Source organism: Microlunatus spumicola, from assembly GCF_039536445.1.
Classification (GTDB): Bacteria; Actinomycetota; Actinomycetes; order Propionibacteriales; family Propionibacteriaceae; genus Microlunatus; species Microlunatus spumicola.
In genome coordinates this window covers 276,511-320,747 of the sequence record NZ_BAAAYR010000004.1, presented here as the reverse complement: position 1 = coordinate 320,747, position 44,237 = coordinate 276,511, and the positions used below count along the sequence as shown (strand labels likewise).

The following is a 44,237-nucleotide window of genomic DNA, read 5'->3' as shown; positions in this document are numbered from 1 at the left end:
GTGGGGGTGCGGCCGTCCGCGTCAGCGGTCGAGCGGGTCGAGCGTCAGGGCAGGTCCACCGGGCGCAGGACCCGGTCGATCCCGTGGGCGATCTGCAGGTTGCCCTTGTTGAGGTCCCGACGCACGATCCGCGGGTTGCGGTTGTCGGTGTCGAGGTCCACGAGCGAGACCTTGTGCCCGCGGAGGACGTTCACCCGGACGGTCGCCCCGTCGAGGGCCGTGGTCAGCACCAGGTCGTCGCTGTGCCGGGCCTGCTTGTAGGTGATCGTGGCCCCGGGGACGACGTGGTAGAGCAGGACGGCCTCGACGGTGTCGATGCCCAGCCCCGCGACCGCCGTGAACACGCCCTTCTCGGTCCTGATGTGCTTCCCGGTGACGCTCTCGGCCAGACGCTGGAACGCGCGGTCGGTCGGCAGGAAGGCGGTGAGCGGGGTCGTGCCGTCCGCGAGGACCCCGACGGGGCTGTTCGGCTTGGCCTTCAGCACGGCCGCGACCGCGTTGTCGGTGATGTCGAAGTCGTTCCAGTTGTGGTCGAAGCCCGACCCGTCCTTGGCCAGCAGCGCGGCGAGGCTCCTGGTCCCGGGGTGGTGGCCGGTCTTGCCGTGAGCGCTGGCGGGCATCGACAGCCCGACGAGCATGGTCAGGGCCGCGACGACGATCGCGACCACCCTGTTCCGAGCACGCATGCAGATCTCCCTTGATCCGGTAGTGGTGCAGGGGATTCCTGAGGGTCGGATCCGCCGGATGCGCGGTTCTTTAAGCCCTTCCTCAGCCGAAAGGGCACCGGGCCGGAGCCGGTCCGGGGCGAGGATCAGGGGATGTCCCGCAACGTGTCCCCGATCGACGGCGACGTCTACCGGCGTCCACCGCTGCCCCGCGGAGAACGGCTGCTGCTCGGCGTCCCGAGCCTGCTGCTCGGCGTCCTGCCGACGTTCGCGCCGCAGGCGACCGCCCGGGCGCTCGGGCTCGCCGGCGTCGTCCCCGCGTACGCGGTCCGGGCCGCCGGGGTGCGGGAGCTGGTCGTCGCGGCGGCGTTCCTGCGCGGGCGCTCGACCGGCTGGCTCTGGGGCTTCGTCGGGCAGGACGCGCTTGACCTGCCCGTGCTGGTCTGGTTGCTCACGACAGGAAGGGGGGAGGGGTCGCGGTTGCGTCGAGCCCTGGCGGGCTACGTGGCGATGGCGGCCGTGGACGTGTCCACGGCCGCCATCCAGGACCTGGTGCCCCGACGCCGTCAGCGGCGCGCGGCCGCGCCCTTGGTGCCCAGCGAACCCTCGTCCGCGCTCTGACGCGTCCGAGGGATGCGCGTGATGATCGGCAGGATGATCGCGACCAGCGCGATGATGCCGATCACCGTGTACGCGGCGGTGTAGTCCTTGTCCCCGCCGATCAGCTTGGCCGCGATCAGCGGGCCGACGACGCCGCCGAGGCTCCACCCGATGAGCATCAGGCCGTAGATGCCGCCCGCGTTCTTGACCCCGAAGAAGTCGCCCGCCGTGGCCGGCATGGTGCCGAAGGCGCCGCCGTAGCAGAGGTAGACCAGCGCGGCCAGGACGAAGAACAGGGCCGCGTTGTGCACGTGCGGGATCAGCAGGATGCAGACGCCCTCGATCGCCAGGATCAGGATGAACGTGACCATGCGCCCGAGCCGCCCGGAGACGGCGGCCCAGAAGATCCGGCCGGCCCCGTTGAACAGCCCGAGGAAGCCGACGGCGGCGGCAGCAGCGGCGGCGGTGTAGCCGGAGATGTCGGAGAAGCTGGCGGCGGCCTGGGAGATGAAGGCGATGCCCGCGAGCACCGCGAGGGTGAGGATCGCGGTGAGGCTGTACCACTGCCAGGTCTTGAGGGCCTCGCCCTGCGTGTAGTCGCGGCCGCTGTCCACGACCTTGCCGGAGGTGGCGGGCTCGTAGCCCGGCACCGTGTAGCCCTCGGGCGGGTTGCGGAAGAAGAACGCGCCGGCCACGGCAGCGATCAGGTAGGCGATGCCCAGCGGCAGGAAGGCCGACGTCGGCACGTCCGGGTTGTTCCGGATCAGGGCCTGCGCGATCGGGGCGGTGACGACCGCACCGAAGCCGAACCCGCCGACCGCGAGCCCGGTGATCAGGCCGCGACGGTCCGGGAACCACTTCTGGAGCATGGCGATCGGCACGATGTACGCCAGGCCCAGACCGAAGCCGGCCAGGACGCCGTAGCCGATGACCAGGAGCGGCAGCTGGTCGCCGTTGCGCGCGAACGACGCGACGATCACGCCGACGCCGTAGATCGCGGCGCCGATCATCGCCACGGTCTTCGGGCCGCGGCGGTCCTGGATGCGCCCGCCCAGGTAGGTGCCGATGAAGATCATGCCGATGGCGACCTCAAAGGGCAGGGTCGCCTCGGGCTTGGTCAGCTTGAACGCCTCGGCCTTCTGCAGCGCCGAGCTGAAGACGCTCCAGGCGTAGACGGCGCCGAGGGAGAGCTGCATCAGCAGCGCGGCGACGACCAGCCCCCACCTACCCCGGGTCGGGTTGGCGGTGCTCGCCGTCGTGCTGGCGGTGCTCATCAGTTCTCCTGCGGGTGGGGCGTGTGGTCGACCGTGGGGTCGGTGGTCTGGCTGTCGTCCGCCGGTGGGCCGGGGCGGACGCTCGTCGGGGCGGCGCCGGTCGGGACGCCGGCCGCCTCGGCGGCGCGGCGCGCGTCCAGGCGCTCGCGCTGCGGGACGACGGTGTACTTGGGGTCGCGGGCCGACTCCTGGCCGGCCTCGAAGACGCCGAAGCGGGTGCAGACGGAACCCGCGACCAGCGCGAGGCCGCTGGCGACCGCGTACGCACGGTGGCGCCGGCCGAGCAGCAGCGCACCGGCTCCGCCGACGGCGGTCAGGATCTTGCTGGCCCGCATCAGACGGCCGGGGGTGCCCTCGTGCAGGGCGCCGGCGGTGAAGCCCATGGACTTCTCCATCTGGTGCTCGACGACGAGCTCGACGGTGGCCCCGATGACGGCCAGGAGCCGGGCCGGCCCCGTCTCCACGAGCGGCGAGGTCACCATCGCCAGCCCGCCGGACGCGGCCGCGGCCGAGCCGACGAAGACGAAGGGCAGCTCGCGGTGCGCCTCGTGCCAGGCCGGCGTGGAGGTGTCGGTGAGCAGGACCGCCGTGTACGACGCCACGGCCGGCGCGAGCAGCGCGGCCTCGAGGCCACCGGGCCTTGCGGCCCAGTCGAGCAGGCTGGTGAGGAACCGGAGCCGCGCCGGGAGAAACTTCTCGACGTCCAGCAGCCGGGCGACCTCCGCAGCCCCGGCCACGACCGAGCCGGGGGCGTACGCGGTGAGGATCCAGGTGCCCATCGACATCGGCGACGTCGGCTTGAAGACCCGCAGCATGTTGTAGAACCGCTCGGGCCGACCGAGGTCGTGGACGAGGGCGAGCCCGCTGGCGCTGAGCGCGAGGACGGCGGTGATGCGGGCGTTGCGGCGCAGGTGCGGCCGGCCGCTGAGGTCCGCGCCCGCCGCCAGCAGGGAGGAACCCCCGGCCAGCCCGCCGGCGAAGAGGTAGAAGGGGATGTCCGCCTCCCACGGCGTCGCCTTGACGACCTGGCGCCCGTAGTAGGTGGTGAAGGTGGCGTCCGGGACCATCAGCTCCTCGGCGCGGCCCTTCCGGCGCCGCCCGCCGCCCTTGCCCTTGCCGCGCCCTCCGCCGCCGGTGCGACGGGCGGTCGCGGTCGCGCTGGCCTGCCCCTCGGTCCCGGGGACCGCGCGGATCCCCTCGTCGCGGAGCCTGGGCCCGTCCTCGTGCGTGGGGTTGGCCGCCTGGCCGGTCTTCTGCTGACCGATCTGGTTGTCCACGTCCCGGTCGGAGCTCCCGGGCGTCACCGCCGGCCCCCGACGAAGGCGGCCGTCACCGCGGCGGCGAAGCCGAGGGCGGCGAAGCCCGCGTTCTTCCACATCCGCGGCAGGTCGGCCGTGGTCACGATCGGGTCGGGCGGGAAGCCGTAGACCTCGGGCTCGTCCAGCAGCAGGAAGAACGCGCCCGCGCCGCCGACGCCGCCGTCCGGGTCCTCGGCGTAGAGCTGCGCGCCGGCGACACCCGCGGCCTGCAGGTCCGCGAGCCGCAGGTTGGCCCGCTCCCGCAGCTCGTCGACGTCACCGAACTGGATCGACTGGGTCGGGCAGGCCTGCGCGCAGGCCGGGGTCAGGCCCTCGCCGAGACGGTCGTAGCAGAGGGTGCACTTCTGGGCGATGCCGTGGTTCTTGTTGGCGATCGCGTCCTTGGGCTGGTTCTTGTCGCCGATCCGGCGGTCGATCACGCCGAAGGGGCAGCCGGCCACGCAGTAGCCGCAGCCGTTGCAGACGTCGTCCTGCACGACGACCGTGCCGAACTCCGTGCGGAACAGCGCGCCCGTCGGGCAGACGTCGAGGCAGCCTGCGTTCGTGCAGTGCTTGCAGACGTTGGAGGCCATCAGCCAACGGAACTCGGTCCGCTCGCCCGCGTCGGGGGAGGCGCTCGGCAGGTCGAAGGCAGGCATGCCGAGGTCGACGAGCGCCTTGTCCTGCTGCTTCGCCACCGGCTCGGGCTTGAGCGAGCCGAACAGGTCGATCCCGCTGTGGTCCGGGCCCGTGACCGGTCCGGGGATGGTGTCGAAGGCGCCGGCGGTGCCGAAGGACGAGGCCGTCACCCCGAACGAGCCGGCGCCGGTGTCGGGCAGCTGCACGCCCGCGCTGACGGCGGTCTCCGGAACCCCGATCGTCACGCCCGTGGTCTGGCCGCCGAGCGGCTTGCGCTGCTCGATGAACTCCACGTGGCGCCACGTGCTCGCGCCCAGGGCGCCGGTGTTGTCGTACGAGCTCCCGAGCAGCTCGAAGATGCCGTCCTGCGGCACCCCGTTCCACTCCTTGCACGCCACCTCGCAGGCCTTGCAGCCGATGCAGATCGAGGTGTCGGTGAAGAAGCCCTTGCGCGGCGGAGGCTCCTCGCCCCAGCCGGCCCGGACGGCCGGACCGCCGGGCTCCACCGAGGTGAAGGCCTGGTCGGGTCCCCGACGAGGGTCGAGCCGTCGTCCGAGCGCTTCTCTGAGGCTCATCGCGCTCCTTCGTCCGGGTTGCCGGCCTCGCCGTCGTGGCTGCTGTGGGTCTGGTTGCGGTCGTGCCGACCGTCCGGGCCCTCCGGCGGCGTCCGCTGCAGGTTGCCCGTCGCCGTCGTGATCCCGGCCCGGGCCCGGTGCTCCGCCACGTAGTCCAGCAGGGCCGGCCCGCGCGGGCGCCGTCCGGGCTGGATGTCGCAGGAGGACACCTTGGTCTCCTGGATGTGCACGTTCGGGTCGAGCGTCACCCCGAAGAGGTCGTTGGCCGAGTCGCCGGTGATCAGCGCCTCGTTGCCGACGCCCCAGTGGTAGGGCAGCCCGATCTGGTGCACGGTCCGGCCCGCGATCCGCAGCGGCGTGACCCGTTCGGTCACCAGCACCCGGGCCTCGATCGCGGTCCGCGCGCTGATGATCGTCGCCCAGCCGTTGTTCTCGAGCCCGCGCTCGCGCGCCAGCTCGGGCGAGATCTCGCAGAAGAACTCCGGCTGGAGCTCGGACAGGTAGGGCTGGAAGCGGCTCATCCCGCCCGCCGTGTGGTGCTCGGTCAGCCGGTACGTGGTGAACACGTACGGGTACAGCTCGGCCCCCGGCTCGTCGCCCGACGGGTTCTGCAGGTTGTCCTCGCGCGGGAAGACCTCGCGGGTCGGGTTCGCCTGCTGGCGGTACATCGGGTTGCTGACGGGCGACTCCGCCGGCTCGTAGTGCGTCGGCATGGGCCCGTCCAGCAGCCCGGCCGGTGCGTAGAGCCAGCCCTTCCCGTCCGCCTGCATGATGAACGGGTCGTCACCGGCGAGGCCGTCAGGACCCGCGGCGCCCTGCGGCGGCCGGTAGGACGGCGCCTTGCCGACCTCGAAGTCGGGCACGTCGTGACCCACCCACTTCTTGGCCTCCTCGTCCCACCAGACCAGGGCCTTGCGCTCGCTCCACGGCTTGCCGTCGGGGTCGGCCGCGGCGCGGTTGTAGAGGGTGCGCCGGTTCATCGGCCACGCCCAGCCCCACTCCGGCGCCACCCAGGACTGCTCGCGCCCGGGCTTGCGGCGCATGGCCTGGTTGACGTCGTCCGCGTACACGCCGGTGTAGATCCAGCAGCCGCCCGAGGTGGAGCCGTCCGGCTTCATCTCGTTGAACGTGTTCAGCGGCTGCCCGGCCTTGTCCCCGGTGAGGAAGAAGCCGTTGATCTCCTTGAGCACCGCGTCGGCGGAGATCTCCCCGGACTCGTCGAGGGGGTAGTCCCACGTCAGGTCCAGGATCGGCCGGTCCCGCTCGTCGGTCGAGCCCGCCAGCCGCTCGCGGACCTTCTTGCCGAGCAGGTAGAAGAACTCGAGCTCGCTCTGCGCGTCGCCCGGCGGCTCGACCGCCTTGTGGTGCCACTGCAGCATCCGCTGGGTCTGGGTGAACGTGCCGCCCTTCTCCACGTGCGAGGCCGCCGGGAAGAAGAACACCTCGGTGTCGATCTCGTCGGTCTTGAGCTCGCCCGTCTCGATCTCCGGGGCGTCGGACCAGAAGGTCGCCGACTCGATGAGGTTGAGGTCGCGGACCACCAGCCACTTGAGGTGGGCGAGCCCGAGGCGCTGCATCTTGCCGTGCGCCGAGCCGACCGCCGGGTTCTGCCCGAGCAGGAAGTAGCCGTCGATCTCGTCGCGCAGCATCGACATCACGGTCGCGTACGTGCCGTGGTCGCCGGTGAGCCTGGGCAGGTAGGAGAACGCGAAGTCGTTCTCCTCGGTCGCCGCGTCGCCCCACCACGCCTTGAGCAGGCTGACGGCGTAGCTCTTCGCGTTGACCCAGAAACCCTTCTGGTCCGGGCTCGCGATCTCCGCGACGTACTCGTCCAGCGAGTCGTGCGGTCCCACCTTCGGCATGGGCAGGTAGCCCGGCAGCAGGTTGAACAGCGTCGGGATGTCGGTCGAGCCCTGGATGCTGGCGTGCCCGCGCAGCGCGAGGATCCCGCCGCCCGGGCGGCCCATGTTGCCCAGCAGCAGCTGGACGATCGCCGACGTGCGGATCATCTGCACGCCGACGGTGTGGTGCGTCCAGCCGACCGAGTAGACCCAGCAGGTCGTCCGGTCGCGGCCGCTGTTCGCGGTCACGGCCTCGCAGACCTCGAGCAGCTGCTCGGCGGAGATGCCGCAGGTCTCCTGGACCATCTCCGGGGTGTAGCGGGCGAAGTGCCGCTTGAGCACCTGGAACACGGTCCGCGGGTGCTGCAGCGTCTCGTCGCGCTTGACCTCGGCGTGGTCGAGCGAGGCGCCGTGACCCCCGAGCTCGTGGCCCGCGCCGCGGTCGCTCTCGGACTCCTCGCTCTCGTCGCCCGCCCCCTCGGCCCCGGAACCCGGGTTCGAGGCGGGACCGCCGCCGGCCGAGTGCTCGCCGACGCCCTCGTACGACCAGCTGGCCGTGTCGTAGGTGCCGGTCTCGGGGTCGTAGCCGGAGAACACGCCGTCGAGGTCGTCGACGTCGCGGAAGTCCTCGCTGACCAGGGTCGCCGCGTTGGTGTACGCGACGACGTAGTCGTGGAAGTACTTGTCGTTGCTCAGGATGTAGTTGATCACCGCACCCAGGAACACGATGTCGCTGCCCGCCCGGATCGGGACGTGCGTGTCCGCCACCGCCGAGGTCCGGGTGAAGCGCGGGTCGATGTGGATGACCTTGGCGCCGCGCGCCTTGGCCTCCATCACCCACTGGAACCCCACCGGATGGCACTCGGCCATGTTGGAGCCCTCGATGACGATGCAGTCAGCCTGCTGGAGGTCCTGCAGGAAGTTGGTGGCGCCACCACGGCCGAACGAGGCTCCCAGACTGGGAACCGTGGCGCTGTGTCAAATACGGGCCTGGTTCTCGATCTGGATGGCGCCCATCGCGGTGAAGAGCTTCTTGATCAGGTAGTTCTCTTCGTTGTCCAGCGTCGCCCCGCCGAGGGCCGCGATGCCCATCGTGCGCCGGAGCGGCCGGCCCTCCTCGTCCTTGTCCTGCCACCAGCGGGCGCGGGACTCGACGACGCGGTCGGCGATCATGTCGGTGGCCTGCTCGACCCCGATGCGCTCCCAGCGGTCGCTCTTCGGGCGCCGGTAGAGCATCGTCGTGGCGCGGCCCGGGGAGTTGACCAGCTGCTCGCTGTTCGCCCCCTTCGGGCACAGGCGGCCACGGGAGACGGGGGAGTCGGGGTCGCCCTCGATCTGGGTGACGTGACCGTCCTTGACGAACACGCGCTGCCCGCAGCCGACGGCGCAGTACGGGCAGATGCTCTGCACGACCTTGTCGGCGGTGGCGGTGCGCGGGGTGATCGCCCGGGTCCTCGGGGACTGCACGGCCGAACCACGACCGAGCGGGTCGCCCCCGGTGATCTGGCGCAGCACCGGCCAGTCCAGGAACGTCTTCTTGATGTCCATGATCGCCTCCTGCCGCTGACCCTAGCCCGACGCTCCGACAGGAACCGGTGCGGTGCCGGGCGGCGCGCCCGGGCGGGCCCCGGGTGGGCCCCGGGCGAGGCGCCTCAGGCCTCGGACGCCGGCAGGTTGGCGAGCAGGTAGTCGAGGATGAAGCGGTGCGAGCTGGTCAGGTGCGCCAGCGTGAGGTCGGCGACCTCGTTGGCGTCGCCGCGGCGCACGGCGTCGAGGATCGCCCGGTGCTCGACGTGCAGGTGCTCGACGTGGCCGATCACCGCGAGGTGCAGGTGCAGGTAGCGGTCGGTCAGGCGGCGCAGCTGGTCGACGGTCTTGACCATCATCGGCCGCCCGGCCTGGTGGTAGACGGTCGCGTGGAACCGGGCGTTGTCGGCGATCCAGGCCCGGGCGTCGGTGCAGGCCTCCATCTGCTCGGCGAGGCGTGTCATCTGCAGCACCTCGGCCAGCCCGACGTTCGGCACGGCCAGCCGCGTCGCGACGGGCTCGAGCGCCTCGCGCATCTCGTACAGCTCCTGCAGCTCGGCGACCGAGATGCCGCGCACGACGGCGTACGTGCCGCCGAGCTCGACCAGGCCCTCGGCCGCCAGGACCTGGAGCGCGTCGCGCACCGGGATGCGGCTGACCCCGTGCTCCGCCGCCAGCTGCGACTGCGAGAGGCGGGAGCCGGCGGCGATCCCCCCGGTCAGCACGCGGTCGCGCACGGCGTTGGCGACACGGGTCGCGGCACCGAGCGGGGTCTCGGCGGCGAGCGCGCGCGCGGCGGGGGTCATGCACCCATTGTCACGCGACGGGTTGCGTACGACCACCGCCTACCCGTATACAGGGGCAACGTTCTGTAGACAGAGGAGGACATCGATGTCCGTGATCGAGCGCACTGCCGACGTCGTCGAGCTGCCCATCGGCAGCCTGCGCACCGGCCTGCGGATCGGCGGTGAGGTGCTTCCCGGAGGCGCCGCGCCGATCCCCGTCACCAACCCCAGCACCGGCGAGGTCTTCGCCGAGGTCGCCGGCGCCGACGAGGCGGACATCGACCGGGCGGTCCGCGTCGCGGACGCGACCTTCCGCAGCGGGGTCTGGCGCGACCTGCCCATCCAGGAGCGGGCCCAGGTCCTCAACCGTTTCGCCGACGGCATGGCCGCGCGGATGGAGGACCTCTACCGGATCGAGACCATGAACAACGGTCGTCCGATCACGGAGACGAAGGCCCAGATCACCCGGCTGCCCGAGTGGTACCGCTACAACGCGGCGCTGCTCCTCGCCGACCGCGACGCCGTGGTGCCGATGCGCGGCGACTACCACTCGTACACGAGCCGCTTCCCGCTCGGCGTCGTCGGGATCCTGTCGTCCTTCAACCACCCGATGATGATCACGTCGAAGAGCCTCGCGCCCGCGCTGGCGACCGGCAACAGCGTGGTCCTCAAGCCCTCCGAGCAGACCCCGCTCACCGCGCTGCTGCTCAGCGACATCGCGGCCGAGGCCGGGATCCCCGACGGGGTCTTCAACGTCGTGCCGGGCCTCGGTCCGACCGCCGGCGCCGCGCTGACCAGGCACCGGCTCGTGCGCAAGGTCGTCTTCACCGGCGGGACGGGGCCGGGTCGCGAGATCGCCCACGCCGCCGCCGACCGGTTCGCCAAGGCGACGCTCGAGCTGGGTGGCAAGTCGCCCGTGCTGGTCTTCGACGACACCCCGGTGGACGTGGCCGCGCGCGGCGCGGCGTTCGGCGGGTTCATCGGCGCCGGACAGACCTGCATCGCCGGCAGCCGGCTGATCGTCCAGCGCACGATCTACGACGACTTCGTGGCCGAGCTGGCCCGCGTCGCCGACAGCCTGCGGATGGGCGACCCGAGCCTGGCGGAGACGCAGCTCGGTCCCGTGATCAGCGAACGGGCCCGCCGCCGGATCCTCGACTACGTCGACGGCGGCGTCGCCGAGGGCGCCCGGCTCGTGGCCGGTGGTCGCGCGGGCGAGGTCGAGGGCCTGGAGGGCGGCTACTTCGTCCAGCCGACCGTGCTCGCGGACGTCACGAACGACATGGGAGTCGCCCGGCAGGAGGTGTTCGGCCCGGTCGTGGTCGTCATCCCCTTCGACGACGAGGAGGAGGCGATCCGCATCGCCAACGACTCCGAGTTCGGCCTCGGCTCCTCGGTCTGGACCCGCGACGTCGCCCGGGCGCACCGGGTGGCGCAGCAGCTCGAGATGGGCATGGTGTGGGTCAACGACCACCACCGTCTGGACCCGTCGTCGCCGTGGGGTGGCCTGCGCGACAGCGGCATCGGCCGGGAGGGCGGCTGGGAGTCGTTCCACGACTTCACCCACGTCCGGGCGATCAGCGTCCGGACCGCGCCCGACGACGTCGACTGGTACGGCGGCGTGGCGACGGACCGGCTGAACTGATGCCGGGCCTGCGCGCCACCACGGACGACCGTGGTGTCCTCACCGTCGAGCTGGACCGCCCGAGCGGGTTGCTGACGATCCCGGACTGCCGCGAGCTGGTCGCCACCCTGCTCGCCCCGCCCAGCGGGACCCGTGCGCTTCGCCTGCGGGGCAACGGCGACGTCTTCTGCCTCGGTCGGGAGCGCGCCGGGACCACGCCCGGCGAGCTGCGCGAGGAGAGCGAGGTGCTCGTCGGGGTGCACCGCGCGCTCGACCGCACCCCGCTCCTCACGGTCGCCGAGGTCGGCGGGGACGCGGCCGGGTTCGGCGTCGGGCTGGTGGCCTCGTGCGACCTGTCGGTCGCCGCGTCCACGGCGTCGTTCTCCTTCCCGGAGGCCGGGATCGGGCTGGCCCCGGCCCTCGTGCTCGCCTGGCTCCCGGCCGTGGTGGGGGAGCGCGAGGCCTTCTGGCTGACCGCGTCCGGCCTGCCGTTCGACGCCACCCGCGCCCGTGAGCTCGGCCTGCTCAACGCCGTGGTCGCTGCCGGCGAGCTGGCCGCCGAGGCGGACGGCCGGATCGACGCCGTGCTGCGGCACGGCACCCGGGTGCACTCCGAGATCCGCTCGATGGTGCGCGCCGGGCGCGCCCTCACGCGCGACCAGGCGTTCGACCTCAGCGTCGACCGGCTCGTCGTCGGCTCGCTGCGCCGCGGCGAGCAGCCCGCCTGACCCGCACCACCCCGCACGCCCCGCGCGACCCGCACGACCCCGCTCCTCCACGACCGCCCGTTCGACGACGAAAGGGACCTCCATGAGCTCCATCGCACCCTCTGCCTCCGCCGGTCCGGGCTGGCGGCACGAGATCACCCGCGCTCAGTGGACGGTGCTGGCCGCCACCACCCTCGGCTGGGCGCTCGACGGCCTCGACTCCAGCCTCTTCACCCTGGTGGTCGGCCAGACCACCGGCGAGCTGCTGCCGGGCCTGGCCCCCGCGTCGCTGTCCTTCTGGACCGGGCTGGCCGTCACGATCTACCTGACCGGCTGGGCGCTCGGCGCCGTGGTCTTCGGCGCGCTCGCCGACTACATCGGCCGCGTCCGGGTGCTGATGATCGGCGTCCTGGCCTACTCGATCTTCACCGGCCTGGCCGCCTTCGCGCCGAACTACGGCAGCTTCGTCACGCTCCGCTTCCTCGCCGGCCTCGGTTCGGGCGTCGAGCTGCCGATCGGGGCCGCCCTGGTCGCGGAGGCGTGGAACAACCGCTTCCGCGCCAAGGCCACCGGGATCATGATGTCGGGGCTGGCCATCGGCTTCTTCCTGGCCACGCTCGTCTACCGCTTCGTCGGCCCGTACGGCTGGCGCCCGGTGATGCTGGTCGGGGTGGTGCCGGCGCTGCTCGTCCTCTTCATCCGGCGCCACGTCGAGGAGCCCGAGTCGATGGCGGTCGTCCGCGAGCGCCGGGCCGAGCGCCGTCTCGCCCGGACCGCCGGGGCCGAGCGCACCAGCGCGGACCGCTTCGTGCTGGTCCAGCTGTTCACGCGGCCGCTGCTGCGTCGGACGGTCCTGTGCACCCTGATCGCCGCCGGTGCCCTGTTCGCGTTCTGGAGCGTCACCACCTGGACCCCGGCGGTCATCCGCGGCGTCGTCGCGAAGGACGGGATCACCGGCACGGCCGCGGTCCCGTACGTCTCCAACGCCATGGCCATGCTCTACCTCGGGGGTGTGGTCGGGTACGCCGTGTGGGGCTTCATCGCCGACGCGATCGGGCGCAAGCGGGCGTACGCGGTGAGCCTCGTGCTCGCGGTGCTCGGCGTGGGGCTGCTCTACCCGCTGGCCGACTCCTACACCGCCTACCTCATCGGGCTGCCCGTGGTCGGCTTCGGGGTCTACAGCCTGTTCTCGGGCAACTCCGTCTACTTCCCGGAGCTCTTCGGACCCGCCGTGCGGGCGAGCGCGATCGCCGTCACCAACAGCATCGGTCGCCTCGCCACGGCCGCCGGGCCGCTGCTGGCCGGGATCATCGCGGCGCAGTGGTTCGGCGGCAGCCTCGCGCTGGCGATCGCGTCGGTGTCGGGGCTCGTCCTCCTCGCCGTGATCGGGCTGGCGATGCTGCCCGAGACGCACGGCAGCATGGCGCTCGCCGACGACCAGCTGGTCACGACGGACGCGACGGCACCGGTACCGGCGACCGTCCCGGCACGTCGCACCACCTGAGGCTGCTCGACCGGCTCCCGGTCCGGCTCCGTCACACGACGGTCAGCCGGATCGGGAGCACGGTCATCGGGGTCGGGGCGTCCGGTTCGGCGAGGGTCGCGACCAGCACGTAGCTCCCCGCCCGGTGCGCGCGGACCCGCAGCCGGCCGTCCTCGGCGCCCGCCGCCTCGACCTCGTCCGGGAGCTCGAGCGTCCACGCGTACGCGGTCTCCCCGTCGTCGCCGAGGGGCAGGGTGACGGGCTCGCCCGCACGGCCCTGGACCTCGACCTCGTGCCGGGGCTCCTGCGTCATCGTCGTCCGCCTCTCCTGGCCCGTCCCACGGCCGCGGGCGTCGTGCGACCTCCGCGCCCCGCTCCGCAGCCGACGACATCCTCCTGCGCCGGGCGGCGCCGGTGCGCGCCGACCCCGCGAGGTCCGCAGGTCGGGCTCCCCGAGCGCTCGTGGGGCCACGCGGCACACTCGCGGCGTGTCGACCTCGATCAGCACCCCTGCTCCGGTCTCGCGCCGCACCACCTTCGTCGCCGTGGCGGTCGTCGTCGTGGTCGCCGCCGTCGGCCTGAGCTGGGCGAAGTGGCTGCCCTACGCGCAGCGGGCCGGGGCGGTGGCGGCGTCCGGCTCGTGGAAGGGCTCCTCGATCCTGACCACCGGGGCGGGGGAGAACCCCTTCGCCCGCGCCTGGGACTTCACCCTCGCGTACGGCGGCGCCGTCTGGAAGGCGCTGCTCGTCGCCCTCGTGGTCGCCACGGTGGTCGACGTGCTCGTGCCCCGGCGCTGGCTGGTCCGCGCGCTCGGACGCCGCACGCCCCTGGGCGGCTCGCTCGCCGGGGGCCTCGCCTCGCTGCCCGGGATGATGTGCACCTGCTGCACCGCCCCGATCGCGGTGACGATGCGCCGGGCCGGCGTCCCGCTGCCCGCGGCCCTCGCCTTCTGGCTCGGCAACCCGGTGCTCAACCCCGCCGTCCTTGTCTTCCTCGCGCTGCTCGCACCGCCGTCCTGGGTCGCCGTGCGGCTCGGGGTCGGGATCCTGCTGGTGCTGGGCTTCTCCGCCCTCGTCGGCGTGGTCGTGGCCCGGCGGGGTGCCCGCACGGGTGACGTGCCCGCCGCTCGGGACGCCGTGGAGACGGCCGACGAGCCGGTCCGGTGGGGCGAGGTCCCGCGTCGGCTGCTGGCCCGTTTCGGGCGGCTCGCCGTCGTCCTCGTGCCCGAGTACCTCGTGGTCGTCTTCGTCGTCGGGCTGGTCGGTGCCCCGCTGGGCGCGCTCCTGGGCCACGGCGGCGCGCTGGCCGTGCTGCTGGCCGCGCTCGTGGCGACGTTCCTCGTGCTGCCCACCGCCGGCGAGATCCCGATCCTGCTCGGCCTCGCCGCCGCGGGCGCGAGCGCCGGCGTGCTCGGCGCCCTGCTGATCGCCCTGCCCGCCGTCAGCCTGCCGTCGGCGATCATGGTCGGCCGCGCCCTCGGCTGGCGCGCCACCGCCGCGACCACGGGTGCCACGGTCGTCGCCGGACTGGTCGCGGGTGGCATCCTCAGCGCTGTTGGCTGAGCACCGATCCCCGGAGGCCCCGTGACCCTGCCCGACCTCGTCGGCCTCCTCGGCGTCGCCGCGTACCTGACCGCGTACGCCCTGCTCCAGCTCAACCGGCTCGGCAGCCACGACCCGCGCTACCTGGTGCTGAACGCGGCCGGCTCGGCGCTGATCCTCGTGTCGCTCTTCTACGACTTCAACCTGCCCTCCTTCGTCACCCAGACCGCCTGGCTGGTGTTCACCGCGGTCGGCTTCGTGCGCAGCCGCCGCGCTCGCACCGGGTCGGGGGCGGGCACGGACAGCCCGGCGGGCCCGGCGGCCCACGGGTAGGGTCGTGCGTCGTGCCGACCACCTCTGCCACGGCCGCTGGCGCCAGGATCGCGGTCGACCTGCGGACGGTGCCGGTCGACGTCTCCGACCCGCTCGCCGCGTACGTCGCCCTGCGCGACCTCGTCGGTGACGACCGGGTCTTCCTGCTCGAGTCGCTGGCCGGGCCCGTCGCGGACACGCGCGCCTCGCTGGCCGGGGTGACGGGGCTGCTCGAGGTGCAGGTGCACCGGGCCCGGGTCACCTTCACCGGCGTCCCCGACCTCGTCGAGGCGGCCGCGGCCGCGCTCCAGCAGGCGGGCGTCACCGAACCCGAGGGCGAGGGTCACCGCCTCACCAGCGACGAGGGCCTCTTCGACCTGCCCCGCGTGCTGGACGCGGTGTTCGACGTCGAGCGCGACCCCACCCGCTTCGGCTTCGGGCTGCTGGTCTTCCACGGCTACGACGCGGTCCGCTACATCGAGCGCCTGCCCCGGCTCATCGACGACCCCGTCGACCCCGCGCCGGACGCCGTCTTCGCGCTGGTCCGCGCGCTGGTCGAGATCGACCTCACCGAGCAGACCGGGCGCCTCACGGTCGCGTCCGCCCCGGGCTGGCCCGAGCTGCGGCTCGACGCGGTCGTCGCGGCCCTCGAGACGCTGCCGACGCCGCTGCCCGAGCCGACCGCGCCCGCGCCGCTGTCCGTCAGCGACGACACGACCCACGACGAGTTCGTCGCCCACGCCGAGCAGGCGCTCGAGCACATCCGGGTCGGTGACATCTACCAGGTGCAGGTCGGCCACGCGATCACCGTGCGGACGGCCGTGGACGAGCTCACCGTCTACCGGCGCATGCGGCAGCGGAACCCGAGCCCGTACATGAGCCTGCTGCCGATCGCCGGCCGCGTGGTCGTCGGCGCGAGCCCGGAGCTCTTCCTGCGCCTCGAGGGCCGCACCGCGACCATGCGCCCCATCGCCGGGACCGCCCGGCGCAGCGGTGACGCCGCCCGCGACGAGCTCGCCGTCGAACGCCTGCTGTCCGACCCCAAGGAGCGCGCCGAGCACGTCATGCTCGTCGACCTCTGCCGCAACGACATGGGCCGGGTCTCGGTCGCCGGCTCCGTGTCGGTCGACGACTTCATGGTCATCGAGGCCTACAGCCACCTCTTCCACATCGTCTCGTCCGTCAGCTCGACGGTCCGCGACGAGCACGACGTCTACGACCTCATCCGCGCGGGCTTCCCGGCGGGCACGATGACCGGGGCGCCCAAGGTGCGCGCGATGGAGATCATCGAGGAGCTCGAGACGAGCCGCCGCGGCCTCTACGCCGGATCATTCGGGTTGATCGGCTTCGGTGGCTGGACCATCCTGGGGCTGGCCATCCGGATGACCGTCCGCACGGGCTCGGGCGACGACCGGGCGTACGTGCTGCGGGCCTCGGCGGGCGTGGTGGCCGACTCGACGCCGGACGGCGAGTGGGCCGAGACCCTGACCAAGATGGGCGCCGCCTACTGGGCGGTCACCGGAGAGGAGCTCCAGGCATGAAGGTCGTCCTGATCGACGCCTACGACAGCTTCGTCTACATCATCGAGCAGTACCTCGCCGAGCTCGGCGCCGAGCCGGTCGTGATCCGCTCCGACCCCGGCAACACCGACCGCGTGCGGGACCTCGCGCCGGACGTGCTGGTGCTCGGGCCCGGCCCGGGCCACCCGCTGGACTCCGGTCACGTGGAGCTCGTGCAGGAGTTCGCGGGGGAGGTCCCGCTGCTCGGCGTGTGCCTCGGGCACCAGGCCATCGGCTGCGCGTACGGGGCGACCGTCTCCCCGGCGGCGCACATCATGCACGGCAAGACCAGCACGATCGACCACGACGGGCGCGGCATGTTCCGCGACGCGTCGCCCGACCAGGTCGTGACGCGCTACCACTCGCTCGTCGTCGAGGACGCCACGCTGCCCGCCGAGCTCGAGGTGAGCGCCCGCTCCCGCGACGACGGCTACATCATGGCCATGCGGCACCGCGAGCTGCCCGTCGAGTCGGTGCAGTTCCACCCCGAGTCGATCACCACGCAGGCCGGGATCGGCCTGTTCCGCTCGTTCCTCGAGACCTACGTCGCCGCTCGTACCGGCGAGGAGCCGCTCCGGCCGCGCGACCACTCGCGCGCACCCTGAGCACCTCGACGGCCGGGGGCACGCTCGCCGACCTCGTCCCCGCCGACGCCGATCCCGACGCGGTCTACGAGGCGTTCACGGGCTGGGTCGCCTCGCGCGGCCTGACCCCGTACGCCCACCAGAGCGACGCGCTCATCGAGCTCGTCTCCGGCGCGAACGTCATCCTGTCGACCCCGACCGGTTCCGGGAAGTCGCTCGTGGCGACCGGGGCGGAGTTCGCGACGCTGGCCCGCGGCGGGCGCACCTTCTACACCGCGCCGATCAAGGCGCTGGTGAGCGAGAAGTTCTTCGACGCGGTCGCGACGTTCGGCCACGAGCGGGTCGGGATGATGACCGGCGACGCGAGCGTCAACCCGGGGGCGCCGATCATCTGCTGCACCGCGGAGATCCTCGCCAACCTCGCGCTGCGCCAGGGCGCCGACGCCGACGTGGCGTGCGTGGTGATGGACGAGTTCCACTACTACGGCGACGTCGACCGCGGGTGGGCCTGGCAGGTGCCGCTGATCGAGCTGCCGCACGCGCAGTTCCTGCTGATGTCGGCCACGCTCGGCGACGTCAGCCGCTTCGAGGCCGAGCTCACGCGCCGGACGGGGCGCTCGACCGCGACGATCTCCTCGGTCGAGCGACCGGTCCCGCTGCTGCACCGCTACGTGACGACCACGCTCCACGAGACGGTCGAGGAGCTGCTCGAGACCCACGACGCGCCGATCTACGTCGTGCACGCGAGCCGGGCGGCTGCGGTCGAGCAGGCCCAGTCGCTCACCAGCCTCAAGATCAGCAGCCGCGAGGAGAAGGACGCGATCGCGGCGCTGATCGGCGACTTCCGCTTCAGCGCGGGGTTCGGGAAGGTGGTGTCGCGCCTGGTCCGGCAGGGGATCGGGGTGCACCACGCGGGGATGCTGCCCAAGTACCGCCGGCTCGTCGAGAAGCTCGCGCAGGCCGGGCTGCTCAAGGTCATCTGCGGCACGGACACCCTCGGCGTCGGGATCAACGTGCCCATCCGCACGGTGCTCATCGCCTCGCTGAGCAAGTACGACGGGAGCCGTGCGCGGCTGCTCACGGCGCGGGAGTTCCACCAGGTCGCCGGCCGAGCGGGTCGGGCCGGCTTCGACACCAGCGGTCAGGTCGTCGTCCAGGCGCCCGACCACGTCGTCGCCAACGAGAAGGCGCTGGCCAAGGCCGGCGACGACCCGAAGAAGCGCCGCAAGGTCGTCCGCAAGCAGCCGCCGGCGGGGACGGTCGGCTACGGCCTGCCGACCTTCGAGCGGCTCGTCTCCGCGCCCCCGGAACCCCTGTCCTCGCACTTCAAGGTCACGCACGCGATGCTGCTCGACGTCATCGCGCGGCCGGGCGACTGCTGGACCGGCATGCGGCACCTGCTCACCGACAACGACGACCCGCCGTCGGCCCGGCGCGGGCACGTCGCCCGCAGCCTCTCGATCTACCGCGGGCTGCTGGAGTCCGGGGTCGTCGAACGCCTCCCGGAACCCGACGAGGAGGGCCGCACCGCCCGCCTCACCGTCGACCTGCAGCGCGACTTCGCCCTGAACCAGCCGCTGTCGCCCTTCGCGCTCGCCGCCCTCGACCTGCTCGACGTGCAGTCGGAGACGTACGCGCTCGACGTCGTGTCGGTCATCGAGTCGACGCTCGAGGACCCGCGGCCGATCCTGATGGCCCAGCGGAACCGGGCCCGCCGCGAGGCCGTGGACCAGATGAAGGCCGAGGGCATCGAGTACGAGGAGCGCGTCGTCCTCGTCGAGGACGTGACCTGGCCCCAGCCGCTCGGCGAGCTGCTCGAGGTGGCCTTCACCGCGTACGCGTCGAGCCACCCGTGGGTGCTCGACGAGAAGGTGTCGCCCAAGTCGGTGGTGCGCGAGCTGTTCGCCGAGGCGATGACCTTCTCCGAGTTCGTGGCCCGCTACGAGCTGGCCCGCTCCGAGGGGCTGGTGCTGCGCTACCTGTCCGACGCCTACAAGGCGCTGCGGCAGACGGTTCCGGAGGACGCCCGGAGCGAGGCGCTGACCGACCTGATCGTGTGGCTCGGCGAGCTGGTCCGCCAGGTCGACTCGAGCCTGCTCGAGGAGTGGGAGCGGCTGTCCCACCCGGAGGCGGTCGCGGACGCGGTCGCGACGGGTTCGCTGGACGCCCCGCCGCCGCCCGTCACGGCGAACGTGCGGGCGTTCCGGGTGCTGGTGCGCAACGCGCTGTTCCGTCGGGTGGAGCTGGCGGCCCGGCGGCAGTACTGGCCGCTCGGCGAGCTGGACGGCGACGACGGCTGGGACGCGGACGCCTGGGTCGCGGCGCTGGAGCCGTACTTCGCCGAGCACGGCTCGATCCTCACCGGCGCCGACGCGCGCGGGCCCGCCATGTTCGGGGTGCAGGAGGAGCCGGGCCGCTGGCGCGTGCGCCAGATCATCGACGACCCCGAGGGCGACCACGACTGGGGCATCAGCGCCGACGTCGACCTGGCCGCCAGCGACGAGGCCGGCGAGGCCGTCGTGCACGTCACCGCCGTGAACCGGCTGCAGGGGTTCGCGCGGTCCTGACCGAGCTCGTCCGCGCGCGACGACGAGATCCGACATGTCGATGACGTGCGGAGGTGTTGTCCACGCTCAGCGCGGTTGGGTCGCCGCCGTCGAGGGGTCAGGTCTCGTCCTCTGCGCCAGCGCCCACACCTTGTCCGGGGTCGCCGGCAGCTGCAGCTCGTCGCCGTGGACGAGGCCGAGGGCGTCCGCGACCGCGTTGAGCACCGCGGGCGGGACGCCGATGCAGCCCGCCTCGCCCGCGCCCTTGGCGCCGAAGGGCTGGTTCGGGTTCGGCGTCTCGGTCTCCTCCAGCACGAGCTCGGGCACCTCCGCCGCCGTCGGGATCAGGTAGTCCAGCAGCGTCCGCCGCGTCGGTACCCCGTCGGCCGGGTAGCCGGCGTCCTCGTACAGCGCCTGCCCGAGCCCCATCACGATCGAGCCGTAGGTCTGCCCCTGCACGACCATCGGGTTCACGACGACGCCGTAGTCGTCCACGGCGACGAGGCGGCGCACCTCGACCAGACCCGTGCTCGGGTCCACCTCGACGGCGGCGCCGTAGCAGCCGAAGGGGAAGGCCTGCGGTGGCGTGAACACGTCCTCCGCGCGGAGCGGCCCGGTCCGCGCGGCGACCTCGCCGAGCGACACCAGGCCGTTCCTGACGCGGAGGATCCCGTCGGCGTACGCGACCGCGGCGACGTCGACGCCCTCGGCGGCGGCGAGCCGTTCGCGGGCGAGCCGGACCAGCGCCTCGGCGGCCCGCCACAGGGCGCCGCCGCCGACCTGCATCGAGCGGCTGCCGAAGGTTCCGTGACCCTCGCGGACCTCGCGCGTGTCCCGGGCCACGAGCCGGACCCGGTCGTGGGCGACGCCCAGCGCCTCCGCCACGACCTGCGGGAAGACCGTCTCGTGCGCCTGGCCCGTCGAGGTGGAGCCGGTCCACGCGGTCACCGTGCCGTCGGGGACGACCTCGACCGCGCCCCACTCGGGGCTGTGCGCGGCCGCCCCGGACCGTTCGACGTAGCAGGCGAGGCCGAGGCCCAGCCAGCGCTCCCCGGAACGTCCCCGCGCCGCCTGCTCCGCGCGCAGGTCGTCGTAGCCCAGCCGGTCGAGCATCAGGTCGAACGCGGCCCGGTAGGCGCCGCTGTCGTACTCCGCGCCGGTGGGCGTGGTGTGCGGGAAGGCGTCGGGCGGCAGGAAGTTCCGGCGCCGCAGCTCGGCCGGGTCGAGCCCGAGCCGACGGGCGAGCGCGTCCATCGTCCGCTCGTGCTGGTAGGCCGCCTCCGGTCGCCCGGCCCCCCGGAACGCCGCCGTCGGCGCGGTCGTGGTCGTGACCGTCCGCACCCGCACGTGCGCGCGGTCGAGGGCGTACGGGCCGCAGGCGGTGAGTGCGGACATCAGCGGGACCATCGCGCCCTGGGCCGGGTAGCCGCCGATGTCGGCGACGACGTCGAGGTCGAGCGCGAGGAGCCTGCCGTCGCGGTCCGCGGCGAGCCGGACGTGCTGGTCCTGGCCGCGACCGCGCGGCGCGCAGAGCAGCGCCTCCCGCCGGTCCTCGACCCAGCGGACCGGGCGGCGCAGCGCGAGGGCCGCGGCGGCGACGACGAGGTACTCCGACCACGTCCCGCTCTTGGCGCCGAACGCCCCGCCCGTGTCGGGGACGACGACCCGGACGAGCCGGGGCTCGAGGTCGAACGCCTCCGCCAGCGCGTCGCGCAGCAGGTGCTGGCCCTGGTGGCTCACCCACACCGTGATCCCTCCGTCGTCGTCGGGCCGGACGAGGATCGCCCGCGCCTCCATCGACGTGTGCAGCACGAGCTCCTGGCGGTAGCGGGCCTCGACCACGACGGGCGCGGCAGCCAGTACGTCGTCGACGGGGTCGCCGACCTCGCGCTCGGTGACGAGGTTCCCGGAGTCCCACAACTGTGGAGCGCCCTCCGCCAGCGCCTCGCGCGGGTCGACCACGGGAGCGCGCGGCTCGAGGTCCACCCGGACGGCGTCGCAGCCGTCCTCCGCCGCGTAGCGGTCCTCCGCCACGACGGCGGCCAGCGACTGCCCCACGAACCGCACCCGGTCGGTCGCGAGGGGCGCCCACGGCCGGTCCTTGGAACCGTCCCCGACCGGCGGCACGAGGGGCAGACCGAGCTCGTGTGCGGCCCAGGCCCCGACGACCCCCGGCACCGTCCGGGCCGCCGTGACGTCGACCCCGCGGACGACGGCGTGCGGGACCTCGCTGCGAACGAGGGCGAGCTCCAGCGTCCCGGGCACCCGGAGGTCCGCGACCGTGGTCGCGGTGCCGCGCAGCAGCCGGTCGTCCTCGCGCCGCAGCAGCGCGCGCCCGAGCTGGCTCATGCGTCGACCTCCTGGTCGGGGTGGGCGGCCTCGTCCGGGGTACACAGGGCCTGTGACCTGCATATCCCAGGAGAGCCTGGCTCACGCCGGCCGGGGCGCCCGGTCGTGAAACCCGCCTCGTTCGCGTACGCGGCCCCCACCTCGCTCGACGAGGCCCTCGACGCGCTCGCCGAGGACGGCGCGGTGGTGCTGGCCGGCGGCCAGAGCCTCGTGCTCGAGCTCGTCTACCGCGACCAGCGGCCGCGGCTGGTCGTCGACGTCAACCGCGTGCCCGGCCTCGACCACCTGCGCGAGGACGACGACGGGCTCGCCCTCGGGGCGCTGGTCCGGCACGCCGCCCTCGAGCGGGGCGGGGACGGCTTGGTGCGCCGGCTGCTCGCCGAGGTGGCCCCGTACGTCGCCCACCCGCCGATCCGGGCCCGCGGGACCTTCTGCGGCTCGCTTGCCTGGGGTCACCCGGCGGCCGAGTGGAACGCGGTCGCCCTCGCGCTCGACGCCCGGGTGCACCTGCGCAGCGCCACCGGTCGCCGCACCGTGGCGGGCGCCGACTGGTTCCGGGGCGACCGCCGCACGGCCCGCCAGGACGGCGAGCTGGTCGAGGAGGTCGTCCTGCCCCGCCTGCCGAGCGGTGCGACCACGGGTTTCGCCGAGCACCGCCGTACGCACGCGAGCTTCGCCGAGGTGGCCGTCGTCGCCGTCGTCGTGCTCGAGGACGAGCGGGTGCGGGAGGTGCGGCTCAGCGCCGCCGGGCTGGCCGACCGCCCGCTCCGGCTCACGGCCGTCGAGGACCTCTTGGTCGGGACGGGGGCAGCGGAGGTCGCGGACCGGGCGCGTGCGGAGACGCCGGCCCACCTGGACCGCGCCGGGCACCACGCCGCCCTGGCCGCCGAGCTCGCCGGGCGGGCGCTCGAGCGGGCGCTCCGGCCGGAGGTGGTGGCGGCATGAGGATCCGGCTGACGGTCGACGGGACCGCGCACGACCTGGACGTCGAGCCGCGCCGGCTGCTCGTGGACGTGCTGCGTGACGACCTCGGGCTGACCGGCACCACGGTCGCGTGCGGGCACGGGGTCTGCGGCTCCTGCACCGTGCTGGTCGACGGGGTCGCGCAGCGCTCCTGCCTCGCGCTCGCGGTGCAGGCCGACGGCTGCAGCGTCCGGACCGTCGAGGGCCTCGCTCTCGCGGACGGCACGCTGCACCCGGTGCAGCAGGCCTTCCACGAGAACCACGCGCTGCAATGCGGCTTCTGCACACCCGGCTTCGTGATGCTGCTGGCCGGCGCCCTCGAGGCCGAGCCCGATCTCGACGCCGACGAGGAGACACTGACCTCGCTGCTTGCGTCGAACCTGTGCCGCTGCACGGGCTACGTCGGCATCCGGGCGGCGGCGCACCAGGCCGCGCAGGTGCTCCGGGAGCGCGCTGCGTCACCCGAGGGGTGAGCGCCGGGCGACCGTGGCCCGGTCGGACCGGGTGGCACGATGACGGCGAGAGCGGCGGAGACGACGCCGAGCCGAGCACGGGACGAGGAGGCGGGATGCCGGAGAAGGGCAGCGAGGCCGAGCGGATCGAGGAGGACCGGCTCCCGAGCACGCTGGACCGGTCCGACCAGAAGGCGAAGGACACCTACGCCGAGACGCTCGCGTCGGCCGAGGAGCAGTACGGCGACGGGCGCCGGGCGCACCAGACGGCGTGGGCGGCGGTGAAGCACACGCACGAGAAGGTGGGCGACCACTGGGAGCCGAAGGAGTCGAACGGCCCCTCGGACGCCCAGGCGGCGGGCGGCGCGGGCACGAACCGCGAGACGAAGGGCGGCGTGGACGCGAACGCCTCCAAGGGCCACCTCTACGAGCTCGCCCAGAAGGCGGACATCCCCGGCCGCTCGACGATGACCAAGGACGAGCTGGTCGACGCCCTGCAGAAGTCGAACGACCGGGAGACGGCGAAGGCCCGTCGCGACTGACGCCAACGGGCTTCGCTGGCCAGTGACCGGGATCACACGCACCTCGACCTCACGTCTGCCCGTCGGCGGGCGACTACCTCACGACAGCGCCCCGGGGACGGCCCCGGGGACGGCGGAGGAGGTCAGGATGACGGCGACGGTCACGGAGACGGTGGAGACGGGTCGGGCGACGGACGAGGGCTCGGGCGCACAGGTGCCGGAGCGCCGGCACGCGGTCGTGACGACCGCGCTGGGCGACCTCACGGTCGTGGCCGAGGGGCCGGAGGTGGTGGGCGTCTACTTCGTCGAGCACCGGCCGGAGCCGGACCGCGCGCGGTTCGGCCGAGCCGTCGAGCAGGCGGACGACGAGGTGCTCGCCGCCGCCGCCGAGCAGCTCGTGGACTACGCCGACGGGAGACGCACCTCCTTCGACCTCCCGCTGCGCCCCGACGGCTCCGAGCGGGCGCGGCAGGTGTGGGCGCTCGTCGCGGCCGTGCCGCGCGGGGAGACGACCAGCTACGCCACGCTGGGCCGGGCGGTCGGCGTCGGGCCACGGGCCGCCGGTCAGTTCGTGGCCCGCAACCCGCTCTGCGTGCTCGTGCCCTGCCACCGGGTCGTGGCCTCCGACGGCCGGCTCACCGGCTACGCCGGAGGGGTGGAGCGCAAGCGCCAGCTGCTCGAGCTGGAGGGTGCGCTCGACGTGGGTTCGGGGACCGTGGTCCCGGCCACCTCGCCGACCCCTGCGTCCACCAGCGCGTTAGCCGCGGGCGAGGTCGACGGGTGACGGGGCTGGACGAGGCCTACGGGGCGGCCGACAGCCACCTCGAACGCCTGCTGGGCCGGTTGGTCGAGGCCGCGGACGGGCGGGAGGAGGTGGACGTCGGCTACCGGGTCGTGGACGGGCCGGTGGGTCCGCTGCTGCTCGCGGCGACGACGACCGGGCTGGTCCGGGTGGCGTTCGCGAGCGAGGGCGAGGACGCGGTGCTGCAGGAGCTGGCCGACCGGGTCAGCCCGCGGGTGCTGCCTCTGCCCGGCCGCCTCGACGAGACGGCCCGGGAGCTGGACGAGTACTTCGCCGGGCGGCGCCGTCGCTTCGACGTGGCGCTCGACTGGCGCCTCTCGAGCGGGTTCCGGCGCGGCGTTCTCGGGCACCTCGCGGTGGACGTGGCTTACGGGCACACGACCTCGTACGCCGGCCTCGCCACCCTGAGCGGCAGCCCGCGGGCGGTCCGGGCGGTGGGCACGGCGTGCGCCACCAACCCGATCCCGGTGGTGGTGCCCTGCCACCGGGTCGTGCGCTCGGACGGGTCGATGGGCCGCTACCGCGGGGGTGAGGAGGCCAAGCACGCCCTCCTGGAGCTGGAGGGCGTGCGTTGACCTCGGGGGTTCAGCGAGCTTGCAGGCTCAGGCTCAGCCCTGGGCCTCGAGCGCGACCGGCTGCCACGCGTTCCAGAGGGCGAGGCGGGACTCGTAGTCCTTCGTGGCGATGCCGAGGGGAGCCTGGCCGAAGAACACGCGCAGCGGCGGCTCGTCGGCGTCGACGACCTTGAGCAGGGCGGCGGCGGACGCGTTGGGGTCGCCGGGCTGGGTGCCGCCCCGGCGGGCGCGCTGACCCTCGCGGATGGGCTCGTACGCGTCGATCTCGTCGCTGTGCTTCGCGGACGGGCCGGACCAGTCGGTGGAGAAGCCGCCCGGCTCGACGAGGGTGACGTGGACGCCGAAGCCGGCGACCTCCTGGGACAGGGCCTGGCTCAGACCCTCGAGGGCCCACTTCGACGCGTGGTAGGCGCCGATGCCGGGGAACGCGCTGATCCCGCCGATGGAGGAGACCTGGATGATGTGGCCCGAGCCCTGCTCGCGCAGGTAGGGCAGGGCGGCCTGGGTGACCCAGACGGCGCCGAAGAGGTTCGTCTCGAGCTGCGCGCGCAGCTCGGCCTCGGTGAGCTCCTCGACCATGCCGAAGTGGCCGTAGCCGGCGTTGTTGATGACGACGTCCAGCCGACCGAAGTGGTCGTGCGCCTGGCGGACCGCGGCGAGGTCGGCCTCGCGGTCGGTCACGTCGAGCTGCAGCGGCAGCAGGGCGTCGCCGTACTTCTCGACGAGGTCGTCCAGGGACGACGTGTCGCGGGCGGTGGCGGCGACGCGGTCGCCCCGCTCGAGGGCGGCGATGGTCCACTCGCGGCCGAAGCCGCGGGACGCGCCGGTGATGAACCAGACCTTGGGTGACGCCATGGGGTGCTCCTCGTGCTCGGTGCGGGACTCACGGCCCCGCGACCAGAGCGACAACCGGGAGGACGGGGCCTTTATGCCGCTGAGGCCCGGGTGTGAGCGGGTTCATGGGCGCGTGCGCGCCCGAGCGCGCCCTCCGTCCGGCGCTGCGCGAGTGGCGCCGACGGACACGCGACACGCCGTGCAGGGGTATCGAGTGGCGCCACTCGCACAAGTGGTGCGCGGGAGGAGGTACGGGGAGTGGCTGGGTCAGGCGGGGGGCTGGGGGCCGTCGAGGTCGTCGGGTTCGGCGATCGGCTTGCGGCGCAGGGCGGGCAGGGCGACGCCGAAGAAGATCGCGGAGGCGGCGAGGCTGCAGGCCACGGCGACGATGCCCAGGGGGACCGCGGTGTCCTCGCCGGCGAGGCCGACGAGCGGAGCGACGACGGCGCCGAGGAGGTACTGGCCGAGGCCGAGCAGGGACGAGGCCGAACCCGCGCGGTCGGGGTGGTCGGCCAGGGCGAGCGCGGTGGAGGTGGGGAAGACCAGCCCCAGGGCGCTGACCATGACGAAGAGCGAGACGAGCAGGAAGGGGAGCCCGAGGCCGGTCAGCACGGTGACGGCGAGGCCGGCGGCGCCGAGGAGGTTCATCAGCAGGCCGAGGGCCATCACCCGGTGCGGGCTCCAGCGGTGCGCGAGCCGGGCGCCGACCTGGCCGAGCACCATGATGCCGAGCGCGTTGGCGCCGAAGGCGAAGGAGAACTGCTGCGCGCTGAGCCCGTAGAGCCGCTGCAGCACGAAGGTGGCCCCGGCGATGTAGGCGAACATCGACGCGCCCGCCAGCCCGGCGGCGAGCACGACGGCGACGAAGAAGCGGTCGCCGAGCAGGAGGCGGAAGCTCCGCAGCGTGTCGCGCACGCCGCCCGCGCGACGTCGCTCGGCCGGCAGCGACTCGGGCACGCCGAAGACGCCGGCGGCCAGCAGGACGATCCCGAACGCGGCGAGGACGACGAAGATCCCGCGCCAGCTCGTGACGAGCGCGAGCTGGCCGCCGATGACCGGCGCGAGCACCGGCGCGAGCCCGTTGACCAGGATCAGCCGGGAGAAGATGATCACGAGCCGGCGGCCGGAGTAGAGGTCGCGGGCGACGGCGCGCGCGATGACGATGCCGGCCGCGCCGCCCAGGCCCTGCAGCAGCCGCAGGACGACGAGCAGCTCGATGGTCGGGGCGAAGGCGCAGGCGGCCGAGGTGATCAGGTAGACGACGAGGCCGACGATCAGGGGAGGCCGCCGACCGAACTGGTCCGAGAGCGGGCCGGCGACGAGCTGGCCGGTCGCGAGCCCGAGCAGGCAGGCGGTGATGGACAGCTGCGCGGCCGACGTGGACGCCCCGAGGTCGGTGGCGAGCGCGGGCAGCGCGGGCAGGTAGAGGTCCAGCGAGATCGGCCCGAACATCGACAGCATCCCGAGGACGACGACCAGACGGACGTCCGACCGGGGGCGCGCGGAACCGGGCTTTCCAGGCTGGGAGGGCACGCGTCACGGTAACCGCGCGATCGGACGAGATCCCGCCCGTCTCTCCGGGCCCCTGCGCCGAATGGCTGGTGCTGGTTACCCTGCGGTCCGCAGGGTGAGGCGACGAACGGCCGGGAGTGGCGCGTGCTGGTGCAGCGGGAGCGGATCGAGCGGTTCCGCGCGGGCTCTCGCCTGCTCGGGCCCGCGTTCGTCGCGGCCGTGGCGTACGTCGACCCCGGCAACGTCGCGACGAACACGGCCGCGGGGGCGGCGTACGGGTACCTGCTGCTCTGGGTGCTGGTCGGCGCGACGCTGATGGCGGGGCTGGTGCAGTACCTGTCGGCCAAGGTCGGCTGGCTCACCGGCCGGTCGCTGCCGGCGCTGGTCGGCGAACGGAACACCCCCGGTCTGCGCCGCACGTTCTGGGTCCAGGCCGAGATCGTCGCCGTGGCGACCGACCTCGCGGAGATCGTCGGCGGTTCGCTCGCGCTCAACCTGCTCTTCGGGCTGCCCGTGGTCGTCGGTGCCGTCATCACGACGGCGGTCAGCACCGCGCTGCTGCTGCTGCAGAGCCGGCGCCGGCAGAAGGTGTTCGAGCGGGTGGTGACGGGCATGCTCGCCGTCGTCGCGGTCGGCTTCCTCGCCGGGCTGTTCCTCGACCCGCCCGACCCCGTCGGGGCCCTCGGCGGCCTCGTGCCCCGTCTCGCCGGCGCGGACAGCGCGCTGCTCGCGGTCGGCATGCTGGGCGCGACCGTGATGCCGCACGCGGTCTACCTGCACTCGGCGCTCGTCGGCGACCGGCACGGCCGCGCCACGGAGGCTGACGCCCACGGCGTCCTGCGGGGCGTCCGGATCGACGTGACCCTGGCGATGGTGCTGGCCGGCGCCGTGAACATCGGCATGCTGCTCGTCGCCGCCACCACCCTCACCGGCCTGGAGATCGACGGGCTGCCCGACGCGGTCGAGGGCATCGGCTCCCGCCTCGGCTCCGGCGTCGCGACCCTGTTCGCCCTCGGGCTGCTCGCGTCCGGCCTCGCCTCGACCTCGGTCGGCGGCTACGCCGGGGCGGTGATCACCGAGGGGCTGCTGCACCGGCGGATCCCGCTCCTCGTGCGACGGCTGATGACGGCCGGTCCCGCGCTGGTGCTGCTCGCCGTGGGCCTGGACCCGACCGAGCTGCTGATCGGCTCGCAGGTCGTGCTGTCCTTCGGCATCCCGTTCGCGCTCGTGCCGCTGGTCCGGATCGCCGCCGACGACGACCTGATGCGGCTCGCGCCGACCGGGCGGAACGTGATCCGCCTGGCCTGGCTGGTGGTCGGCATCGTGGTGGCGCTGAACGCCACGCTGGTCGTGCTCACGCTGCTCGGCTGAGCCGGCCGCACCGGCAGGGCGGGCGCCCGCCCGGGGAGAGTGCGTCAGCGACGACGCCAGAGCGACGGCCAGGCGACCCCGAGGTCGGCGAGGAGCCTCCGCAGCAGCGGGAGGCTGATGCCCACCACGTTGTGGTGGTCGCCCTCGATCCGCTCCACGAACGGCCCGCCCAACCCGTCGACCGTGAACGCCCCGGCCACCTCGAGCGGCTCGCGCGTGGCGACGTAGGCGTCGACCTCCGCGTCCGACAGGTCCGCGAACGTCACCCGCGTGGATCCGACCGCGCTGCGCACCGCCCGCGCACCGCCCGTGTGCACGACGACGTGGTGACCCGTGTTGAGAACGCCGGTGCGACCGCGCATCAGCCGCCAGCGCTCGACCGCGGCGGCGGCGGAACCGGGCTTGCCGTACGCCTGCCCGTCGAGCTCGAGCATCGAGTCGCAGCCGACGAGCACGGTGGTCCGGCCGTCGAGGGCCAGCGTCGCGTCGACGGCCTCGGCCTTGAGCCGGGCCAGCTCCGCGGTCAGCGCGGCCGGGTTGTCGGCCACGACGTCCGACTCGTCGACCCCGGACACCACGACCTCCGGGTCGAAGCCCGCGCTGCGCAACGTGGCCAGCCTTGCGGGCGAGGCCGAGGCGAGGACGAGGCGTACGCCGTCGGCCGCCCCGTCCGTCGGGGTCGGGTCCGTCGTCGGCTCGCTCACCGCTCGTCGCTCCTGCGCGTCCGTGCTCAGCGGCGTCCGCCGCCGAGCAGGCCACCGAGGACGTCGCCGAGCCCGCCCGGGGAGGACGAACCGGCCTGGCCGCCGCCGAGCAGCCCGCCGAGGAGGCCGCCGAGGCCGCCCGCGCCGGCCCCCTGCCCCTGACCGCCGAGAAGGCCACCGAGCACGTCGGCGAGGCCGCCGCCCTGCTGCGCCGCCTGGCCCTGCCCGCCGAGGCGCTGGGTCAGGTAGGACAGCACGATCGGGGCGAGGATCGGCAGGAGCTTCTGCACCAGGCCGGTCTGGCCGCCGAGCGAGCCGCCGAGGGTCTGCGCGACCTGGTCGGACTGGCCGCCGAAGATGTTGCTGACGATCTTGCTGCCCTCGCCCTGGTCGACCTGGCCGAGGTCGACGCCGCCCTGGACGAGGTCGGGGGAGTGCTGGCCGAGCGCGCCGGCCAGCGAGGCCGCCCCCGCCGGGTCCTGCGCGTTGGCGTGCAGCCCGCCGAGCAGCGCCGGCAGGACCTGGCGCACGGCGGCCTCGGTCGACTGCTCGTCGCTGCCGACCTGACCGGCCAGGGCGTTCATGGGCAGCTGGGCCACGATGTCGTCGACGGCGCTCACGGGGTCCTCCTCGTTCGGGTCAGAGGACGCTCAACCTAGCCCGGGGCCGCGGTTCGTCGACCCGCGGTCAGCCGCGGGCGGACCGGCGCCAGGCGTCGGGCCCGGGCCGACCGGGCTCGCGGCCCGCGCGCGCCGACGCGGCCCACGCCGACGGTCCCTGCCGCGGCGGCGCCGGCTCGTCGACCGGCCGGGTCCGGGCGGCCAGCACGACGCTCAGCGCCGCCAGCTCGACGTCGGTGGGCGCCCCGCGCACGACGCGGAACAGCGGCTCGACGGGAGCGCCGTCGGTCGCGTCACCGGGATCGTGACCGGCGTTGCTCACAGCGCCCACCGGTTCGCTCCGCTCACAGGGGGATGTTCCCGTGCTTCTTGGGCGGCAGCGTCTCGCGCTTGTTGCGCAGCAGCCGCAGCACCCGGGTGATCTCGGACCGCGTCTCGTGCGGGGCGATGACCGCGTCGACGTAGCCGCGCTCGGCCGCGACGTACGGGTTGGCCAGCTCGTCGTCGTACGCGGTGATCAGCTCGGCGCGGCGGGCCTCGGCGTCCGGGTGGTCGTTCAGCTCGCGGCGGTGGAGGATGTTCACCGCGCCCTGGGCGCCCATCACGGCGATCTGCGCGGTCGGCCAGGCGAGGTTGAAGTCGGCGCCGAGGTGCTTGGACCCCATCACGTCGTACGCGCCGCCGTAGGCCTTGCGGGTGATGACGGTGACGAGCGGGACGGTGGCCTCGGCGTAGGCGTAGATCAGCTTGGCGCCGCGGCGGATGATCCCGTTCCACTCCTGGTCGGTGCCGGGCAGGAAGCCGGGCACGTCGACGAACGTGACCACGGGGACGTTGAAGGCGTCGCAGGTCCGGACGAACCGGGCGGCCTTCTCCGACGCGTCGATGTCCAGGCAGCCCGCGAAGTGCAGCGGCTGGTTGGCCACGACGCCGACCGCGCGGCCGTCGATGCGGCCGAAGCCGACGAGGATGTTCGGCGCGAAGAGCTGCTGGACCTCCAGGAAGTCGCCGTCGTCCAGCACGTGCTCGAGCACCTCGTGCATGTCGTACGGCTGGTTGGGCGAGTCCGGGACCAGCGTGTCGAGCTCGCGGTCCACGTCGTGCACCTCGAGCCCGTTGTCCACCTCGTAGGCGGGCGGGTCCTCGAGGTTGTTCTGCGGCAGGAAGGACAGCAGCGCACGCACGTAGGAGATGGCGTCCTCCTCGTCGGTGGCGAGGTAGTGCGCGTTGCCGGACTTCGTGTTGTGCGTCCGCCCGCCGCCGAGGTCCTCCATGGTGACGTCCTCGCCGGTGACGGTCTTGATCACGTCGGGGCCGGTGATGAACATCTGCGAGGTCTTGTCGACCATGACGACGAAGTCGGTGAGCGCGGGGGAGTAGACGTGCCCGCCGGCCGCCGCGCCCATGATCAGCGAGATCTGCGGGATGACGCCCGAGGCGTGGGTGTTGCGGCGGAAGATCTCGCCGTAGAGGCCGAGGCTGACCACGCCCTCCTGGATGCGCGCGCCGCCGCCCTCGTTGAGCCCGATGAGCGGGCAGCCGGTCTTCAGCGCGAAGTCGATGATCTTGACGATCTTCTCGCCGTAGACCTCGCCGAGGCTGCCGCCGAAGACGGTCACGTCCTGGCTGAAGACGCACACCGGGCGGCCGTCCACCTCGCCGAAGCCGGTGACCACGCCGTCGCCGTACGGGCGCCGCTTCTCCATCCCGAACGTCGTCGAGCGGTGCCGCGCGAACTCGTCCAGCTCGGTGAACGAGCCCGGGTCGAGGAGCAGGGCGATCCGCTCGCGCGCGGTCAGCTTGCCGCGGGCGTGCTGCTTCTCCACCGCCGCGGCGGAACCGGCGTGCACGGCCTCGTCCATCCGGGTGTCGAGGTCGGCCAGCTTGCCGGCCGTCGTGTGGATGTCCGGCTGTCCGGTCTGCGCGGGGTCGACGTCGAGACTCACAGCAGGGAACCCTAGCCCCGCCGGTGCCCCACTAGGGTGCGGACGTGCCTGACCCTGCCGCCCGTGCCGACGACCCGATCGAGCGCGCGACGCTCCTGGCCGAGCTCGTCGACGTGGAGAGCCTGTGGTCCGCGATCGACGTGGTCGACGAGACGGGGTCGACCAACGCCGACCTCGCGGCCGCCGCGCGCGCCGGTGCTCCGGCAGGCAGCGTGCTGCTGGCCGACCACCAGTCCGCGGGCCGGGGACGGCTCGGCCGGACGTGGACGGCGCCGCCCGGCACGAGCATCGCCATGTCCGTGCTGGTCCGCCCGGCCGTCCCCGCCGACCGCTGGACCTGGCTGCCCCTGCTCGCCGGGCTCGCCGTGTCCGACGGCATCCGCCAGGAGGCCGACCTCCCGGCCGACCTCAAGTGGCCGAACGACGTGCTGGTGCTGGGCCGCAAGGTCTCCGGGATCCTCGCCGAGCGGGTGGAGACGCCCGACGGGCCGGCCGTCGTGATCGGCATGGGCCTCAACGTGCACCTGACGACCGAGCAGCTGCCGGTTCCCACCGCGACCTCCCTCGCCATCGTCCTCGACGAGCTCGGGCTGGGGGCCTTCCCGCTACACCGCACGAGCATCGTGTCGACGACCCTGCGGTCGCTCGAGCGGATCCTCGCGCGCTGGGAGGAGGTCGCGGCGGTGCCCGGCCTGAACGGCGACGGCCTGGCGCTGGCCTACCGCGAACGCTGCGCGACGATCGGGCGCGAGGTGCGGGTCGACCTCTCCGACGGCACCTCCGTGGTCGGCGTCGCGGTCGACGTCGACGGCTCGGGCCGCCTCGTGGTCGAGAACGCCGACGGCCGGCGCACCTTCGGCGCCGGCGACGTGGTCCACCTGCGCTGACCCGGGCGGAACGCCAACCCCTGCGGGGCCCTTCGACGAGCTCAGGGAGCGTTCCTGACCTCGAGACGCCCCCTGAGCCTGTCGAAGGGCCTCGAAGAGGTCGGCGTCTTCTCCAGGAGTCCAACTCCTTCGGACCCCTTCGACGAGCTCAGGGGGCGTTCCTGACCTCGAGACGCCCCCTGAGCCTGTCGAAGGGCCTCGAAGAGGTCGGCGTCTTCTCCAGGAGGCCAACTCCTTTGGAGCCCTTCGACAAGCTCAGGGGGCATTCCCTCTCCCGTCGTTCCGTGCCACGGTGAGGAGGTGACCGATCCCGCGCGGGAGACGAGCGTGTACGAGGCCGCCGGCGGGCGGGACGGGATGGTCGCGCTGGCCGGGGCGTGGCACCGGCGGGTGGTGGCCGACGAGGTCGTGGGCCACGCGTTCTCCCGCGGGGTCGATCCGCACCACGTCGAACGACTCGCGGCCTACTGGGGCGAGGCGCTCGGTGGGCCGCCGACCTTCTCCACCGCGTACGGCGACGGGTCGTCGGTGGCCCGGGTCCACGGCGGGAACGGCGAGCACCAGGAGATGGACGACCGGGCGGTCGCCTGCTTCGACGGGGCGCTCGACGACGTCGGGACCAGCACCGGAACCGCCGTCGGTGACGTGCTGCACGCCTACTTCGCGTGGGCGACGCGCACCGCGATGAACGCCTACCCGGACTCGCCCGACGACGTCCCCGACGGTCTGGAGATCCCGCGCTGGTCCTGGGACGGGCTCGTCCGGGGCTGACGAGGTCGAGACCCGAGTCGGACGTCCGGCGCGGTGCGCTGTGCCACCATGAACGGTGTGGGGCTGCCGTCGCGGATGCTGGGCGCCGACGAGTACGAGGTCCTGCACACCCGGACCCACGCCAAGGCGCTCGTCGGGCCCGCGCTGGCGCTCATCGGGACCGGCGCGCTGGTCGGCGCCGGGACGGCCGTGATCCCGACCGACTACCGCCCGTTCGGGCAGCTCGTCGTCCTCGTGCTCGGCGGTGCGCTCGCCGGCTGGGCGTGCGTACGCCCGTTCCTGCGCTGGCGGGCCACCACCTACTCCCTGACGAACCGCCGGCTGGTCATGCGGACCGGCGTGCTCAACAAGGTGAGCGTCGACCTCCCGCTGTGGCGGGTCAACGACGTGTCCACCCAGCGCAGCCTGGGCGACCGCCTGCTCGGCTGCGGGACGCTCGTCGCCCAGACGGCCGGCGAGGGCGCGGTCGCCCTGCGCGACGTCCCCGACGTCCGGCACGTGCAGCGCGCGGTCACGGAGCAGCTGTTCGGCGAGCTCTCGGCCGCGCCGGGGCAGGGGTCCGGCCGGTGAGCCACCTCCCGCAGCCCGTCGAGCTCCCGGTCGCCGAGCGCACGTCGGCCCTGCCCCTCAAGACCCAGCTCGTGCGGTTCGTCCTCACGGGCGGGCTCTCCGCGCTCGTCGACTTCGGCCTGCTGGTCCTGCTCATGCACCTGGGGCTCGGGCACACCGGCGCCAAGGCGCTCTCCTTCGTCGCCGGCACGACCACCGCGTACCTGATCAACCGGCGCTGGACGTTCCGCGCGGAACCGTCCCGGCGCCGGTTCGTCGCCGTGGTCGTGCTGTACGCGCTGACGTTCGGCCTGCAGGTCGGTCTCTTCTCCGTCCTGTTCACCGCGCTGAGCGCGCACGGCTTCTCCCTGACCGTGGTCCAGGTGGTCGGCTTCGTCGTGGCCCAGGGCGTGGCCACGACGGTCAACTTCGTCGTGCAGCGGGGCGTGATCTTCCGGCTCGCGTGAGCCTTCTCGCACCGGCCGCGTACGGGGAACAAAGGTCGCCGCCGCACCTCTTGCACCGGGCATGAGAGCAGTAGCGGTGACGGAGTTCGGTGGGCCCGAGGCCCTGCACGTGGTCGAGGTGCCCGAGGTGCACGCGGGTCCCGGCGAGGTGCGGGTCGCCGTGCGGGCGGCGACGGTCAACCCGACGGACGTCGGGGTGCGGAGCGGGCTGTACGCGCGGATGGCGGGCACGCCGCCCGAGCTCCCGGCCGTCCCCGGGATGGACGTCTCCGGGGTCGTCGACGAGGTCGGCCCGGGCACGGACGGCCGTCTGGCGGTCGGCGACCGGGTGATGGCGATCGTGCTGCCCTCCGGCGGCCACGGCGCCTACCGCGAGCAGGTCGCGCTGCCGGCGGCCTCCGTCGTCCCCGCGCCCGCGGGCGTGGACGACGCCGCGGCCTCGACCCTGCCCATGAACGGCCTCACGGCCCGGCTGGCCCTCGACGAGATGACGCTGGACCGTGGGCACGTCGTCGCGGTGACCGGCGCGGCGGGTTCCTTCGGGGGCTACCTCGTCGAGCTCGCCAAGGCCGACGGCCTCACGGTCGTGGCCGACGCGAGCGACGCCGACGTCGAGCTGGTCCGCACCCTGGGCGCCGACGTGGTCGTGCCCCGCGGGGACGGCTTCGCCGCAGCGGTGCGCGAGCAGTTCCCGGACGGGGTCGACGGCCTGGCCGACGGTGCGCTCCTCGGCGCCGCCGCCCTGCCCGCCGTGCGCGACGGGGGCGTGGTGGTCACCGTCCGCGGCTACCGCGGCGAGGACGCCGAGCAGGAGCTGGCCCGCGGCCTCCGGATGGTGCCCGTCTTCGTGCGGGACTACGCGCAGAACACGCCCGCGCTCGAGCGGCTGCGCGAGCAGGCCGAGGCGGGCGAGGTGACCCTGCGGGTGGCTGACGTCGTGCCGGCGGCCGACGCGGCCGAGGCCCACCGGCGCATGGAGGCGGGCGGGGTCCGCGGACGTCTGGTCCTCGACCTGACCCGCTGAGCATGGAGGTCGTCGCGGTAGCCGCCGACGCCTGGCGCCGCTGGCGCGCGCTGCGGCTCGCCGCGCTGGCCGAGGCCCCGCAGGCGTTCGGGTCGACGCTCGCGGGCTGGAGCGGGGCGGGTGACACAGAGGAGCGCTGGCGGGACCGGCTGGCGTCGGTCCCGCACAACCTCGTCGTCGTGCGCGCCGGCGAGGACGTGGGGATGGTCAGCCTGGCCGCGCCCGCGGGCGGGGAACCGCCCGAGCTGATCGGCATGTGGGTCGCCCCGCCCGCGCGCGGGACCGGCGTGGCCGACGCCGCCGTCACCGCCGTCCTGGCCCTCGCGGCCGAGGCGTACCCCGGGCGGGCCGTGGTCCTCTCGGTCTACGCGGACAACGCCGCGGCCCGCCGGCTGTACGCCCGGCACGGCTTCACCGACGCGGGGCCGTCGCCGGACGGTGAGGGCGAGCTGCGGATGGTGCACGACGCCGCCGCGCGGCGGCCCTGACCGGCCCGACCCCCACGAGCACGACCCGAACGAGCGCGACACGGTGGGGCCGCCGCCCGGGCTCCCCCCGGCCCGGGCGGCACCCCCCGTCAGCCGTCAGTCGAGATCGACGGCGAGGTCGGTGACGGAGTAGGGCAGCGAGCCGACCTTGTCGATGTCGCCGGTCAGCAGGTCGACCGTGTAGAAGGACGTCTTGCCCCCGGCGGTCACGGTCGCGTAGCCCTCGACGGAGTTGGTCCGGCCGGACTTGATGTCGGAGAAGATGTCGAACCCGACCTCCGCACCCGCGTCCACCCCGAGCTTGCCGGTGGCGGCCAGGGTGCCGGCGTTGGCCGGGGACTGGATCGCGATCTGGTCCTGGGCCGTGTCCAGCACGAACAGGGTCGTCGCGGTGGCCGCGGCCAGGTCGTTGTTCGTGTAGGCCGCCCCGCCCACGCCGGTCGCGGCGACCGGGCCGGTCGGGGTCGCGTACGCGAGCGAGCCGTCGGTCACCGTCGCGGCGGTGGCCCCGTCGCCCTCGCCGAACGGCTGGCGTAGGTTCTGGCCGGTGTCGCTCACGATCCGCAGGGCGTTGGCGACCGGGTTGAAGTCGACGCCGAACGAGGTGCCGTCGAGCTCGACGGTCAGCTCGCCGACGCTCGTGGCCTTCGCCGAGCTGGTCGACAGCGTGTAGAGGCCGCCCTGGTTGCCGACGCCGTAGAGCTTGCCGTTCTGGACGCGGCGGTCGATGCCGACGAGCGCGGTGTCGCCGACCAGGCCGGTGATCGCCTTGGTGCGCTTGGCCTTGCCCGGCTTGTCGGTGTCGAAGCGGACGAGGCGGGTGCCCCCGTCGGACAGCCCGGTGGCGTCGTCGGCGGCGGCCGCCATGGCGGTGGCCGGGACGGCGAGCCCGGCGACGGCGAGGCCGGCGACGGCGATGGTGACGCGGCGGATCTTCACGGTCAGTTCCCTTCGGTCGCCCAGACCCGGGCGGGGGGAGTCCGCCCGACGGCGGCTGGAGGTGTCTACGCAGCCGCGTGCGCCGGCGTTCAGGACGGACCGCGATCTTTTTCCGGCCAGTCCGCTGCCCGCCTCGTGACGAACTCGGGTGAACGCGAGGCGGTCGGCCCGCGTAACCACCTCGGGGAACGAGCGGAGGGAGGTGGGCGGGGCGGTGACGACGGACCTGTCGCACGACGTCGGCCTGCGCGCGGCGTACGACGACCACGGCCCGGAGATCTACCGGTTCGCGTTCCGGGGGCTCGGTGACGCAGGCCTCGCCCAGGACGCGGTGCAGGAGACCTTCCTGCGGGCGTGGCAGTCGGCCCGGCACTACGACCCGGGCCTGGCCAGCCTGCGCACGTGGCTCTTCGCCATCGCCCGCAACGTGGTGATCGACCTGCACCGGCGCCGCAGCACCGCGTCCTTCGCGCACGTGACGGCGGACGAGGCCGGGGTGGCCGCCGGCCTGCCCCCGGTCACCGATCGGACCGACACCGTCCTCGCCCGCGCGGTCGTGACGCAGGCCCTCGACCGGCTGAGCCCGGAGCACCGCCAGGTGATCGTCGAGACCCACCTGCGGGGCCGCACGTACGACGAGCTGGCCGCCACCAGCGGCGTCCCGGCCGGCACCTTGCGGAGCCGGATGTTCTACGCACTGAAAGCCTTGCGGGTGACGATGGAGGAGATGGGGGTGTCCTGGTGAACGAGGAGGAGCACCGCGCGCTGCGCGAGCTGCTGGGGGCCTACGTCCTCGAGCAGCTGGACGCCGACGGCGTCGACACCGTCCGGGCCCACCTCGCCGGGTGCGAGGCGTGCCGCGCCGAGGTGGCCGACCTGCTCCCCGTGGCCGCCGCGCTGCACGAGCTGGAGCCCGCCGACCTCGACCGGGAGGCACCGCCCGCCGATCTCGGTGACCAGGTCCTGCAGACCGTACGGCGACGCCGGCGTGCGGCCGCCCGCCGCTCCCGCTGGCGTCGCGCCGGCGGCGGGGTCCTGGTCGCGGCGTCGCTGGCGGTCGCCTTCGGGGTGGGCAGCTGGTTCACGGGTCCGCGCACGGACCCGCCGGTGATCGCCGTCGCCCTCAACGTGGACCAGCCGGGGCTCACCGCGGACGCGGGCCTGGTCCGGCACACCTGGGGCACGGAGCTCAAGCTCGAGGCCCGGGGCCTGGCGGCCGGCGGCAGCTACGCGGTGACCTTCGTCCGCGCCGACGGCGAACGCGTCAGCGCGGGCAGCTTCCTGGGCACGGGCGCCGACCCCGTCCGCTGCAGCGTGAACGCCGCGCTGCCGGTCGACCAGGCCCGCGAGCTGATGATCACCGACGCCAGCGGCGCGCTGGTGATGGACGCCCGGCTGGGCTGAGCCGCTCGCGGGCCGGTGACCGGGTGACCGTCGCGGCGGGGGCGGATAGGCTCCCGCGGCGTGACGACCTCACCTGCGCCCGTCCGGCCCTTCGTCGTCGGGATCGTCGGTGGCGGCCAGCTGGCCCGGATGATGTACGAGGCCTCGATCGGTCTCGGCGTCCGGGTCGCGCTGCTGGCGGAGGGCCCGGACGTGTCCGCGGCGCAGGTCGTCCACGACGTCACGGTCGGCGACTACACCGACGCCGAGACGCTGCGGGCGTTCGCCGCGCGCTGCGACGTCATCACCTTCGACCACGAGCACGTGCCCACCGGCCTGCTGCGCGACCTGGAGGCGTCGGGCACCGCCGTGCGGCCCGGTCCGGACGCGCTGATCCACGCGCAGGACAAGGTCGTCATGCGCGACCGGCTGAGCGCCGCAGGGATCCCGTGCCCGGCCTACCGCGTGGTCGCCGACGCGGACGCCCTGCGCACGTTCGGCGACGAGACCGGCTGGCCCGTCATCGCCAAGACCTCGCGCGGCGGCTACGACGGCAAGGGCGTGTGGAAGATCGACGCGCCCGACCAGGCCGACGAACCCTTCGCCGCGCTCGGCGGGCTCTCGGCCGGCGCCGAGATCCTGGCCGAGGAGTACGTGGACTTCGCCCGTGAGCTGAGCGCCCTCGTCGTGCGCTCGCCCAGCGGCCAGGCCGTGGCCTACCCGGTCTCGGAGTCGGTGCAGCGCGACGGCATCTGCGTCGAGACCACCACGCCCGCGCCCGGGCTGACCGAGGAGCAGGCCGTCGCCGCCGAGGCGCTCGCCCTGCAGGTCGCCGGAGAGCTGGGGGTGGTGGGGGTGCTCGCCGTCGAGCTCATGGAACGCCGCGACGGCACGGTCGTCGTCAACGAGCTGGCCATGCGCCCGCACAACACCGGGCACTGGAGCATCGACGGCGCCCACACCTCGCAGTTCGAGAACCACCTGCGCGCCGTGCTCGACCTGCCGCTCGGCGACCCGGGCACGCGCGACCCGTGGACGGTGATGGGCAACGTCCTCGGCGGCTCCGAGCCCGACCTGCCCTCGACCCTGCTGCACTGCTTCGCCCGCGACCGGCGCCTGCGCGTCCAGCTCTACGGCAAGGAGGTCAAGCCGGGCCGCAAGGTCGGGCACGTGACCGCGTACGGCGACGACCTGGTCGAGGTCCGCCGCCGCGCGCGGCACGCCGCCGGCTACCTGATGGGGGACCACGATGCCTGAGACCACCACGCCCACCGCCACCACGGGCGAGAGCCCGGGTCGGCCGCGTGTCGGCATCGTCATGGGCTCCGACTCCGACTGGCCGACCATGGAGGCCGCCGCGCAGGCGCTGGCCGAGTTCGGGGTCGCGTACGAGGCCGACGTCGTCTCCGCCCACCGGATGCCGGACGCGATGCTCGCGTACGGGCACGGCGCCCACGAGCGCGGGCTCGAGGTGATCATCGCCGGTGCCGGCGGCGCGGCCCACCTGCCCGGGATGCTCGCCGCGGTCACCCCGCTGCCCGTGATCGGCGTCCCGGTCGCGCTCAGGCACCTCGAGGGCCTCGACTCGCTGCTCTCGATCGTGCAGATGCCGGCCGGCGTCCCGGTCGCGACCGTGGCGGTGGGCAACGCCCGCAACGCCGGCCTGCTCGCCGTCCGCATCCTCGCCAGCGGCGACCCGTTGCTGACCACGGCGATGCTCGCCTTCCAGGACGACCTGCGGCGCAGCGCGGAGGCGAAGGGCGAGGCGGTGCGGCGTGCCGTCCGCCCCGGCTGAGGCCGTCGGCGGGCTGAGGCTGCTCGGGCGCGCCGCGTCCTTCCTGGTGCGCCGGCCCCGGCTGTTCTGGCTCGGTGCGGTGCCACCCGCGGTCACGTCGGTCGTCTTCGTCGTCGCGCTCGTGCTGCTGGTCGGCCACCTTGCCGGCCTGACCGCGGCGCTGACGCCCTTCGCGGACGCGTGGTCGGCCGGCGCGGCCACCGCCGTCCGCGTGGTCGTCGGGACATTGCTCGTCGGCGGCACGGTGCTGCTCATGGTGCTGCTGTTCAGCACGCTCACGCTGGCCCTCGGCTCCCCGGTCTACGACGCCATCAGCGAGGCCGTCGACCGCGCGTCCCCGGACGCCCCGGCCCCCGTCGACGAACCCGTCCGTACCGGGCTCGCCCGGACCGTGCGCCAGTCGGTCGGCCTCGTGGTCGTGTCGGCCCTCGGGGCCGCGGCGCTCTTCGGCGCCGGCTTCGTCCCCGTCGTCGGCCAGGTCGCCGCACCCGTCGGCGGCGCCCTGTTCGGGGGCTGGATGCTCGTCACCGAGCTGGTCGGCAGCCCGCTCGAGCGCCGGGGCGTGCTCACCCTGCGCGAGCGCCGCGCGACGCTCGCCCGCCGCCGGTGGCGGAGCCTCGGGCTCGGGGTCCCGGCCTTCCTGCTGCTCTCCGTGCCGTTCGTCGCGGTGGTGGTCTTCCCCGTCGCCACGGCCGCCGGGACGCTGCTGGCCCGGCAGCTCCTGGACGAGCCGACCGACCCGCCGGCCCCCGTGCGGCGACAAGTTACCCGCGGGTAACCCCGGGAGTACGCTCCCGCCATGGGCGACGACGCCAGCGGGATGTTCCGGACCTCCGAGGAGCACGAGGCGTTCCGCGCGGCCGTGCGCGAGGTCTGCGACGCCAAGGTCGCGCCGCTGGCCGCCGCCGTCGACGAGCAGGCCGCGTTCGGCTGGGAGTCCTACGAGGCGCTGCGCGCCGGCGACTTCCACGCCCCGCACGTGCCCGAGGCGTACGGCGGGGTCGGGGCCGACGCGCTGGCGACCGTCGTCGTCATCGAGGAGGTCGCGCGCGCCTGCGCCTCCACCTCGCTCGTCCCGGCGGTCAACAAGCTGGGCACCGTGCCCTGGCTGCTCGCGGGCAGCGAGGCCCTCAAGCAGCGCTACCTGCCGCTCGTGGCCAGCGGCGAGGCCATGGTCAGCTACTGCCTGTCGGAGTCCGAGGCCGGCTCGGACGTGGCCGCGATGCGCACCCGGGCGGTGCGCGACGGTGACGGCTGGGTGCTGGACGGGGCCAAGCGCTGGATCAGCAACGCGGGCGTCTCCAGCCTCTACACGGTGTTCGCCGTGACCGACCCGACCGCCCCGCGCGGCCACGGCATCAGCGCCTTCGTCGTGGAGCGCGACGACTCGGGTGTCTCCTTCGGCGCGCCGGAGCGGAAGCTCGGGATCAAGGGCTCGCCGACCTGCGAGGTCTACCTCGACCACGTCCGCGTGCCCGCCGACCGGCTCGTGGGGGAGGAGGGCGGCGGCTTCGCGCTGGCCATGCGCACGCTCGACCACACGCGGGTGACCATCGCCGCCCAGGCCGTCGGCATCGCCCAGGGCGCGCTCGACGCCACGCTCGCGTACGTGGCCGGGCGGCAGCAGTTCGGTCACGCGGTCGGCGACTTCCAGGGCGTCCAGTTCATGCTCGCCGACATGGGCATGCGGGTCGAGGCCGCCCGCCAGCTCACGTACGCCGCCGCGGGCCGCTCCGAGCGGAACGACCCCGACCTGACCTGGTTCGGCGCGAGCGCGAAGTGCTTCGCCTCCGACGTCGCGATGGCGGTGACGACGGACGCGGTCCAGCTGTTCGGCGGCTACGGCTACACCCACGACTACCCGGTCGAGCGGATGATGCGCGACGCCAAGATCACCCAGATCTACGAGGGCACCAACCAGGTGCAGCGCGTCGTGATGGCCCGCCACCTGCTGCACCGCTGAGCGGGACCTCGACCGCGCGCGTCCCTCGCGTCGCCCCCGAGGACCGTTCCGGTCGGGCCGGTGTACGACCTGGGTCTCGACTTCGACTGCGCGGCGAAACAAGTGCCGTCGCTGAGAGCAACCTGTCAGTCACCTGTGCTTGCCTTCAGGTCCAAGCCGGTGCCCACCGGCCAGACCCAGGGGGATCCGAAGATGAACCGTCGTCCACGCGTGGTGCGCCACGCCGTCCGCTCGTTGGTGGTCGCCGCCGCGGTCGCGGCCACCGCCGTCGCCGGGGCCGTCCCGGCCGGCGCCGCGACCCGTCCCGCGCTCACGCTCGAGGCGTCGCGGTCCAGCGTGACGGTCTACCGCTACAGCGACGGGGACGAGGCCTTCCTCGACGGCGACCTCGGCGTGTACGCCGTCGCCGACGCCAAGCAGGCCTTCGAGGTGCGCGCGGAGCGCCGGGACTACGACCACCCGGTGGTCGCCAGGCTGGTGCGCAAGGGCCGCGACCGCACGCTGCCAGCACCGCCCGACCTCAGCGGCCTCGCGAACTTCTCCCGCACCACGTTCCGCGACAGCAGGGGCAAGGTCGTCACGACCTCGACGTCCGCCTTCTGCCCCGACGTCTACGAGCCGGTGCGTCGTTCCCCGTCCGCGCCGGCGAGCTCGCCCTACCCGCAGGGCTGCGGCGCCAACCCCTACGCCCTCGGCGCCGTGTGGGGCCTGCAGCGCGGCTACGCCGCGAGCCTGGGTGGCGAGGACGCCTACTACGGGATCAGCGAGCTGCCGGACCTGAAGCCGGGCTCGTACGTCGCGACGACGAGCATCACGCCCGCCTACCGCACGGCGCTCCGGATCCCCGTCGCGAAGGCGCAGGCGACGGTGCACGTGACGGTCGTGGAGGCGGACGACGACGGGTGCGAGGAGCTCCGCGGCTGCCGCCAGGCCGCGAAGGTGCGCACGAGCGCGGCCCGGGTCGCCGCCGCCCGGACCGAGAAGGCACCGACCAGGCTGACGGGGTCGAGGGCGAAGCCGAGCGGCCCGCTGCCCGACCTGCGCTCCCTGCCGGCCTGGGGCATCGTCTCCGACGGCCGCTACCTGAACTTCAGCGCCACGGTCTGGAACGCCGGACCGGGCCGGCTGGTCGTGGACGGGTTCCGGGACTCGAAGGACGAGAACCTCATGAACGCCTACCAGTACTTCTTCACGGCGTCGGGGAAGCAGAAGGGTTACGCCCCGGTCGGGGGCATGGAGTGGGACGCGCGGGACCACCACCAGCACTGGCACTTCCAGGACTTCGCGCGCTACAGCCTCGTCAGCGCCGACCACAAGACGCGGGTGGTGAGCGGCAAGGAGGCCTTCTGCCTCGCCAACACCGACGCCGTCGACTACACGGTCAAGGGCGCCAGCTGGCAGCCGCGGAACACCGACCTGTCCACGGCCTGCGGGAGCCGGTCGGCGCTCGGGGTCCGCGAGGTCCTCGACACGGGCTCGGGCGACACCTACGAGCAGTTCCGGGAGGGGCAGGCCTTCGACCTGAACGGCGTGGCGAACGGCACCTACTACGTCGAGATCGCCGCCAACCCGGACAGGGTCCTCTACGAGCGCAGCACCAAGAACAACGTGTCGCAGCGCAAGGTCGTCATCGGGGGGACCAAGGGGAAGCGCACGGTGCAGGTGGCGAAGGTCGGCGTGATCGTCGAGCCGCCGGTCGACGTCGACGAGGGTGACGACGGGTTCCGCCGCTGACGCGCTGCTGAGCCGGTCCGTCGACGGG

The 44,237-nt window shown here is 73.8% G+C and carries 43 protein-coding genes and 1 pseudogene; 28 read left to right on the top strand and 16 right to left on the bottom strand.

Translation table 11 applies throughout. The features are described 5' to 3' along the window. Positions 1–44 precede the first annotated feature (44 nt). Positions 45–686 carry a fasciclin domain-containing protein gene (locus ABD665_RS14655; RefSeq protein ID WP_204913374.1) on the bottom strand — a complete coding sequence of 214 codons (642 nt, stop codon included), beginning with the start codon at positions 684–686 and terminating at the stop codon, positions 45–47. A gap of 132 nt (positions 687–818) precedes the next feature. Between ABD665_RS14655 and ABD665_RS14650 the strand changes: the two genes are divergently transcribed. Then, positions 819–1,286, top strand: coding sequence for a hypothetical protein (locus ABD665_RS14650; RefSeq protein ID WP_204913373.1), 468 nt, complete (start codon positions 819–821; stop codon positions 1,284–1,286). Here the strand turns inward: ABD665_RS14650 and ABD665_RS14645 are convergent. The 6 genes and pseudogenes from ABD665_RS14645 to ABD665_RS14625 form a co-directional block, all read right to left on the bottom strand. Then, positions 1,232–2,539 (bottom strand): L-lactate MFS transporter, encoded by a 1,308-nt coding sequence (locus tag ABD665_RS14645; RefSeq protein WP_204913372.1) that lies wholly within the window; start codon positions 2,537–2,539, stop codon positions 1,232–1,234. The two genes, ABD665_RS14650 and ABD665_RS14645, sit on opposite strands and share 55 nt — an antisense overlap. Continuing rightward, positions 2,539–3,843: an NrfD/PsrC family molybdoenzyme membrane anchor subunit gene (gene nrfD / locus ABD665_RS14640; protein WP_204913371.1), complete on the bottom strand. Its 1,305-nt coding sequence runs from the start codon at positions 3,841–3,843 to the stop codon at positions 2,539–2,541. The genes ABD665_RS14645 and nrfD overlap by 1 nt, the downstream gene beginning before the upstream one ends. Beyond that, a complete protein-coding gene (locus tag ABD665_RS14635; protein ID WP_204913370.1) occupies positions 3,840–5,051 on the bottom strand; it encodes a 4Fe-4S dicluster domain-containing protein in 1,212 nt (403 codons plus the stop codon). Before ABD665_RS14635 ends, nrfD begins: the two co-directional genes overlap by 4 nt. Continuing rightward, a pseudogene (gene fdh, locus ABD665_RS14630) lies at positions 5,048–7,858 on the bottom strand (formate dehydrogenase); the annotation flags it as partial. The gene ABD665_RS14635 and the pseudogene fdh, both read right to left, overlap by 4 nt. Positions 7,859–7,870: 12 nt before the next feature. Beyond that, a complete protein-coding gene (locus ABD665_RS21715) occupies positions 7,871–8,440 on the bottom strand; it encodes a molybdopterin-binding domain-containing protein (RefSeq protein WP_204913369.1) in 570 nt (189 codons plus the stop codon). A gap of 104 nt (positions 8,441–8,544) precedes the next feature. After that, positions 8,545–9,225: an FCD domain-containing protein gene (locus ABD665_RS14625; RefSeq protein ID WP_204913368.1), complete on the bottom strand. Its 681-nt coding sequence runs from the start codon at positions 9,223–9,225 to the stop codon at positions 8,545–8,547. Between the two features lie 85 nt (positions 9,226–9,310). On the opposite strand from ABD665_RS14625, the gene ABD665_RS14620 reads away from it, so the two are divergent. The 3 genes from ABD665_RS14620 to ABD665_RS14610 all read left to right on the top strand — a co-directional run bounded on the left by ABD665_RS14620 (position 9,311) and on the right by ABD665_RS14610 (position 13,039). Next, positions 9,311–10,849, top strand: coding sequence for an aldehyde dehydrogenase family protein (locus tag ABD665_RS14620; RefSeq protein WP_204913367.1), 1,539 nt, complete (start codon positions 9,311–9,313; stop codon positions 10,847–10,849). Further along, positions 10,849–11,556, top strand: a complete 708-nt coding sequence (locus ABD665_RS14615; protein ID WP_204913366.1) for an enoyl-CoA hydratase-related protein — start codon at positions 10,849–10,851, stop codon at positions 11,554–11,556. The genes ABD665_RS14620 and ABD665_RS14615 overlap by 1 nt, the downstream gene beginning before the upstream one ends. Positions 11,557–11,638: 82 nt before the next feature. Further along, on the top strand, positions 11,639–13,039 hold the full coding sequence (locus tag ABD665_RS14610) for an MFS transporter (RefSeq protein ID WP_204913365.1): 1,401 nt from the start codon (positions 11,639–11,641) through the stop codon (positions 13,037–13,039). 31 nt (positions 13,040–13,070) lie between these two features. Here the strand turns inward: ABD665_RS14610 and ABD665_RS14605 are convergent, their stop codons facing one another. Next, on the bottom strand, positions 13,071–13,331 hold the full coding sequence (locus ABD665_RS14605) for a hypothetical protein (protein WP_204913364.1): 261 nt from the start codon (positions 13,329–13,331) through the stop codon (positions 13,071–13,073). Between the two features lie 175 nt (positions 13,332–13,506). Here ABD665_RS14605 and ABD665_RS14600 point away from each other — a divergent pair, with 175 nt between their 5' ends. The 5 genes from ABD665_RS14600 (at position 13,507) to ABD665_RS14580 (ending at position 19,581) form a co-directional block, all read left to right on the top strand. Further along, positions 13,507–14,580: a permease gene (locus ABD665_RS14600; protein WP_204913363.1), complete on the top strand. Its 1,074-nt coding sequence runs from the start codon at positions 13,507–13,509 to the stop codon at positions 14,578–14,580. Positions 14,581–14,601: 21 nt separating this feature from the next. Next, complete coding sequence (locus tag ABD665_RS14595; protein WP_204913362.1) at positions 14,602–14,892, top strand: CBU_0592 family membrane protein; 291 nt, start codon at positions 14,602–14,604, stop codon at positions 14,890–14,892. A gap of 11 nt (positions 14,893–14,903) precedes the next feature. Next, positions 14,904–16,412: a chorismate-binding protein gene (locus ABD665_RS14590; protein ID WP_204913361.1), complete on the top strand. Its 1,509-nt coding sequence runs from the start codon at positions 14,904–14,906 to the stop codon at positions 16,410–16,412. Further along, positions 16,409–17,035 (top strand): glutamine amidotransferase-related protein, encoded by a 627-nt coding sequence (locus ABD665_RS14585; protein ID WP_204913360.1) that lies wholly within the window; start codon positions 16,409–16,411, stop codon positions 17,033–17,035. Before ABD665_RS14590 ends, ABD665_RS14585 begins: the two co-directional genes overlap by 4 nt. Before the next feature lie 134 nt (positions 17,036–17,169). Then, the gene (locus ABD665_RS14580) at positions 17,170–19,581 is read left to right on the top strand and encodes a DEAD/DEAH box helicase (protein ID WP_344742584.1); all 2,412 of its coding nucleotides are present in this window, start codon (positions 17,170–17,172) and stop codon (positions 19,579–19,581) included. Positions 19,582–19,647: 66 nt separating this feature from the next. Here the strand turns inward: ABD665_RS14580 and ABD665_RS14575 are convergent, their stop codons facing one another. After that, the gene (locus tag ABD665_RS14575) at positions 19,648–21,909 is read right to left on the bottom strand and encodes a molybdopterin cofactor-binding domain-containing protein (protein WP_204913359.1); all 2,262 of its coding nucleotides are present in this window, start codon (positions 21,907–21,909) and stop codon (positions 19,648–19,650) included. A 105-nt stretch (positions 21,910–22,014) separates the two neighbouring features. Between ABD665_RS14575 and ABD665_RS14570 the strand changes: the two genes are divergently transcribed. The 5 genes from ABD665_RS14570 to ABD665_RS14550 all read left to right on the top strand — a co-directional run bounded on the left by ABD665_RS14570 (position 22,015) and on the right by ABD665_RS14550 (position 25,222). Beyond that, positions 22,015–22,854 (top strand): FAD binding domain-containing protein, encoded by an 840-nt coding sequence (locus ABD665_RS14570; protein WP_204913358.1) that lies wholly within the window; start codon positions 22,015–22,017, stop codon positions 22,852–22,854. After that, the gene (locus ABD665_RS14565) at positions 22,851–23,345 is read left to right on the top strand and encodes a 2Fe-2S iron-sulfur cluster-binding protein (protein WP_204913357.1); all 495 of its coding nucleotides are present in this window, start codon (positions 22,851–22,853) and stop codon (positions 23,343–23,345) included. Before ABD665_RS14570 ends, ABD665_RS14565 begins: the two co-directional genes overlap by 4 nt. 95 nt (positions 23,346–23,440) lie before the next feature. Beyond that, positions 23,441–23,866, top strand: coding sequence for a ChaB family protein (locus tag ABD665_RS14560; RefSeq protein ID WP_204913356.1), 426 nt, complete (start codon positions 23,441–23,443; stop codon positions 23,864–23,866). Positions 23,867–23,993: 127 nt separating this feature from the next. Beyond that, positions 23,994–24,629, top strand: coding sequence for a methylated-DNA--[protein]-cysteine S-methyltransferase (locus ABD665_RS14555; protein WP_204913355.1), 636 nt, complete (start codon positions 23,994–23,996; stop codon positions 24,627–24,629). After that, positions 24,626–25,222, top strand: a complete 597-nt coding sequence (locus ABD665_RS14550) for a methylated-DNA--[protein]-cysteine S-methyltransferase (protein ID WP_204913354.1) — start codon at positions 24,626–24,628, stop codon at positions 25,220–25,222. Before ABD665_RS14555 ends, ABD665_RS14550 begins: the two co-directional genes overlap by 4 nt. Positions 25,223–25,255: 33 nt before the next feature. Here ABD665_RS14550 and ABD665_RS14545 read toward each other — a convergent pair whose 3' ends face one another. Next, the gene (locus ABD665_RS14545) at positions 25,256–26,077 is read right to left on the bottom strand and encodes an oxidoreductase (protein ID WP_204913353.1); all 822 of its coding nucleotides are present in this window, start codon (positions 26,075–26,077) and stop codon (positions 25,256–25,258) included. A 246-nt stretch (positions 26,078–26,323) separates the two neighbouring features. Next, on the bottom strand, positions 26,324–27,589 hold the full coding sequence (locus ABD665_RS14540; protein WP_344742479.1) for a multidrug effflux MFS transporter: 1,266 nt from the start codon (positions 27,587–27,589) through the stop codon (positions 26,324–26,326). 129 nt (positions 27,590–27,718) lie between these two features. Between ABD665_RS14540 and ABD665_RS14535 the strand changes: the two genes are divergently transcribed. Beyond that, positions 27,719–28,939, top strand: coding sequence for an Nramp family divalent metal transporter (locus ABD665_RS14535; protein ID WP_344742583.1), 1,221 nt, complete (start codon positions 27,719–27,721; stop codon positions 28,937–28,939). Between the two features lie 44 nt (positions 28,940–28,983). On the opposite strand, the gene ABD665_RS14530 is transcribed toward ABD665_RS14535, so the two are convergent. The 4 genes from ABD665_RS14530 to ABD665_RS14515 form a co-directional block, all read right to left on the bottom strand. Continuing rightward, positions 28,984–29,643, bottom strand: coding sequence for a Maf family nucleotide pyrophosphatase (locus ABD665_RS14530; protein WP_204913352.1), 660 nt, complete (start codon positions 29,641–29,643; stop codon positions 28,984–28,986). Between the two features lie 26 nt (positions 29,644–29,669). Next, a complete protein-coding gene (locus tag ABD665_RS14525) occupies positions 29,670–30,263 on the bottom strand; it encodes a DUF937 domain-containing protein (RefSeq protein WP_204913351.1) in 594 nt (197 codons plus the stop codon). A gap of 67 nt (positions 30,264–30,330) precedes the next feature. Then, positions 30,331–30,585 (bottom strand): acyl-CoA carboxylase subunit epsilon, encoded by a 255-nt coding sequence (locus ABD665_RS14520; RefSeq protein WP_344742478.1) that lies wholly within the window; start codon positions 30,583–30,585, stop codon positions 30,331–30,333. A 22-nt stretch (positions 30,586–30,607) separates the two neighbouring features. After that, positions 30,608–32,125: a carboxyl transferase domain-containing protein gene (locus ABD665_RS14515; RefSeq protein ID WP_204914933.1), complete on the bottom strand. Its 1,518-nt coding sequence runs from the start codon at positions 32,123–32,125 to the stop codon at positions 30,608–30,610. 128 nt (positions 32,126–32,253) lie between these two features. Here ABD665_RS14515 and ABD665_RS14510 point away from each other — a divergent pair, with 128 nt between their 5' ends. The 6 genes from ABD665_RS14510 to ABD665_RS14485 all read left to right on the top strand — a co-directional run bounded on the left by ABD665_RS14510 (position 32,254) and on the right by ABD665_RS14485 (position 36,395). Then, a complete protein-coding gene (locus tag ABD665_RS14510; RefSeq protein ID WP_204913349.1) occupies positions 32,254–33,096 on the top strand; it encodes a biotin--[acetyl-CoA-carboxylase] ligase in 843 nt (280 codons plus the stop codon). Between the two features lie 300 nt (positions 33,097–33,396). Beyond that, positions 33,397–33,867: a globin domain-containing protein gene (locus ABD665_RS14505; RefSeq protein WP_344742477.1), complete on the top strand. Its 471-nt coding sequence runs from the start codon at positions 33,397–33,399 to the stop codon at positions 33,865–33,867. Positions 33,868–33,924: 57 nt separating this feature from the next. Then, positions 33,925–34,437 carry a PH domain-containing protein gene (locus tag ABD665_RS14500; protein WP_204913348.1) on the top strand — a complete coding sequence of 171 codons (513 nt, stop codon included), beginning with the start codon at positions 33,925–33,927 and terminating at the stop codon, positions 34,435–34,437. Further along, entirely contained in the window at positions 34,434–34,883 is a 450-nt protein-coding gene (locus ABD665_RS14495; protein ID WP_344742476.1) for a GtrA family protein, read from the top strand. The genes ABD665_RS14500 and ABD665_RS14495 overlap by 4 nt, the downstream gene beginning before the upstream one ends. A gap of 76 nt (positions 34,884–34,959) precedes the next feature. After that, complete coding sequence (locus ABD665_RS14490) at positions 34,960–35,907, top strand: alcohol dehydrogenase catalytic domain-containing protein (protein WP_204913347.1); 948 nt, start codon at positions 34,960–34,962, stop codon at positions 35,905–35,907. A 2-nt stretch (positions 35,908–35,909) separates the two neighbouring features. Continuing rightward, positions 35,910–36,395, top strand: coding sequence for a GNAT family N-acetyltransferase (locus ABD665_RS14485; protein ID WP_204913346.1), 486 nt, complete (start codon positions 35,910–35,912; stop codon positions 36,393–36,395). 96 nt (positions 36,396–36,491) lie between these two features. On the opposite strand, the gene ABD665_RS14480 is transcribed toward ABD665_RS14485, so the two are convergent. Further along, positions 36,492–37,334 (bottom strand): DUF4394 domain-containing protein, encoded by an 843-nt coding sequence (locus ABD665_RS14480; protein ID WP_204913345.1) that lies wholly within the window; start codon positions 37,332–37,334, stop codon positions 36,492–36,494. 214 nt (positions 37,335–37,548) lie between these two features. Here ABD665_RS14480 and ABD665_RS14475 point away from each other — a divergent pair, with 214 nt between their 5' ends. The 7 genes from ABD665_RS14475 (at position 37,549) to ABD665_RS14445 (ending at position 44,209) form a co-directional block, all read left to right on the top strand. Next, a complete protein-coding gene (locus ABD665_RS14475) occupies positions 37,549–38,079 on the top strand; it encodes a sigma-70 family RNA polymerase sigma factor (protein ID WP_344742475.1) in 531 nt (176 codons plus the stop codon). Then, positions 38,076–38,738 carry a zf-HC2 domain-containing protein gene (locus ABD665_RS14470; RefSeq protein WP_204913343.1) on the top strand — a complete coding sequence of 221 codons (663 nt, stop codon included), beginning with the start codon at positions 38,076–38,078 and terminating at the stop codon, positions 38,736–38,738. Before ABD665_RS14475 ends, ABD665_RS14470 begins: the two co-directional genes overlap by 4 nt. Before the next feature lie 60 nt (positions 38,739–38,798). Beyond that, a complete protein-coding gene (locus tag ABD665_RS14465) occupies positions 38,799–39,974 on the top strand; it encodes a 5-(carboxyamino)imidazole ribonucleotide synthase (RefSeq protein WP_344742474.1) in 1,176 nt (391 codons plus the stop codon). Further along, positions 39,967–40,512, top strand: a complete 546-nt coding sequence (purE, locus tag ABD665_RS14460; protein ID WP_204913342.1) for a 5-(carboxyamino)imidazole ribonucleotide mutase — start codon at positions 39,967–39,969, stop codon at positions 40,510–40,512. The genes ABD665_RS14465 and purE overlap by 8 nt, the downstream gene beginning before the upstream one ends. Beyond that, the gene (locus ABD665_RS14455; protein ID WP_204913341.1) at positions 40,493–41,290 is read left to right on the top strand and encodes an EI24 domain-containing protein; all 798 of its coding nucleotides are present in this window, start codon (positions 40,493–40,495) and stop codon (positions 41,288–41,290) included. Before purE ends, ABD665_RS14455 begins: the two co-directional genes overlap by 20 nt. 21 nt (positions 41,291–41,311) lie before the next feature. Beyond that, positions 41,312–42,475: an acyl-CoA dehydrogenase family protein gene (locus tag ABD665_RS14450; RefSeq protein ID WP_204913340.1), complete on the top strand. Its 1,164-nt coding sequence runs from the start codon at positions 41,312–41,314 to the stop codon at positions 42,473–42,475. A gap of 192 nt (positions 42,476–42,667) precedes the next feature. After that, on the top strand, positions 42,668–44,209 hold the full coding sequence (locus tag ABD665_RS14445) for a lysyl oxidase family protein (RefSeq protein ID WP_204913339.1): 1,542 nt from the start codon (positions 42,668–42,670) through the stop codon (positions 44,207–44,209). The last annotated feature ends 28 nt before the right edge of the window (positions 44,210–44,237 follow it).

What these genes read in the sequence shown, in the direction of transcription:
- ABD665_RS14655 (WP_204913374.1), bottom strand. Translation starts at nt 686, where the DNA reads ATGCGTGCTCGGAACAGGGTGGTCGCGATCGTCGTCGCGGCCCTGACC.
- ABD665_RS14650 (WP_204913373.1), top strand. Translation starts at nt 819, where the DNA reads ATGTCCCGCAACGTGTCCCCGATCGACGGCGACGTCTACCGGCGTCCA.
- ABD665_RS14645 (WP_204913372.1), bottom strand. Translation starts at nt 2,539, where the DNA reads ATGAGCACCGCCAGCACGACGGCGAGCACCGCCAACCCGACCCGGGGT.
- ABD665_RS14635 (WP_204913370.1), bottom strand. Translation starts at nt 5,051, where the DNA reads ATGAGCCTCAGAGAAGCGCTCGGACGACGGCTCGACCCTCGTCGGGGA.
- ABD665_RS21715 (WP_204913369.1), bottom strand. Translation starts at nt 8,440, where the DNA reads ATGGACATCAAGAAGACGTTCCTGGACTGGCCGGTGCTGCGCCAGATC.
- ABD665_RS14625 (WP_204913368.1), bottom strand. Translation starts at nt 9,225, where the DNA reads ATGACCCCCGCCGCGCGCGCGCTCGCCGCCGAGACCCCGCTCGGTGCC.
- ABD665_RS14620 (WP_204913367.1), top strand. Translation starts at nt 9,311, where the DNA reads ATGTCCGTGATCGAGCGCACTGCCGACGTCGTCGAGCTGCCCATCGGC.
- ABD665_RS14615 (WP_204913366.1), top strand. Translation starts at nt 10,849, where the DNA reads ATGCCGGGCCTGCGCGCCACCACGGACGACCGTGGTGTCCTCACCGTC.
- ABD665_RS14610 (WP_204913365.1), top strand. Translation starts at nt 11,639, where the DNA reads ATGAGCTCCATCGCACCCTCTGCCTCCGCCGGTCCGGGCTGGCGGCAC.
- ABD665_RS14605 (WP_204913364.1), bottom strand. Translation starts at nt 13,331, where the DNA reads ATGACGCAGGAGCCCCGGCACGAGGTCGAGGTCCAGGGCCGTGCGGGC.
- ABD665_RS14585 (WP_204913360.1), top strand. Translation starts at nt 16,409, where the DNA reads ATGAAGGTCGTCCTGATCGACGCCTACGACAGCTTCGTCTACATCATC.
- ABD665_RS14575 (WP_204913359.1), bottom strand. Translation starts at nt 21,909, where the DNA reads ATGAGCCAGCTCGGGCGCGCGCTGCTGCGGCGCGAGGACGACCGGCTG.
- ABD665_RS14565 (WP_204913357.1), top strand. Translation starts at nt 22,851, where the DNA reads ATGAGGATCCGGCTGACGGTCGACGGGACCGCGCACGACCTGGACGTC.
- ABD665_RS14560 (WP_204913356.1), top strand. Translation starts at nt 23,441, where the DNA reads ATGCCGGAGAAGGGCAGCGAGGCCGAGCGGATCGAGGAGGACCGGCTC.
- ABD665_RS14555 (WP_204913355.1), top strand. Translation starts at nt 23,994, where the DNA reads ATGACGGCGACGGTCACGGAGACGGTGGAGACGGGTCGGGCGACGGAC.
- ABD665_RS14545 (WP_204913353.1), bottom strand. Translation starts at nt 26,077, where the DNA reads ATGGCGTCACCCAAGGTCTGGTTCATCACCGGCGCGTCCCGCGGCTTC.
- ABD665_RS14515 (WP_204914933.1), bottom strand. Translation starts at nt 32,125, where the DNA reads ATGGACGAGGCCGTGCACGCCGGTTCCGCCGCGGCGGTGGAGAAGCAG.
- ABD665_RS14485 (WP_204913346.1), top strand. Translation starts at nt 35,910, where the DNA reads ATGGAGGTCGTCGCGGTAGCCGCCGACGCCTGGCGCCGCTGGCGCGCG.
- purE (WP_204913342.1), top strand. Translation starts at nt 39,967, where the DNA reads ATGCCTGAGACCACCACGCCCACCGCCACCACGGGCGAGAGCCCGGGT.
- ABD665_RS14450 (WP_204913340.1), top strand. Translation starts at nt 41,312, where the DNA reads ATGGGCGACGACGCCAGCGGGATGTTCCGGACCTCCGAGGAGCACGAG.
- ABD665_RS14445 (WP_204913339.1), top strand. Translation starts at nt 42,668, where the DNA reads ATGAACCGTCGTCCACGCGTGGTGCGCCACGCCGTCCGCTCGTTGGTG.